This window comes from Streptomyces sp. NPDC058534, from assembly GCF_042717365.1.
Lineage (GTDB): Bacteria > Actinomycetota > Actinomycetes > Streptomycetales > Streptomycetaceae > Streptomyces.
Genome location: NZ_JBHXNW010000032.1, coordinates 10600 through 65343, shown reverse-complemented (window position 1 = coordinate 65343; position 54744 = coordinate 10600). Strand labels below are relative to the sequence as shown.

65 protein-coding genes, 1 tRNA gene and 1 pseudogene (1 of these 67 only partly in view) are annotated in these 54744 nt (G+C 70.3%); 48 read left to right on the top strand and 19 right to left on the bottom strand.

Translation table 11 applies throughout. The annotated features are described in order from the left end of the window. From ACFWR9_RS20885 to ACFWR9_RS20865, 5 genes are all read right to left on the bottom strand, one after another. Window positions 1–303, bottom strand: the start of a protein-coding gene (locus ACFWR9_RS20885; protein ID WP_383844229.1) for a dihydrofolate reductase family protein. 828 nt of this gene lie to the left of the window's left edge; only the first 303 of its 1131 coding nucleotides appear in the window; its start codon is at window positions 301–303; its stop codon lies off the left edge, out of view. A 78-nt stretch (window positions 304–381) separates the two neighbouring features. Then, a complete protein-coding gene (locus ACFWR9_RS20880) occupies window positions 382–705 on the bottom strand; it encodes a hypothetical protein (protein ID WP_383844226.1) in 324 nt (107 codons plus the stop codon). Further along, window positions 702–1049 (bottom strand): DUF6247 family protein, encoded by a 348-nt coding sequence (locus ACFWR9_RS20875; protein WP_383844223.1) that lies wholly within the window; start codon window positions 1047–1049, stop codon window positions 702–704. Before ACFWR9_RS20875 ends, ACFWR9_RS20880 begins: the two co-directional genes overlap by 4 nt. A gap of 125 nt (window positions 1050–1174) precedes the next feature. Next, on the bottom strand, window positions 1175–1486 hold the full coding sequence (locus ACFWR9_RS20870) for a hypothetical protein (protein WP_383844220.1): 312 nt from the start codon (window positions 1484–1486) through the stop codon (window positions 1175–1177). Next, on the bottom strand, window positions 1486–1809 hold the full coding sequence (locus ACFWR9_RS20865; RefSeq protein ID WP_383844217.1) for a hypothetical protein: 324 nt from the start codon (window positions 1807–1809) through the stop codon (window positions 1486–1488). The genes ACFWR9_RS20870 and ACFWR9_RS20865 overlap by 1 nt, the downstream gene beginning before the upstream one ends. A 166-nt stretch (window positions 1810–1975) precedes the next feature. Here ACFWR9_RS20865 and ACFWR9_RS20860 point away from each other — a divergent pair, with 166 nt between their 5' ends. Continuing rightward, window positions 1976–2251, top strand: a complete 276-nt coding sequence (locus ACFWR9_RS20860; protein WP_383844214.1) for a GntR family transcriptional regulator — start codon at window positions 1976–1978, stop codon at window positions 2249–2251. 6 nt (window positions 2252–2257) lie between these two features. Here the strand turns inward: ACFWR9_RS20860 and ACFWR9_RS20855 are convergent, their stop codons facing one another. The 5 genes from ACFWR9_RS20855 to ACFWR9_RS20835 all read right to left on the bottom strand — a co-directional run bounded on the left by ACFWR9_RS20855 (window position 2258) and on the right by ACFWR9_RS20835 (window position 7152). Next, on the bottom strand, window positions 2258–2977 hold the full coding sequence (locus ACFWR9_RS20855; protein WP_383844210.1) for a hypothetical protein: 720 nt from the start codon (window positions 2975–2977) through the stop codon (window positions 2258–2260). Window positions 2978–3056: 79 nt separating this feature from the next. Next, window positions 3057–3425, bottom strand: coding sequence for a hypothetical protein (locus ACFWR9_RS20850; RefSeq protein ID WP_383844208.1), 369 nt, complete (start codon window positions 3423–3425; stop codon window positions 3057–3059). A 23-nt stretch (window positions 3426–3448) separates the two neighbouring features. Beyond that, a complete protein-coding gene (locus ACFWR9_RS20845) occupies window positions 3449–3817 on the bottom strand; it encodes a hypothetical protein (protein WP_383844205.1) in 369 nt (122 codons plus the stop codon). 378 nt (window positions 3818–4195) lie between these two features. Beyond that, the gene (locus ACFWR9_RS20840; protein WP_383844202.1) at window positions 4196–6352 is read right to left on the bottom strand and encodes an ABC transporter permease; all 2157 of its coding nucleotides are present in this window, start codon (window positions 6350–6352) and stop codon (window positions 4196–4198) included. An 89-nt stretch (window positions 6353–6441) separates the two neighbouring features. Beyond that, on the bottom strand, window positions 6442–7152 hold the full coding sequence (locus ACFWR9_RS20835) for an ABC transporter ATP-binding protein (RefSeq protein WP_383844199.1): 711 nt from the start codon (window positions 7150–7152) through the stop codon (window positions 6442–6444). 1448 nt (window positions 7153–8600) lie between these two features. Here ACFWR9_RS20835 and ACFWR9_RS20830 point away from each other — a divergent pair. Then, a complete protein-coding gene (locus ACFWR9_RS20830; protein WP_383844196.1) occupies window positions 8601–9887 on the top strand; it encodes a hypothetical protein in 1287 nt (428 codons plus the stop codon). Between the two features lie 27 nt (window positions 9888–9914). Here ACFWR9_RS20830 and ACFWR9_RS20825 read toward each other — a convergent pair whose 3' ends face one another. The 4 genes from ACFWR9_RS20825 to ACFWR9_RS20810 form a co-directional block, all read right to left on the bottom strand. Continuing rightward, window positions 9915–10118: a transposase gene (locus ACFWR9_RS20825; protein ID WP_383844193.1), complete on the bottom strand. Its 204-nt coding sequence runs from the start codon at window positions 10116–10118 to the stop codon at window positions 9915–9917. Between the two features lie 740 nt (window positions 10119–10858). Continuing rightward, complete coding sequence (gene xerC / locus ACFWR9_RS20820) at window positions 10859–12508, bottom strand: tyrosine recombinase XerC (protein WP_383844190.1); 1650 nt, start codon at window positions 12506–12508, stop codon at window positions 10859–10861. A gap of 5 nt (window positions 12509–12513) precedes the next feature. Then, window positions 12514–12738 (bottom strand): hypothetical protein, encoded by a 225-nt coding sequence (locus ACFWR9_RS20815; RefSeq protein WP_383844188.1) that lies wholly within the window; start codon window positions 12736–12738, stop codon window positions 12514–12516. Window positions 12739–12904: 166 nt separating this feature from the next. After that, complete coding sequence (locus tag ACFWR9_RS20810) at window positions 12905–13324, bottom strand: helix-turn-helix domain-containing protein (RefSeq protein WP_383844185.1); 420 nt, start codon at window positions 13322–13324, stop codon at window positions 12905–12907. A gap of 288 nt (window positions 13325–13612) precedes the next feature. Between ACFWR9_RS20810 and ACFWR9_RS20805 the strand changes: the two genes are divergently transcribed. From ACFWR9_RS20805 to ACFWR9_RS20590, 44 genes and pseudogenes are all read left to right on the top strand, one after another. Further along, complete coding sequence (locus ACFWR9_RS20805) at window positions 13613–13906, top strand: helix-turn-helix domain-containing protein (protein ID WP_383844182.1); 294 nt, start codon at window positions 13613–13615, stop codon at window positions 13904–13906. Continuing rightward, window positions 13903–14214 (top strand): helix-turn-helix domain-containing protein, encoded by a 312-nt coding sequence (locus ACFWR9_RS20800; RefSeq protein WP_383844180.1) that lies wholly within the window; start codon window positions 13903–13905, stop codon window positions 14212–14214. Before ACFWR9_RS20805 ends, ACFWR9_RS20800 begins: the two co-directional genes overlap by 4 nt. 16 nt (window positions 14215–14230) lie before the next feature. Beyond that, complete coding sequence (locus tag ACFWR9_RS20795) at window positions 14231–14719, top strand: hypothetical protein (RefSeq protein WP_383844177.1); 489 nt, start codon at window positions 14231–14233, stop codon at window positions 14717–14719. Beyond that, complete coding sequence (locus ACFWR9_RS20790) at window positions 14716–14994, top strand: hypothetical protein (protein ID WP_383844174.1); 279 nt, start codon at window positions 14716–14718, stop codon at window positions 14992–14994. Before ACFWR9_RS20795 ends, ACFWR9_RS20790 begins: the two co-directional genes overlap by 4 nt. After that, on the top strand, window positions 14991–17648 hold the full coding sequence (locus ACFWR9_RS20785; RefSeq protein WP_383844171.1) for a bifunctional DNA primase/polymerase: 2658 nt from the start codon (window positions 14991–14993) through the stop codon (window positions 17646–17648). The genes ACFWR9_RS20790 and ACFWR9_RS20785 overlap by 4 nt, the downstream gene beginning before the upstream one ends. Before the next feature lie 358 nt (window positions 17649–18006). Next, a complete protein-coding gene (locus tag ACFWR9_RS20780) occupies window positions 18007–19626 on the top strand; it encodes a DEAD/DEAH box helicase (protein WP_383844168.1) in 1620 nt (539 codons plus the stop codon). 58 nt (window positions 19627–19684) lie between these two features. Next, complete coding sequence (locus ACFWR9_RS20775) at window positions 19685–20971, top strand: DNA cytosine methyltransferase (RefSeq protein WP_383844165.1); 1287 nt, start codon at window positions 19685–19687, stop codon at window positions 20969–20971. 61 nt (window positions 20972–21032) lie between these two features. After that, window positions 21033–21377: a hypothetical protein gene (locus ACFWR9_RS20770; RefSeq protein WP_383844162.1), complete on the top strand. Its 345-nt coding sequence runs from the start codon at window positions 21033–21035 to the stop codon at window positions 21375–21377. Then, entirely contained in the window at window positions 21374–21661 is a 288-nt protein-coding gene (locus ACFWR9_RS20765) for a hypothetical protein (protein ID WP_383844159.1), read from the top strand. Before ACFWR9_RS20770 ends, ACFWR9_RS20765 begins: the two co-directional genes overlap by 4 nt. Further along, the gene (locus ACFWR9_RS20760) at window positions 21658–21921 is read left to right on the top strand and encodes a hypothetical protein (protein ID WP_383844156.1); all 264 of its coding nucleotides are present in this window, start codon (window positions 21658–21660) and stop codon (window positions 21919–21921) included. Before ACFWR9_RS20765 ends, ACFWR9_RS20760 begins: the two co-directional genes overlap by 4 nt. Further along, complete coding sequence (locus ACFWR9_RS20755) at window positions 21918–22532, top strand: hypothetical protein (protein ID WP_383844154.1); 615 nt, start codon at window positions 21918–21920, stop codon at window positions 22530–22532. Before ACFWR9_RS20760 ends, ACFWR9_RS20755 begins: the two co-directional genes overlap by 4 nt. 158 nt (window positions 22533–22690) lie before the next feature. After that, a complete protein-coding gene (locus ACFWR9_RS20750; protein ID WP_383844151.1) occupies window positions 22691–23227 on the top strand; it encodes a hypothetical protein in 537 nt (178 codons plus the stop codon). After that, complete coding sequence (locus ACFWR9_RS20745) at window positions 23224–23442, top strand: hypothetical protein (protein WP_383844148.1); 219 nt, start codon at window positions 23224–23226, stop codon at window positions 23440–23442. Before ACFWR9_RS20750 ends, ACFWR9_RS20745 begins: the two co-directional genes overlap by 4 nt. Next, complete coding sequence (locus ACFWR9_RS20740) at window positions 23439–24530, top strand: conjugal transfer protein (protein ID WP_383844146.1); 1092 nt, start codon at window positions 23439–23441, stop codon at window positions 24528–24530. Before ACFWR9_RS20745 ends, ACFWR9_RS20740 begins: the two co-directional genes overlap by 4 nt. Further along, entirely contained in the window at window positions 24530–24718 is a 189-nt protein-coding gene (locus ACFWR9_RS20735; protein WP_383844269.1) for a hypothetical protein, read from the top strand. Before ACFWR9_RS20740 ends, ACFWR9_RS20735 begins: the two co-directional genes overlap by 1 nt. Further along, window positions 24715–25041, top strand: a complete 327-nt coding sequence (locus tag ACFWR9_RS20730) for a hypothetical protein (protein WP_383844144.1) — start codon at window positions 24715–24717, stop codon at window positions 25039–25041. Before ACFWR9_RS20735 ends, ACFWR9_RS20730 begins: the two co-directional genes overlap by 4 nt. An 80-nt stretch (window positions 25042–25121) precedes the next feature. Next, on the top strand, window positions 25122–25304 hold the full coding sequence (locus ACFWR9_RS20725) for a DUF6257 family protein (RefSeq protein ID WP_383844141.1): 183 nt from the start codon (window positions 25122–25124) through the stop codon (window positions 25302–25304). A gap of 85 nt (window positions 25305–25389) precedes the next feature. After that, window positions 25390–27513 carry an FtsK/SpoIIIE domain-containing protein gene (locus ACFWR9_RS20720; RefSeq protein ID WP_383844138.1) on the top strand — a complete coding sequence of 708 codons (2124 nt, stop codon included), beginning with the start codon at window positions 25390–25392 and terminating at the stop codon, window positions 27511–27513. 180 nt (window positions 27514–27693) lie between these two features. Then, window positions 27694–27894 (top strand): hypothetical protein, encoded by a 201-nt coding sequence (locus ACFWR9_RS20715; RefSeq protein ID WP_383844135.1) that lies wholly within the window; start codon window positions 27694–27696, stop codon window positions 27892–27894. A gap of 277 nt (window positions 27895–28171) precedes the next feature. Beyond that, window positions 28172–28426 (top strand): hypothetical protein, encoded by a 255-nt coding sequence (locus tag ACFWR9_RS20710; protein ID WP_383844133.1) that lies wholly within the window; start codon window positions 28172–28174, stop codon window positions 28424–28426. A gap of 12 nt (window positions 28427–28438) precedes the next feature. Continuing rightward, the gene (locus tag ACFWR9_RS20705) at window positions 28439–28717 is read left to right on the top strand and encodes an HNH endonuclease (RefSeq protein ID WP_383844130.1); all 279 of its coding nucleotides are present in this window, start codon (window positions 28439–28441) and stop codon (window positions 28715–28717) included. Between the two features lie 6 nt (window positions 28718–28723). Then, window positions 28724–29158, top strand: a complete 435-nt coding sequence (locus ACFWR9_RS20700) for a hypothetical protein (RefSeq protein WP_383844127.1) — start codon at window positions 28724–28726, stop codon at window positions 29156–29158. Between the two features lie 167 nt (window positions 29159–29325). Beyond that, the gene (locus ACFWR9_RS20695; RefSeq protein ID WP_383844123.1) at window positions 29326–29601 is read left to right on the top strand and encodes a hypothetical protein; all 276 of its coding nucleotides are present in this window, start codon (window positions 29326–29328) and stop codon (window positions 29599–29601) included. After that, the gene (locus ACFWR9_RS20690) at window positions 29537–31093 is read left to right on the top strand and encodes a terminase (protein WP_383844120.1); all 1557 of its coding nucleotides are present in this window, start codon (window positions 29537–29539) and stop codon (window positions 31091–31093) included. Before ACFWR9_RS20695 ends, ACFWR9_RS20690 begins: the two co-directional genes overlap by 65 nt. 10 nt (window positions 31094–31103) lie before the next feature. After that, complete coding sequence (locus ACFWR9_RS20685; RefSeq protein WP_383844117.1) at window positions 31104–32249, top strand: phage portal protein; 1146 nt, start codon at window positions 31104–31106, stop codon at window positions 32247–32249. Then, window positions 32250–32921 (top strand): HK97 family phage prohead protease, encoded by a 672-nt coding sequence (locus tag ACFWR9_RS20680; RefSeq protein ID WP_383844114.1) that lies wholly within the window; start codon window positions 32250–32252, stop codon window positions 32919–32921. A gap of 90 nt (window positions 32922–33011) precedes the next feature. Next, complete coding sequence (locus ACFWR9_RS20675; protein ID WP_383844111.1) at window positions 33012–34232, top strand: phage major capsid protein; 1221 nt, start codon at window positions 33012–33014, stop codon at window positions 34230–34232. A 63-nt stretch (window positions 34233–34295) separates the two neighbouring features. After that, complete coding sequence (locus ACFWR9_RS20670; RefSeq protein WP_383844109.1) at window positions 34296–34532, top strand: hypothetical protein; 237 nt, start codon at window positions 34296–34298, stop codon at window positions 34530–34532. 13 nt (window positions 34533–34545) lie between these two features. Further along, window positions 34546–35088 (top strand): head-tail connector protein, encoded by a 543-nt coding sequence (locus ACFWR9_RS20665; RefSeq protein WP_383844106.1) that lies wholly within the window; start codon window positions 34546–34548, stop codon window positions 35086–35088. Continuing rightward, complete coding sequence (locus ACFWR9_RS20660) at window positions 35089–35541, top strand: hypothetical protein (protein WP_383844103.1); 453 nt, start codon at window positions 35089–35091, stop codon at window positions 35539–35541. Window positions 35542–35556: 15 nt separating this feature from the next. Next, window positions 35557–35727 carry a hypothetical protein gene (locus tag ACFWR9_RS20655; protein ID WP_383844100.1) on the top strand — a complete coding sequence of 57 codons (171 nt, stop codon included), beginning with the start codon at window positions 35557–35559 and terminating at the stop codon, window positions 35725–35727. Window position 35728: 1 nt separating this feature from the next. Next, window positions 35729–36214, top strand: coding sequence for a hypothetical protein (locus tag ACFWR9_RS20650; protein WP_383844097.1), 486 nt, complete (start codon window positions 35729–35731; stop codon window positions 36212–36214). 2 nt (window positions 36215–36216) lie between these two features. Further along, on the top strand, window positions 36217–36729 hold the full coding sequence (locus ACFWR9_RS20645) for a hypothetical protein (protein WP_383844094.1): 513 nt from the start codon (window positions 36217–36219) through the stop codon (window positions 36727–36729). A 16-nt stretch (window positions 36730–36745) separates the two neighbouring features. After that, the gene (locus ACFWR9_RS20640) at window positions 36746–37195 is read left to right on the top strand and encodes a hypothetical protein (RefSeq protein ID WP_383844091.1); all 450 of its coding nucleotides are present in this window, start codon (window positions 36746–36748) and stop codon (window positions 37193–37195) included. A gap of 132 nt (window positions 37196–37327) precedes the next feature. Then, window positions 37328–40189, top strand: a complete 2862-nt coding sequence (locus tag ACFWR9_RS20635; protein ID WP_383844088.1) for a PspA/IM30 family protein — start codon at window positions 37328–37330, stop codon at window positions 40187–40189. Then, complete coding sequence (locus ACFWR9_RS20630) at window positions 40190–41146, top strand: phage tail protein (RefSeq protein ID WP_383844085.1); 957 nt, start codon at window positions 40190–40192, stop codon at window positions 41144–41146. Then, window positions 41143–42330, top strand: a complete 1188-nt coding sequence (locus ACFWR9_RS20625; RefSeq protein WP_383844082.1) for a siphovirus ReqiPepy6 Gp37-like family protein — start codon at window positions 41143–41145, stop codon at window positions 42328–42330. The genes ACFWR9_RS20630 and ACFWR9_RS20625 overlap by 4 nt, the downstream gene beginning before the upstream one ends. A gap of 2 nt (window positions 42331–42332) precedes the next feature. After that, a complete protein-coding gene (locus ACFWR9_RS20620) occupies window positions 42333–43277 on the top strand; it encodes a hypothetical protein (protein ID WP_383844079.1) in 945 nt (314 codons plus the stop codon). After that, the gene (locus tag ACFWR9_RS20615) at window positions 43277–45082 is read left to right on the top strand and encodes a glycosyl hydrolase family 28-related protein (RefSeq protein ID WP_383844076.1); all 1806 of its coding nucleotides are present in this window, start codon (window positions 43277–43279) and stop codon (window positions 45080–45082) included. Before ACFWR9_RS20620 ends, ACFWR9_RS20615 begins: the two co-directional genes overlap by 1 nt. 65 nt (window positions 45083–45147) lie before the next feature. Next, a pseudogene (locus tag ACFWR9_RS20610) lies at window positions 45148–45747 on the top strand (N-acetylmuramoyl-L-alanine amidase); the annotation flags it as partial. Between the two features lie 365 nt (window positions 45748–46112). Beyond that, window positions 46113–46454: a hypothetical protein gene (locus ACFWR9_RS20605; protein WP_383844074.1), complete on the top strand. Its 342-nt coding sequence runs from the start codon at window positions 46113–46115 to the stop codon at window positions 46452–46454. Between the two features lie 11 nt (window positions 46455–46465). Next, a complete protein-coding gene (locus tag ACFWR9_RS20600) occupies window positions 46466–46720 on the top strand; it encodes a hypothetical protein (RefSeq protein WP_383844071.1) in 255 nt (84 codons plus the stop codon). A 44-nt stretch (window positions 46721–46764) separates the two neighbouring features. Next, entirely contained in the window at window positions 46765–47031 is a 267-nt protein-coding gene (locus ACFWR9_RS20595) for a hypothetical protein (protein WP_383844068.1), read from the top strand. Further along, on the top strand, window positions 47028–47744 hold the full coding sequence (locus tag ACFWR9_RS20590) for a collagen-like protein (protein WP_383844065.1): 717 nt from the start codon (window positions 47028–47030) through the stop codon (window positions 47742–47744). The genes ACFWR9_RS20595 and ACFWR9_RS20590 overlap by 4 nt, the downstream gene beginning before the upstream one ends. Window positions 47745–47807: 63 nt before the next feature. On the opposite strand, the gene ACFWR9_RS20585 is transcribed toward ACFWR9_RS20590, so the two are convergent. Beyond that, on the bottom strand, window positions 47808–48551 hold the full coding sequence (locus tag ACFWR9_RS20585; RefSeq protein ID WP_383844062.1) for a GntR family transcriptional regulator: 744 nt from the start codon (window positions 48549–48551) through the stop codon (window positions 47808–47810). Window positions 48552–48736: 185 nt separating this feature from the next. Here ACFWR9_RS20585 and ACFWR9_RS20580 point away from each other — a divergent pair, with 185 nt between their 5' ends. Together ACFWR9_RS20580 and ACFWR9_RS20575 are read left to right on the top strand one after the other, a co-directional pair. Beyond that, window positions 48737–49123, top strand: coding sequence for a hypothetical protein (locus ACFWR9_RS20580; RefSeq protein ID WP_383844059.1), 387 nt, complete (start codon window positions 48737–48739; stop codon window positions 49121–49123). Further along, window positions 49120–49278, top strand: coding sequence for a hypothetical protein (locus ACFWR9_RS20575; RefSeq protein ID WP_383844056.1), 159 nt, complete (start codon window positions 49120–49122; stop codon window positions 49276–49278). Before ACFWR9_RS20580 ends, ACFWR9_RS20575 begins: the two co-directional genes overlap by 4 nt. An 85-nt stretch (window positions 49279–49363) precedes the next feature. Here ACFWR9_RS20575 and ACFWR9_RS20570 read toward each other — a convergent pair whose 3' ends face one another. From ACFWR9_RS20570 to ACFWR9_RS20555, 4 genes are all read right to left on the bottom strand, one after another. Further along, window positions 49364–49603: a helix-turn-helix domain-containing protein gene (locus tag ACFWR9_RS20570; RefSeq protein WP_383844053.1), complete on the bottom strand. Its 240-nt coding sequence runs from the start codon at window positions 49601–49603 to the stop codon at window positions 49364–49366. Window positions 49604–49930: 327 nt separating this feature from the next. Next, window positions 49931–50006: transfer RNA gene (locus ACFWR9_RS20565), tRNA-Lys, on the bottom strand. A 110-nt stretch (window positions 50007–50116) separates the two neighbouring features. Continuing rightward, a complete protein-coding gene (locus tag ACFWR9_RS20560; protein WP_383844051.1) occupies window positions 50117–51652 on the bottom strand; it encodes an amino acid permease in 1536 nt (511 codons plus the stop codon). Window positions 51653–51768: 116 nt separating this feature from the next. Then, on the bottom strand, window positions 51769–53940 hold the full coding sequence (locus ACFWR9_RS20555) for a DEAD/DEAH box helicase (RefSeq protein ID WP_383844048.1): 2172 nt from the start codon (window positions 53938–53940) through the stop codon (window positions 51769–51771). Window positions 53941–54744: the final 804 nt, after the last annotated feature.

Below are 54744 nucleotides of genomic sequence, written 5' to 3'. Positions count from 1 at the left end.
GGTGTGCCAGAACCGCGCCGCCGGGTCCAGCTCACCGCTGCCGCTGACGGTGACCTTGAGCGGGTACTCGGCCTTCCCCGCCGTGGTGCGGGCTGCCCGCCGCTCGGCGGAGTTCACCAGCAGCCGCGGATTGTCGGCCCGGATCGTCCCGGCCCCGACCAGAATCGCGTCCACCGACGCCCGCACCTCGTCGACCCGCTCGAAGTCGGCGGGGCTGGACAGCAGGAGCCGGTCGGGTCCGGTGTCGTCCAGACAGCCGTCGAGGGAGACGGCGGCGGAGAGGAGGACGTACGGGAGGGGCATCAAGGGCGCTCCGTGGGAGGCGTGGACGTTGTCCGGGCGACCGGCTCAGGGACCGCGAACGCATCACCTGATCACGCGTCACTGCCAGAAGACCTCTTCCACGGTGATCTGGGGATCCTCGACGCGCGGAACGAAGGTATAGACCAGCCATCCCCGATGGTTGTCGAAGAACAGGATGTGCGGGCCCTTGGGATCGGTGGACCGTACCGGTTCGACGTACATGGTTTTCGGAAGGTCCGCATCGGCGTCGATTCCCCGGAAGAACGGGTCCCTGGCCGTCACCAGTTCGGCACGGGCCTCGTCGACCATCTCCCGGACCGACTCCGGCAGCGCTTCGCGGTCCGCCAGGGCGTCGAGCCGCCAGTCCAACTGCCAAGGCGGCCCCGGGAACTCATCGGTCACTGGCCGGGCTCCGTCTGCCGGACCTGGTGGCGAATCTTCGAGGCCTCTTCGAGCAGCGCCGTGGCCTCGACGACGTCGGTGGAATCCGCCGCACGGTGGTGGAGATCAGCCATGTGTGCGTCGAGCTCCGGATCGCGAGCGATCGCGTACTCGGCCCACCAGCGGGCCATGAACGCGGGAAGAGGACCGATGTCGAAGGTGTCGGCGATCGCCCGCTTCCAGTGCTCGTCGAAGTCGGGCAGCAGTTGGGGAGCGTACTGGGCGATGGCAGCGCGCAACGCCTTTGGATTCCGCTCGGGCATGGGAGGAACGACCGGCGTGGGTTCTGCGGCGTGTGCGGACATGACCGGATGTACTCCTTCGTGCTCCTTCGGCGCACCGTGCCTCCGACGATAGCCCGCCTCGGCAATTGGGGCGGGCCACTCGATTGCCAGGCCTTGAACCCGGGACCGGTTCGCGGTACGAGGCTTCATGGGCGCGCTCCCTCATCGTCGCCGGTCTCAGGCAGGCGTCGGCCACGGGACTCCGCGACCCTCAGCGCGTCGGCGAGGCACTCCGTCAGCCGGATCGCGGTGTAGCGGACCTCGGCGTTCGGGGACACGGGGTCGTCCAGCAAACGGCGGGCGGAGCGGAGCACGTCCAGCCCTTCGGTGAGTTGCCGGGCCTCCGTCTCGTCGGCGAGGCGCGACACGATCCCGCTCCCGTCGCCGGGGGCGAGGAAGCAGGGCTTGCCTTCCGGTGACAGCCAGGGCAGGAGCCGTAGCGCGGTGTACGCCGTCATCAGGCGGCCGCCTTCCGCGCGCCGACGACGTGCTGATCGAGGTCGATGCCGAAGTCGGCGGCGAGCACGAGGGCGAGGCGGCGGTGCCGCCGGCGGTCCTGTTCCTGGTCGTGGGCGGTGAGGTAGGGGCGGACGAGGCGGGAGGCGGTGCCGTCGAGGGGCAGGTGACGGCAGTAGGGGGAGTGGTGGAGGGGGAGGTGAGTGGGGGCGCTGGGGTGAGGGACGCTCTGGACGGGGCGGGGGGCGCCTGCGCGGTGGGTTCCGGTACCGGGTCCGAAGAGAAGGGACAGCCGGCGGGCAAGGCGGCGGATAGGGTTGGGCATGTTGACGCTCCTTACAAGCGTTGGCCGCGCCCCGGGGCCCTGCCAGGCCGCCGGGGTCTTGCGTGCTGTGACTCTATCTTGCGGCAGGACGCGTTAGGTAGCAATAGGAAGCATACGGTTGCACCCGTATGTGGCTGGCTGCTAGTCGGCGCCTTAGCGTGCAGCCATGGCTGACGAGCGTGACTGGAGACCGGATCCGACGAGCCACGTCTACGTGTACTTGCAGGTCGTGCACCACATCGCCGAGGAGATTCGGACGGGACGACTGCCCGTGGGTGCCCGTCTTCCAGCTGAACGCGACCTCGCTGAGCAGTACGGCGTGGCTGTCAACACCATCCGCCGGGCCGTACGCGATCTCCGCGACCAAGGGCTGGTCCTCACCGTGCCCATCAAGGGGACCTTCGTGCGCGCGGAAACGCCCCCTTCAGGCACCGCCGACTGACGCGCCCTACCCGACGCGACCGTCCGTCTCCGTCTGCGGCGGCAGAAAGATCAGCCGATCCGCTACGGCGTCCAGATGCCGCGGCGGCAGATCCATCGTGACCGACAGGTCGTCGACCGACCCGAAGCCGCCGGCCACCCTCACCATCCGTACGGCCTCCGCGGCCTGGCCGCCCGACAGGGTCAGGAGCCGGACCAGGACGTCAGCAGGCACGTTGTTGACGTCGACGAGACCGCCGTCGGGAAACTCACGGTCGGGCAAGTCCGCGCGGCCGATCCGCAGTTCCAGGGCCCGCTGCTGGTCGGACACGGCGATCGCACGCGCCGTCTCCCGCGCCGCGCGCTCGTCGCGGTGCGCGGCGAGCAGGGCGCGCTGCCGGTCCTGCAAGGGACGGAACTGCTCGGCGTCGCGGCTCCTCCACACCCTGGACCTGATCCCGAAGGCGTGTCCGGTCCCGCCGAGGATGTTGACGAACATCCCCGCACCGAAGAGGACTTCGTACGTGGCGGACACATCCGGGTCGAAGGTGAAGTACAGCGCACTCGCCCCGACGTAGGGCACCGTGGCCAGCGTCTGCGCCCAGCTCTTCATGCGCACCGACGCGTGGATCATCAACGGCAGCGTCCCGAGCCCGAGCGTCAGGACGGGAATCAGGGCCCACAACGAGGTGAGCAGGGTCCGGGCAGGGTGTTCGCGCCTGCTGAGAAAGGGCTCGTAGTCGGCCATGCTGCTCCCCCGTGTCCGGCGGCCGGCACTCTCCGCCCAGGGTAGGACGCTCGCGTGAAGCACGACACAGCCCAGGTCGTCAGCCCCAGTCGCCGTTGATCCACGCGAGCAGACGGGCGCGCTTCTTGTAGGAGCAAGGAGCGTAGGCAGGGCCGGACGTGACGTACGCCTCGGACCCGCCCTGCAGGTCGTAACCGTAGTCGCTGGGGCCGTACTCGCCGTCGCGGTAGCCGTCCATGTCGTCGGCCCAGTCGAGGAGACCCAGGTCGAGGTTCTCGAGGTAGCGGCTGGGGTCGGCTGGTTCCACCGGTGCGGAGCGACCGTCCGCCCGCCGGTCCTCGATGCAACCGTCGGAGCGCACGGGCTGGCCCAGCCACCACCCGGCAAGGAACACCGCGTACAGCGTGGTGGCGGCGCCGAGGCGGCTCAGGGTTAGCCATGCGGGCACCCGGGGAGTGCCGCGCCATTCCTTCACTGCCATTGGCCCTCGAACCACGCTCGCATGCGGGGGCGTTCGCTTGTGTCGTTGGTGCAGGAGACGGCGTAGGCGGTGATCGTCTGGTGTTGCGTGGCGTAGGCGCCCCCACCCGGGATGTGGGCCAGGTCCGGCCCCAAGCCGTACCGTGACGGGTACGCCGACGGCGTCGGCGTGGGGGACGGCTCGGTTTCGTACTTCTCGGCGATCCGGTCGAGGTCGGCCTGGTCGACGTGGCATTCGGGAGTGACGGGCTGACCCAGGTACCAGCCCGCGACGAACACGCCGTAGATCGCGGCGGCGGCGCCGAGACGGCGCGGGGTGACCCGGCTGACGCGGCGTATTCCGGGCGGTGTTGAGCTCATGTCGCAGGACCCTATCCGCACATGAGCAAGACCCCAGCTCGTTCATGCTGTGAGCTGGGGTCCGACTGGTAGGCCCTGTGGGACTCGAACCCACAACCAATGGATCGAAAGTGCCCCCGAGATCATCCCAGTCAGTGCCGCATGCTGCCGTAGAGTCTCGTTTCCGCTGATCAGAGTAGTGTGATTACGGTTCATGTGACATCGAGTCCATACTCGTGCCTACCGGTCCGCTCACGCAGCGCTCACGCAGAGAGATCTCTGTTGGCTGCCCAAGCGGTCGGTGAACCCGCGTTGGAGACTTCAGCTGGTGGGCCGGTCACCACGGTTGGTGGCGGCCCAGCGGCCGTTCCTGCTCGACGAGCTTGGTCGTTCTGACTGTCAGTCACCGCGTGGGCGCCAACGGCGGGCCTGCCGCACCGCGACCATGGTCGCCCACACCCACATGAGAACCCCGATGGCCAGGACGGTAGCCGCAGCCGACAAGGTCAGCTCCCGAGCGAGGAAGGACTCGTCGCTCGTGGAGACCGGGTCCGCGAGGCCGGCCGCAACAACACTCCCGGCAAGTCCCGCCAGGAGGAGCGGCACGAAGACGGACCATCCGGCACTCGCGCGGAAGACGCGGAGTCCACCGGTCAGTACCGACAGCGGTGCCAGTGCCTTGCCGTGGCGCAGGAACTCCGCCATGGCACTGAGGCCTGCGGTGACGGTGAGCACCGCGACGCCGATCAGACCGAGCAAGGTAATCCAACGGCCCTGGTCACGGTTGGGGGTTCCAGCGGTCAGCTCGTCCTCCCCCGGAGCGCTGGCCCGCGCTCCGCGGGGGAACACCTGGTGGGCCAGCTGCTTGACAGCGGCGACGGGAACGGCATGCCCGTCACGGCGTACGAGCACGAGGGGGGCCTCCTCGGTGGAGTCAGCGGCGCGGTGGGCCAGCGCACGAAGGTCGGTACGGTGGACCTCCGTCACCAGCGCGTCGTGCGGCGTCCACCTGATCAGCTCCCGCAGCCTGGGGTCTTGCGGTACCCCATTGATGCGGGCTGTGGGTGCGGGGCAGTCAAGGTGCAAGGCGGCCAGGGCCGGGCAGCCACCGTAGAGATTCATGGGACCGGGGCCGTTGCCCGGCCCCGCGAGGAGGAAGGCTTCGGTGTTGTCCGGCAGGCGGTTCATGAACGTGGTCATGTCCTCGTCCGACACCTTGCCCCGGACACCGACCGTGAGCGCACTCCTGCCGATGCGGTCGAGGGTGCGCTGCGCGTCCGTGCTCTGTGCGCCGAACAGCCCCTGCCAGGCGACCGCTTGCAGGAAGACGATCAGCGCTACCGTGATGCCGGTGACCAGCCGGGCGGTGCTGCCCGGGTACGTGCTGGTGCGGCGCCCTGCCACCAGAGTCCCGGCCAGGCCGTGTGCCTGTCCCCAGCGGGTGAGGAGCCGCCCAGCAGCTGCGGTGGCGACCGCCATGGCCGCCGGCAGGGTCAGGACGGTGCCCGCGATGCCTGCCCAGCCGAAGAGGGTGCCCTGTCCGGAGCCGGATCCGACGAAGCCGGGCCCCCGCACGGCAACCAGAAACGTGACGGGGAACAGCGCGGCAACGCGGGGCAGCCAGGCGGAGGCGACCGGGCTGTGGGGCCGCGTTCCCTTGGCGCTCCGACGCGGGGCGAGCTCGGCCACGACGACAGCCGCAACTACCGCCACAAGGCCGGCCACGGGTGCGAGGGCGACCCACCACCCGTCCTGCCGCAGATACTCAGAAGGCAGGACGTAGCCGGTGAAGGGGATGTGGAGGTCATCGAGCATGGCCCAGGCGACGGCGGCTCCGCCGAGCAACGCGCCGAACAGGACCGGTGGCCCTGCTTCGCCGAGGGCCACCAGGACGCGATCCGTCCGCCGGCCACCGAGCGCTGCGACCAGAGCGGTCCTGCGGTCACGGGCGTGAGCCCCCGTACGTACGGCGATCAGCAACAGCGCAAGGCCCGGCAGGCCGAGCATGCCGGCCACGGCAGCCAGGAACATCCACTCGGCTTTGTCGTCCATGCGCCCCGAGCCGGGTTCCAGACCGTCCGCGAACAGGCCGCCGACCGCCGGTCCGAAACCGGTGACGACATCGCTGGGCGGTTTGCCGCTGAGGCCGTCACGGGGACGGACATAGGCGAGCCACTCCGTCGGCTCGTCAAGGCCGGACGGCTGAATGATGCCGGCCAGTTCCCCGTAGCGGTGGTCGATGCCCTCGGCCGCACCCGCCTTCCGCAAGGCCGGCGACAGCACGGCCTGACCGGGCGCCGGCCATCGTTCCACTCCCGGCGGCAGCGGAGCATCGCCCTCGTGCGGGGCCAGGAACACGACACTGAACCGCCGTTCGCCCACCAGCGAATCGGAGCCCACCAGCCAGGCGGTGGACCCCTGTTGGCGCGCGTCCTCCTGGATCACCGGGGTTCTCGCCGCCCGACGCTCCTCCTTGCCCGCATACACGGCGTGGACCGCCGCCAGGCCGGCCAACGTGACGGACAGGACCGCAGTGGCAAGAACGAGGGCGACCATGCGAACGCCCCCCGCCTCCGCCCGTCGACCGGCAGCCCGCCCGACCGCCAGGAGCCGGCGGGGCAACCCGCCCGTGCTCGCGCCGGCCATCACTGCGCCCCACGGTCAGCGGCCGACTCCAGGGTCCCGGCCGAGAAGCGCAGCGTGCGGTCCGCACGGGCGGCGATGGCCGGGTCGTGGGTGACCACCAACAGGCCGCACGAATACTGCCGCGGCAGGTTGAACAGCAATTCTGCGGTCCTGTCCCGGGTCTCGGAGTCCAGCGCACCGGTCGGCTCGTCCGCCAGCAGCAACGCCGGCTCGTTGATGAGCGCGCGGGCCACCGCCGTACGCTGCCGCTCTCCGCCGGAGAGCTCCTGACTCGTCGCAGCCCGCGGAACTCCGAGCTCGTCGAGAAGCCGCTGCGCCCGCTCCCGCGCCTCACGACCGCGTCCGCCACGGGCGAGAAGGGCAGCCAGGTACACATTGTCCAGGGGACTGAGTTCCGGGAGGAGCTCACCGAACTGGAAGACCATACCGATCGACTGAGCCCGCAATCGGGCCAGCCTCGCATGCCGGAGGCCGGTAACGGGTGTGCCGGTCACGGCCACCGCTCCGCCGTCAGGCTTGATCAGACCGAGCACACACGACAGAAGTGTGCTCTTCCCCGAGCCGCTGGGCCCGGTCACGGCGATCGACTCACCCGCCCCCAGTGACAGGGAGAGGCCGTCGAACAGCGTCCGCCCACCGATCACGTAGCTGAGGCCCGCTATCTCCAGTACTGGCCGCGCGTCCGCCACATCGCCCTGTGCCGTGCCCACTTGTCCCATCCTCACCGTGCCCTGTCCCCCGACATGCGGTAGCGGGGGGGGGGGGGCGGGCGCCCCCCCCCCACCACTGAAGCAAAAAGCCCCCCCCCCCGGCGCGGGGGCGGCGGGCCCCCCCCCGCCGGGTTGTTGAGGTTGACGCAAGCGGTCACCTTGCGCACGTAGTTGGTCGTGTCGAGGGCGGAGTACGTCGTGGACCCGGAGCCACCTTCGTTGTTCATACGGAAGCCCGTGTTGTACCGGCGGTCGTACAGGGTGTAGACCTCGTCCCCGTCCGTCTTGGTGTCCTTGACCGCCACAGCACCGTTGGTTCCGTGGCTCCACGCCGACGCACCTGTGGTGCTCGAGTCCAGACTCTCCCCGGCTCCGGCGAACGCCGGACCAACCCCCGTGAGCGCCGCCACGGCGGCGCCGCCAACCAGGATCTTGCCGAAAGTTCTGCTTACCGACCCGGTATCTCCCGTTGTTGTGCCTGTCAGATGTGCGGTCACCACCAGCAATGCATCACTCATCGCGACCGGTTGGCCACGCTGCCATCGCGTCCGCCCAACCTCAACCTTTTCTATCCAAAACACCGGATGCCCGCTTTCCACTTCCGTCACAGTTCGCCAAATCACCTGCGGAAAATGAGCACATGCGGTGAAAATCGCACACACATTACGCACACTCAGCAACCAACGGTTCACGTGTTAGTTGGGTCACGTTCAAATGGCGCTTACGTCCGAATCACGGAAATCAGCCCGCCCATCAGCCACTTCAAGCCAAAGCGCCATCTCGATTGATAGGAGAATGGCTAGGTCGGCGAGCTCGTGACTCATGCCGACTCCTTCTGCCGCCGGATCCTGCTTCCCCAGTTCAACCACCTATTGCATCGAACCTTCATGCACCGGTCCCACGCTGTGCCACGCAGCCCCCCGCGCGCATCGCCCACGCAATTCGATGGAAATAGGGCGCCGGCTCGTAGATTCTGGTCAGGATTTTCCTGTCGAACCTGCCCGAGTTCGGCCGGGTCTCAGCCTTTCTGCCCTTCCGTGCACGGGAACCCACGGGTTGCTACGCACCCTCTTTATGGTTCTTGCACATAGTGTGGGAAACATGGGGGGTGCATCCTTGCTGACCGTCTTCACACCCGACGTCATTCACCGCTTACCTGGGCGCTGTCCGGGCAGTTCGTCCTGCTTCCATCGCGCTTCTGTGCGGGGCTACCACCGGCGAAGGCGGCATCAGTGACCGTCAGCTCACCTCACCCCACTGCACCTGTGGCCCCCGGCACATCCTCAGGTCATGCCGACTGGAGAAGCGTGGCTACGTGGGCGCCTGCGGTCGTCGGGTTCGCCCTCGGCCTGTGGGGGATCACGGGCCCATCCACGTGGACCGATGAGATCGTCACCATGGACGTGGCTCGGCGCCCCTGGCCGCAACTAGTTGAGATGCTGGGGCAGGTGGACGCGGTGCACGGCCTGCATTACGTCCTGATGCACCTGACGGGGCAGGTAGCCGGAGTCAGCGTCTTCACCATGCGCTTGCCCTCCGTGATGGCGGTGGCCGTCGCAGCAGCCGGTCTCTCTTGGCTGGGGCAACTGCTAGGTGGTCAGCGCCTCGGCCTGTACGCCGGGCTGCTGCTCGCCGTTCTACCCACCGCGTCACGGTACGCGCAGGAGGCCCGCTCATTCGCCTTCGTCATGGCAGCGGCGGTGTTGGCCACAGGCGCCCTGGTGAAGATCATGTGTGGCAATCGCCGGTGGCCTGCAGGATATGCCGTGCTGATAGCCCTGCTGGGCTGGTTCAACGTGCTGGGCTTGCTGCTGGTGGCCGCCCACGCGGTCACCATTGCTCTACGACGTCCCAGCCATCGAGTGGTCTTACGCCTGCTCCTTGCTCAGGCCGCGGGCCTCGCTGCCGTCATTCCACTACTGGTCCTCGGCTTCTCCCAGCGCTCCGCCGTTGGTGAGATACCGCCCGTCACCATCTCAACCCCGTACAACTTCTTCAGCTGGCTACTCTCTCCCGGCCAGGGCATCCTCCCCGACCTCCTGACTCTCCTGCTCCCCCCGACGGCCCTAGTCGCCGTCGCCTTACTCGTAGCCCGCCGGCACAAGGCTCCGCCTCTGGTCCTCACTGTCGGTCTGCCTTGGCTGGCAGTGCCCACGCTGCTCCTCATAGCGGTATCCGTCCATCAATCCCTCTTCGCCTACCGCTACCTGCTTTTCTGCCTGCCAGCCGTGGCGCTGCTGCTCGCGGCGTGCTTAGGCGCCCTTCCGCGACCGGCGCAGTTGCTGCTCGCCCTTCTGCTGGCCATCCCCTTTGCTCTGTCCCACCAGGCCATACGTCAGCAGGACAGTCGTGCATGGGACACCAAGGCCCTGATCACCACCATGCAGAGCCAGGCCACCCCTGGGGACGGCGTCCTCTTCAGCGGCGGCCGATGCGACCTGATCGCCTCCGCCTACCCGGAGATCTTCGCCCACCTCCCCGACCTGGGCACCGCTCAGACGGCCGCCGAGCGCGACAGCGTGAACAACCTTCCGGCAGGCCCAGCACTGCTGGAACAGCGCCTGTCCGAGGCAAACCGCGTTTGGCGTATAGCCTGCCGGCATCTCTCCCCCGGCTCCGGCAAGTTCGCCACCCACATCGCGGCCTCCCAGGAACAGGCCCTCACCGACGCAGGTTTCTCCCCCACGTACCACGTCAGCGTCCAGGGTATGGACATCACTCTCCACCAACGCTGAGCCACCGAGCCACCGGGATGGTCGAGATCAGTGGGGATGGCGAGTTGCGCGCGGGGCGAGGCATTCCATGTTGATCGCGATGCCGGTCAGTGCGTGCTGCACGTGTCGCGTGCGGCAGCCGTGGTAACAGCTGCGGCGGGCCTGGTGGCCGTTGGTGAACTCATAGATGGTGCCTTCGACGCCGGACCGAGTGGCGTAGAACGGTCTCCACTGGCAGGTGGTTCGGTCCAAGGCCTGCTGGCCCGGCTATTGGGGCAGGTGACGGCGGTGGTCGAAGTCGCCGGAAACAGTCTCGGGGGCCTTTCACTGCACCCTCGCCACGACGGACCTTCTGCCCATCACGCATCGGGACCTACGCCACGTCTTCGCAACGCTCACGCAGGGAGGCGGCGGCGACATCCACACGGTGAAGGAGACCCTGCGGCACTGCACCATCACGCTGACCGCTGACCTCGATCACTTACACAAGTCTGCTCCCTGAGCCGGACCGTGAGGTCGTAGAGAAGCCAGTGAAGCTCGTCCCCCCGGTACCGCCCGGCAGCTGCCGAATCGTCCGAGCTAGTGACAGGGAGTCCGCAGGAGACGGGCGCATCCGCTCACGCATCGCTCAAGCAAGAACCCGACAACGACGCAGCGCCCGAGCCGACTGGAGTCGACTCGGACGCTGCCTAGCAGGTCAGAGGGCATATAGCCCTGCCTGCGAGTGGTAGGCCCTGTGGGACTCGAACCCACAACCAATGGATTAAAAGTCTGATGAGCCCTCATGTCGCATCGTACCGCCGCGTACCGTGCTGCGCCTCGCCGTACCGTCCACCGCAGGTCAGGGGCGTTTAGCGGTCGTTTACCGTGCACCCTTCACCGCATCTCGTGCCGTCTCGTGTCGCGCTCTTACGTGGCCTTCGGGCCAGCACGGGGCCAGCAGAAAGGGCCCCCGACCCGCAGGTCAGAGGCCCTTTGCCCGTGCTCCGATTTTACGTCTTCCCGCCCTCGTTGTCAGTGCCCGCCGGTACCGTGGACTCGTCAACATCAGCGTCTGCATCTGGCTGCGACGCGACCGGCCCCTGCCGTGGCACAGAACCCGTGGCAGGGGCCGCGTCACGCGAACGCCGAGCGCGCGGCACGGCGGCGGCGGCCGCTTCCGTCAGCTCTTCCTCGTACTCCTGGAAGAGGGCCATGTAGGTGTCGGCGGTGAGCACGATCGTGGAGTGCCGCAGCTTCTTGCTGGCGTCGTCGATGTCGCCGCCGCCGGCCTTCACCAGGGCGGCTGCGCCGTGACGGAGGTCGCGCAGGTTGATGGGTGGCAGGTCGGCCAGTTCGACGAGGCGCCGGAACTCCTTGCTTACGACGTCGGGGTGGAGCCAGGCGCCGGTCTCGGTGGTGAAAACCTTCCCCGTCTCGGTCCACTTCGCCCCCGCGGCCTCCCGCTCACCGTCCTGGCGCGCACGGTGCTCGCGTAGCACCGCCACGGTCCCACGGTCGAGCGTCACGGATGCCATGCTGCTGTCCGTCTTGGGGGCCGTCTCAACGGGCGTCCAGCCCTCCACCACGATCTCGGTGAGCACGTCGATTCGCGCGGGCCTGCTGTCGAGGTACACGTTCGCCCAGTCCGCGCCGACGCCCTCGCCTCGGCGGAGGCCGTGGTGGGCCACCAGGTGGTAGAAGGCGTACAGGTGGCTGTCCTCGGCGACGTCCAGGAACGCGCCGAGCTGCTCGGGGCTCCACACCATCACAGGGCTGGGACGCTCACCGGTCGCCCGCCAGCGTTCGATCCGCTCGGCCGTCCACAGCAGGCCCTTGGGGCGCGCGCTGGTGCCCAGCTCGACGTGGGCGGCGGCGTTGAAGGTGATGAGCTGTTGAGCGATGGCCGCGTTGAGTGCCGTCCGTAGCGTGCGGCGGATCGCGTGCCGTGTGGCCGGTCCGTTCGTCTTGCGGTACGGCTTCATCTCGGCCAGCCTTGCGCGCTCAGCGGCCAAGCGCTCCCGCTCGGCGGTCGGCGGCCTGCCTGGCTTCGTCCACTTCGCTCGCTGCTCTTGCTCGCGTCGGGCCGTATTCTCCGCGCGGATCACGTCGGATTCGTCGGCGATGGCGTCGAACATCTCCTGGACTTGGCCGACGTTCAGTCGGTCGAGCCGGTAGTGCCCAAGGCGGGGTCGCAGGTGCACTCGGATGTGCGAGGAGTAGCCGGCGTTCGTCGTCGGCCTGGTCTTCTTGCTGGCCATCCACCGGTCGAGCCACTCGCCCACGGTGGTGGTGCCATCGAGGGAGATGCCCACGCCGAGGCGCCGCTGTACTTCAACGGCCTGGGGGATGGCAACGCGGCGTTTCGACACGTCCGCGAGCAGGTCACCTACGCGCTGCTGCTCGGTCTCGTCGTCGCCGGGCAGTTGGAGGATGGCTTGCAGGCGGGAGAGGTCGCCCTGGGCCTTGGTGACTCCGTCGTACCCGGTACGCCGGAAGGTCCGGCGTTTTCCGTCCGCGTCCGGTGGCAGCTCCTGGCGGAGCGCGACGGCGCCGTGGTTCTTGCGCTTCAGCTTCGGGCACTTGCTGCCCAGCAGCTTGCCGTCGTCAGCGCGGCACTCACACCGGCGGTAGACGCTCCCGGCCCCGCGTGCTGACGGCATCTGGTCTACTCCTTCCGCTCAGGCGGCTTCTCGCCATTGTCGTTGATGGACACGATGCCGACACCGATCAGATGCTTCGCAACCGCGTTGAGGTCGTCGAACATCTGCTCCGTCATCCCTCCAGGGCGGCAGGCGAGAGCGAGCCCGTCCTTGGTCTTGACCGGCACGACGACTTCGCCGTCCGGCAGATCGTCGCTCCAGACCAGCCAGCACTGCTGTTGTGACTCCATGCAGCCTCCCCCACGATTCGGGCATACGTTCGAACGCGCGCTTGGACCTGTGCATTTGGAGGCCAAATGCGTTCACACATGATCGCACCGCAGGGCCCAAATCTCTACGCCCTGCTTCACGTACTCACAGAGAGTAAACCCTAGGGGAACGCGCGCTTCCGGGTTTTCACTCTTCTGGGGGTACCAGCGTGTCGATGAGCCGCAACAGCCGCTCCCTCTGATCGGCCGGCACGCGGTCGAGTTTCCGCACGTAGGCCGTGGCCTCGGTGGAACCGCTCTTCAGCGGATCAACCCCATGGAACTGCTGGCCAGCCGCATCCTGTAGCTGCTCGACTGGAAGGTCACACGCTTGGGCCAGGGCGCATAGCTCCTCGTACACCGGAGGCGTCACCGGCTCCCCGGTCTCAAGGCGATAGATCCAGCCACGGGTGACTCGCACACCGGATACGGGGTCGATGGCCTTCTTCGCAAAGGTGTCGAGACTCTCGTTCAACTCTGAACGACGCCGCCGGATCAAGTCCGCGAATTGCGTACGCCGTTCAGGCTCGCGCCCGTGCTCTCTGCTCTGTTCGTCGTTCGCAGCCATGGGGCTCATCCTGTCACTCCTGGGGACACGGTTTCGCACGGATCGTTCAGGTGTGCGCGTGGGGCTACTGAGACGTACGTGCAGGTCAGTCGGTGCGTTCATTCCACTCACTGGACGGATTGTTCAGCACCTTGGCCGACTCCGCCAGTCCGCGCCTCGGCCATTGGCCAGATCTCGACGCAACCCCCACTTACATTCAACAGGCTGGACATCCCGTTCAGCTCATGTGATGCTCTACCCATCGCCATTCAGTGCGATGAATGAAACGTCCCATGAGGTGAACGACGCATGTCCGCAACCCCCGCACCACCCACCATGTACGCCGTCGCCAGCGGCGACCGGCTCAAGATGCTCATGGAGCGCACCGGCACCGGCGGTGCCGTCACCACACGCGAACTGGCCGCCGCCGCCGGCGTCTCCCACGGCACCATCGGCGGGCTGATGTCCGGCACGCAGCGCGCCATCCCCGAGCACAAGGCCAAGGCGATCGCCGCCCGGCTCGGCGTGGACCTGCTCGTGCTCTTCATCCCCATGGAGCGCGCCGGCCGGGCCCTGATTCCTGCGCAGCAGGTGGTCGCATGACGACCGCGGCCCCCCTGACACCGGCGCAGGTCGCCTGCCTGCCCGCCATGCCCTCCGCGCTGGAGGCGTTCGCCGCTCTCAACATCGGCGAGACGCTCGGCTACCAGCTGATCCGCGATGGCGAGTTCCCCATCGAGGTCGTGCGCTTCGGCCGGGCCTTCCGCGTCCGCAAGGCGGAACTCCTCGCCTACCTAGGCCTCGCCGAGTTCGTCGCCGCCGAGGTCCAGTCGGCAGCGGCCACCAACGACGACGCCCCCGGGGTCCAGCCGGGGGCGCCTACCGAGCAGCCCGCCACCACCAGCAAGTAGAGAACGGGGTCCGCTCATGGAGCACATTCCCACGACCGCGACAGCAGCGGCCAGCCACACCCCGGACGTCGCACAGGCCCTGGACCGCATCGACGGTCTCCGCGCCGACAGCCCGTCCCCGGCCTACCAGCGCATGCTCGACGGCATCGCCGACATGATCCGCGAGACCGGTGACCCGCGCGCCGTCTTCGACCGGGTCCTGGAAGGCCTCGCCGCCGCCGACGCCCTCGCCCTGGCCCGCCAGCAAGGCCTCCAACTGCACCGCGCCAGCAAGGAATCGACCGAGGACGGAACGGTCACCGAGACCGTCGTGTTCTGGCCCGCCCACCTGGCCATCGTCCCCCGTGGACAGCGCGCCACGGACACCTTGACGCAGCTGCGCACCGCCGTCGGCGAACGCGAGCGCGACGAGCAGCGGGCCCGCGACTTCCAGGCCTCCGTCGCCGCCGGCCACGTCGAAAACGTCGACGCCTGGCACGCGCGCACCAGCAAGGCCCGCCCATGAGCAGCACCGCCGCGCGCGCCCGCGACACGCCGGACGGCGCGGCCGCCCCACCGCCCTTCGAGGGCGCCCTGTTCGTCGACCTGGACGGGCAGCGAGCCAGGTACGAGTGCCTGCGCCCCGACTGCCCGCACCGACTGGAAGGGCCGATCTGCGCGAGCGACCGCGTGCGGGGCGAGGACGGACAGCCCGCCCCGCGCGGGCCAGGCGGTGTCGCCGCGTTCGTCGCCGGGATCAAGGCCTACCACCTGACCAAGTACCACGGGAGCACCCGTTGACCGACTCACAGCCCACCGAACTCCGGGCCGCCGCCCGCGAGCTGCACGACGCTGGCCTGTGCGTCCTGCCCATCAAGGCCGACGGCAGCAAGGCGCCGTCCGTCCGCTCCTGGACCCCGTACAAGCTGGAGCGGTCCACCCCCGACGAGCACGACGCCTGGTTCGGCGTAGGCCGCCCGGCCGGTGTCGCCGTGGTCTACGGCGCCGTCTCCGGGAACGTCGAGATGATCGAGTTCGAGGGCCACGCCGTGCGTGAGGGCCTGCTGGACGAGGTCACCGAGATCATGGAGGCCTCCGGGCTCGGCGAGTACTGGACGCAGGTACTCACCGGCTGGGCCACCGAGTCCCCGTCCGGCGGACGCCACTACCGCGTACGCGTCGAGGGCGCCGACGTCCCCGGGAACACGAAGCTGGCCAGCAGGCTCGCCCGGGAAGACGAGTACACCGAGGAAGAGCGGCAACGGCTCCGTGAGAAGCCGGGCGCCCGCATCATCCGTGTGCAGATCGAGACCCGCGGCCAGGGCGGATACGGCCTGGTAGAGCCATCTGGCGGCGCCGTCCACGCGTCCGGGAACGCCTACGTCCGCCTCGATGGCGGACCGGCCACCATCCCGACGCTGGACGTCGAGATGTGGCAGGGGATCCGCGACGTCTGCCACATGCTGGACTCCCTGCCCAAGCCTGAGTCGCCGAAGACCGCGCCCAAGCCGCAGCAGCCGCTGCCCGAGGGCGGTGTACGCCCTGGCGAGGACTTCGAGGCCCGCGCGGACTGGGCCGAGATCCTGAGCGGTGTCTTCCGCCCCCGGATCACCCGTGGGTCCACCACCTACTGGGGGTGGGCTGACGGCGTCGGCGGGGTCAAGGCCACCACCGGGCGCGACCCGGAGCACGACCGGCTGTGGGTGTTCACGACCGGCTCGGAACTGCAGGCGGACACGCCATACACCAAGTTCGGCGCCTACGCCGCGCTGAACCACGGGGGGAACTTCAAGGTCGCGGCCGCCGACCTGCGCCGCCAGGGCTACGGTTCCGAGCCGCCCCGCCGGCGCCTGTCCTCCGTGCCCGCGCAGTCCCAGCACTACGCCGACGGGTCGTCCGCCCTCGACTCCGATCACGCGCCCGAGCCCGAGGAGGGGTTCGAGGGGGGGCCGCAGCTTCGCTCCGTCTCCTCCCGCCCCGAGCTGGACATCACGAACGAGGCCGACGGCATCGACGGTGTTCTGCAGCTCATGGCCGACGGCCGCCTGCCCGACCTCTACAAGCGGTCCGGCGGTCCCTGCTGGGTGTACCGAGACGACAACGACGACCCCGTGGTGCAGCAGCTGGGCAGCGACAACCTGCGGGCGTACCTCGCTGACTACGTCTCCAGCTTCACGCTGAAGCGGAATCCGCTCACGGAGCAGATGGAGGAAGAGCGCGAGCTACTCATGCCCAAGAGCTGCTCGACCATCCTCGGTCGGAAGGACTGGCCATTGCCGATCCTGCGCGGCGTCGTCACGTCACCCGTGATCCGGCCCGACGGCACCCTGCTCGACTCCCTCGGCTACGACCGGGCAACCGGCCTGTACCTGGAGCCCCGGGTGCCGCTGCGCCGCCTCGCCCCACAGGTGACCCGCGACAGTCTCGACAGGGCCAAGGGCATCGTTCTCGACCAGGTTCTGCCCGACTTCCCCTGGGTCGCGGCCAGCGACCGCGCGCACTACCTCGGCGCACTGCTGACGCCGATCCTGCGCCCGTACTTCCACGGACCGACGCCGATGTTCGTGCTCACCGCGACCGCGGCAGGGTCCGGCAAGTCGCTGCTGAAAGACATCTTCCGGCACGCCTACGGCATCGCCGACACAGCCTGGCCCGAGAACGACACCGAGCTGCGGAAGAGCATCACCACGCAGCTGTACGGCACCGGGCAGCCCGTCGTCGTCCTCGACAACCTCCCCAACGGCTACGTCATCAAGAGCCCGGTCCTGTCGGCTCTGCTGACGTCCGAGGTGTGGGGAGACCGCGTCCTGGGCGCCACGTCGAAGGTGACGATGCCCAACGACCGGCTGTGGATCGTCACCGGCAACGCGCTGCGCACCGGCGGGGACAACGGGCGCCGCGTCCTCTGGGTCCGCCTGGACCCCGACTGCCCCGACCCCGACCAGCGCGACAACTTCACCGTCGGCGACCTCCGGCCGTGGCTGCGCGCGAACGCCTCCACGTTGGTCGCCGCCCTGGTCACTCTCGTCCGAGCCTGGGTCGCCGCGGGGGCGCCCCGAGTCCGTGTCCGTAAGGGGGACTACAGCGAGTGGGCCAGCCTCATGGCCGGCCTGCTCGACTTCCTCGGCGTCGAGGGCTGGATGGCCGACCGCCACGAGGCCCGCGACCAGGACGACGAGACCCAGGAGTGGGCGCTCTTCCTAGAGATGTGGCGCGAGACCTACGGCGGCGAGCCCTTGGCCACCGGTGCCGTCATCAAGGGACTGCCCAACCACGTGCCGCGCAAGGGCGACGAGCCGCCGAGCGCCAACCAGCTGGGCATCTGGCTGAAGGCACGTCAGGGCCGCTACTTCGGCACCCACAAGGTCGTGATGGTCGTCGACAGCCACCGGAAACAGAACCTGTGGCGCGTCGAGGTCCACGCCGACCGCGGCACCGGAGGGCACGAGTCGTGACCAGCCGTGTTGCGGGGAGTGCGGGGACTCTGCGGGGACCTCTGCGGGGAGTTGCGACACTCCCCGCACCTGGCCCGACCTGCGGGGACGCGGGGACGCGGGGACCTGCGGGGACCTGCCAGCACCTCCCCTATGGCGCGCACGGCGCACATGCATCGCACAACACGCGTGCCGCACGTCGTAACGGATCGGTTCTGACGGCCTCCGACATCAAGGGATTTCCCAAGTCCCCGCAAGTCCCCGCATCCCCGCAAAACCACTGATCAGACCGGCTGTGGAGTCGCACGCGACTCCCCGCAGCCACTCCCCGCACTCCCCGCACTCCCCGCAAAGCCCCAGCAACCGAACCGAGGTGACCATGACCATGACCGCCTTCAAGCCCAGGCCCTACCAGGTCGACGCCATCGAGGCCCTGCGCACCGGATGGGCCGCCGGCCACAACCGGCTCGCCGTCGTCCTCCCGACCGGCGCGGGCAAGACCGTGGTGTTCTCCCACCTGGCGCATCAGATGCTCGACAGCCTCAACGGCCGCCGCGTCCTCGTAATCGCGCACCGCGAGGAACTGATCGAGCAGGCCGCCGCCAAGCTCCTGGCCGTCGACCCCATGCTGCGCGTCGGCATCGTCAAGGCCGAGCGGGACCAGCACCACGACGCCGACGTGATCGTGGCCAGCGTCCAGACCCTGGCCGTACCGCGGCGCCGCGAGGCCATCCGCGACATCGGCCTGGTCATCGTGGACGAGTGCCACCACGCGGCCGCCCGCACCTACATGGAAGTCCTCGAACATTTCGGCGCCTGGCGCGACGTGCCGGTGGCCGGCTTCACCGCGACCATGCACCGCGAGGACGGCGGCCTCGCCGAAGTCTGGGAAGACGTCGTGTTCCGTCTCGACATTCTCGACATGATCGGCGACGGCTACCTGTGCGACGTCCGCGGCAAGCGCATCACAGTCGACACGCTCAACCTCGACAAGGTCCGCACCCGCGGCGGCGATCTGGTCGACGGACAGCTGGGCCGGGCACTGGAAGACTCGGGTGCCCTGGACGCCATCGCCAAGGCCTACGTCGACCACGCGGCCGACCGGCCGGGCGTCGTCTTCACACCGACCGTCGCCACCGCCCAGGCCGCCGCCGCCGCGTTGGAGGCCGCCGGGATCACCGCGGCCCCGGTGTGGGGCGACATGGGCCGCGAGGAGCGGCGCGCGGCGCTCGCTCGGTACGCGGCCGGGGACGTGCAGGTGCTCACCAACTGCATGGTGCTCACTGAGGGGTTCGACGCGCCGCACACCAGCTGCGCCGTGATCGCCCGCCCCACCAAGTCGGCGAGCCTGTACGTGCAGATGGCCGGCCGCGCGCTGCGTCCGGCGCCCGGGAAGTCCGACGCGCTGCTGCTGGACGTCATGGGCGCCTCTACCCGCCACAAGCTCGCGAGCATGGTCGATCTGACCGCGCGAGAGGTCGGGCAGGCCGGGGAGGGCAAGACGCTGCGGGAGGTCGCCGAAGAGGCCGCGGCCGCCGAGAAACGCCGGACGCTGGCCGCCCGGGTCGAGGCCGAGGAGATCAACCTGTTCGGCTCGTCGGCGATCCGGTGGCTGCGCACGGCGGACGGCACGTGGTTCATCCGCCTGACGGGCGCCATGTTTCTGTTCCTGCAGCGCGACCCCGGGACCCGGCTGTACCGGACGCGCCGCTGGACCGAGGCGGACGGCGCCCACGGGCCCAAGGACGACATCGTCCGGTCGCTGCCCGAGGCGCTGGCGTGGCTGGAGCAGCAGGCCAAGGTCCTGGCGCCCGGTGCGTTCGTCGCGCGTCAGGCCCGCTGGCGGTCGAACCAGCCGAGCCCGAAGCAGCTGGGGCTCTGCCGACGCCTCGGCATCTCGGTGCCGCGCGGGAGCACAGCGGGCGACGTCGCCGACCTGATCGACCAGGACCGCGTGGGCCGCGTCCTGGGCCAGCTCATTCTTCCCACCGCCGCGTAACGGTCCGGGCCTGCCCTTAACAGGCCCGGACCTCCACCCATCACATCACGGAGGAACCGTGTCCCCCTTCCGCTACGACGGCGCCATTGACTTCACCGACCTGTTCTGCGGCCTCGGCGGCTCCACCCGCGGCCTCACCGAGGCGGGCATGCGCGCCCGCCTCGTCATGAACCATGACGCCATCCAGGTAGCAGCCCACCGCCTCAACCACCCCGAGTGCGAACACCTCGTCGAGGACATCAACGCATTCGACAAGCGCAGCCTGCCCCGCACCCGCATTCTGTGGGGCTCCCCGATCTGCACCGAGATCAGCCCGGCCGGCGGACGGAAGCGGACCCGCGGGCAGATCGCGCTCCTCGACCAGGACGGCCAGCCCATCGAGGGCGACGGGCAGCCCGAGTTCCAGCGCACCCGCGCCACCGCGCTGGACATCATCGCGGCCACTGAGGTGCACCGCTACGACGTCGTCCTCTGTGAGAACGTCCCCGAGTTCTTCCTCGACTGGGAGCTGTTCGACTGGTGGCTGGGCGGCTTCAAGATCCTCGGCTACAACCACCAGATCGTCTGCGCCAGCAGCGCCCACCTCGGTGACGATGACAACGAGCTGGCGCCCCAGCACCGGAACCGCGGCTACGTCGTCTTCACCCGCGAGGGCATCCCGCTGCCCGACCTGGAGGTGCGTCCCGCCGCACTGTGCCCTATGTGCGGGCCGGTCCGAGCCACGCAGGTATGGCGCAACCCGCGACGCCGGAAGATGGGCAGCTGGGGTGTCCAGTACGACTACCGCTGCCCCACCAAGGCCTGCGGGCTGATCCTCGATCCGACGGTCCGGCCGATCGGCGACGTCATCGACTGGTCGGCGCCCGGCCGGCGGATCGGCGACGGACGCCCGGACCGGAAGAAGTTCACCCCCTACGCCGACTCGACCCGGGCCCGAGTCGCGGCTGGCCTGGCAAAGTTCGGACACGAGCCGCACGTCACGATGCTGCGCCGCAACACCACCGCAGTCGGCGTTGACGGACCCGTGCCCGCTGTGTCGGCGCAGGGCAAGCACCACGCCTTGATCGTCCCGAACGGTCGCCGCGGCGCCGTCCGTACAACCGCCGAGCCGCTTACCACCGTCGCGTGCAAGCCGCACCACAGCCTGGTCCGCCCGGCTCCCCTGGTGGACGACTGCACGCTACGGATGCTCAGCCCGCGCGAACTGGCCAGCGCCCAGCGGTTCCCCGCGGACTACATCCTCCCGGACTCCACCCAGGAGGCGCAGATCCTCGGCGTCGGCAACGCCGTCTCGGTGAATGCCGCCCGCTGGCTCGGCGAGCGAGTGATGGCGGTGCTCGCCTGACCCGCAATTCGGCCGCCCTGCGAGCGCGCGAGGCGGCCTCCCACCCGACCAGGAGGTACCCGTGACCCCGTCCAGCCGCATCCTCCGGTGGCACTACATAGTCGCCGCCGCGTTCACCGGCCACTGCGCCGCCACCACCGCCAACGCGGGCTCCGCCTGGTACGCCGCCGGCATGTTCACCGTCTCCCTGCTGCTCCTGGTGGCCCTGGCCCGCGAGTACATCGCCGCCGACGAGCGTCGTGCGTCCGCCGTGCGCGCCGAGCGGGCCGCCCGCCTCCGCGCGCAGCGGGACGACGTCACCCTCGGCTGGCGCGACCTCGAATCTGCGTGCTGCCTGCGGGCGTGGGAGTCCCACGGCGCCGAGCACGACACCACCCACTGCACCAGGAAGGACCAGGCAGCATGAACCCCGCCGACGAATTCCGTAACGCAGCCGCCGCGCTGCGCCCGTCCTCCCCGGCCGTCGCCGCCCACACGGTGGCCGTCCGTGTCCCCGCCGACGTCGTGGCCGCCCTCGCCAACTGGCTGGACCAGACCGCGCGCTACTACGACGCGGGCGTCCAGGCCGCAGACGACGTCTTCCGCGACGACCCCGCCGGGCGTGAAGCGTTCCTCACCACCGGCCCCGGTGCGCCCTCCGAGCACGCTCTCGCAGTGGCCCGCGCGATCAACGGGAAGGCGCAGCGATGAGCCAGCGCCGCTACACCGCGAGCGACATCACCGACGACGCCCTGGACGCGCTGTACGAGAACGCGAACGAGGGCTGGCGCCGCGGCGACTGCTGGAAGGATCGGGCCGAGCAGGCTCAGGCCGCCGTCGCCCGCGCCCGTGCCGTCGCTCAGCTCGTCCGAAGCCGAGGCGTGCCTACCGACGAGGACATGGGCCAGTGGGATCTGGCTGGCGCGGTCCTCGATGCCACTGAGCTGAGCGAGGAGAACAGCACCAAGTGACCTGCGAACTGTGCGACCGCGCGTCCAGCGGCTACCTGTGCAACCGGCACCGGGAAGAACTGGGCGCGCGGTTGCATGCCCTGCCCGCCCTGTACAACGAGGTCGGCGAGTACCTCATCCCCCGCACCACCGGATGGGGCGAGATCGTCTCCACCCGGGCCGTGGCCGGCCCCCGCTCCCCCATCAACGAGGACGTCATCGACACGGTGAACTGGGCGCGGGCGGCCGAGGTCCTCCGTTCCTGGCGGGAGGACGTCCGCCGCGTCCGCTGGCCCCACCGGGGTGCGACACCGCCTGGCGGCCTGGCCGAGGACTGCCGGTGGCTCGCGCAGGAGCTGGACTGGATCGTTGCGCAGTACCCGGCGGCCGGCGACCTTGCCCGGGAGGTCGCCGAGCTGAACCGGTCCGTGCGCTCGGTCGTCGGCGACCCGGAGCCGCGGCCGCAGCGGCTCGGTTCGTGCGTCGCGCTGGTCGGCGAGGGCGTGGTGTGCGGGGCTGTGATCTCCCGGATGCCGGGTGAGACGCAGCTGCGGTGCCGGTGGTGCGGGACGGCGTACGGACCGGAGGACTACCTGACGCTGAAGCACTTCCAGCCTGCTGATTCGGCGTGATGCGCACCCGATGCGTTCAATACCCTGGACATTCCGTTCAGGGTGTTGAATACTGAGAGGGCAAAGAGAAGGACCGGACAGCAGCTCAGGGGTTGCACCCCCCGGCGCGCGCTCCGCCCGGCCCTTCGACCGAACACCTGATGAGACCAGGAGTCGGCATGACCGATCTTCCCGCGCGCCCCGAGCGCGCCGCAAGTTCCACGAGGCAGGCCCGCGTCGCCGAGCTGCTCCAGCTCGCCCGCGCGGACTACGCCAGCACCGCCCCCCACCGCCAGGCCAACCCCCGCTGGCCCGCGACCCGCGCGGACGTCCGCGCGGCCGTCGCCCCCAGCGACTTGGCCGTGGCCATCCGCACCGCGCAGCAGGTCGTCGACAGCGACCAGGTCCTGACCGTCCGCGAGGCCCTGCACCTGCTGCTGCACGCCCTCGGCGTCGAGCCGGACACCACCCCGCCCGCCGACGAGCCGCCCGCGCTGCGCTGCCCCGCCGCGACTGCCAGCGACACCAGCGCGTGCGGCGGGCCCGTCGTCGTCCTCGTGCTCGGGCTCGGCGAGGCGGGCGTGTCCGGGTGCGAGCACCACGCGGCCCGCCTCATCGCCGCCGCCCCCGGCACCTACCCCGTCGCCCTCCCGCACGCCCCGGAAGGCACCGCCACCCGCGTGTTCAAGGCCGCCGGAGAGGCAGGCCGCCGATGAGCACCGCTTACGACCCGCTGTACGACGAGAGCCGGGCGCCCGCCGGGCCGTTCGACCTCGACGTGGAGGTCGCCGTCACCCGGCAGATCCTCGACGAGACCGCCGGCCTGAACATCCACTCCGACGTCGACATGATGAAGGCGGCGTTCTCCCTCAACGCCCGCCTCCGCTGCTTGCTCGCCGCAGTCGAGGCGGAGCGAGGTGAGAAGCGATGAGGAAGCTCACCAAGTGGCAGGTCGGCGTGCTCGCCACGGCCGCCGTCCTCATGGTCGCCGTCGGCGCGGCCGGAGCCTGGGGCACCTACACCAACGCGGTCGAGGAGTTCCACCGCGAGGCCACCGCCGCCGGCGTCGTCGCCGCCGGTGAAGGCCTGACCCTCATCCTCGCGCTGGTGATGCTGCTGCGGACGATGCTCGGCCAGTCCTCGCCCGCGGTCGTCCGGCTCGGCATGTGGATGGCCCCGGTCTCCGCAGCGTGCATCGGCGTCACGATCGCGCAGACAGCCCGCGAGGCCGCCGTGTACGCGGTCACCCCGCTGGCCATGTCCGGCGCCGCCGAAGGCCTCGGCTTCGTCGCCCGCAGCGTCGTCGTCTACACCACCGGCGTGGACGCCGAGACGATGCGCCGCAACGCCGACGTCGCCCGCCAGCTCGCCTTCCACCGCGCGGTCGCCGACGGCCACCCCGGCAAGTGGAAGAAGCGGTTCGCGCAGCGCAGCTACTGGCGGCTCGCCCGGTACGTCGGCGTCGGGGACGCCGAGTTGGGCGCCGGCCTGGTCGACGTCCAGCGCCGCCGCGTGAAGGACGGAGCAGACGCCGCCCTCGCCTCCATGTACGGCGCCGCCGCGGCCATCGAGCAGACACCCGCGCGGGCCCGGCCGGTGTCCGCGACCGATGCCCTGCGCGAGCACTTCGCCGGCATGAACCCGGATGATGCGATCCGACTCGCGCATGATGCGCGCCCTGATGCGGCACCCGCCGAACTCGCCCACCTCCTCGGCACCTACGACATCCACGTCGACGCCGTAGCGGTCGCCCTGGTCCTCGGCCGCAAGCCCGCCGAGTATGAGGTCGAACGCGATGATGCGGATGATGCGCAGCAGGTCAACGCCCTGCCGCGCGGCGCCAAGACCGCCGCGATCCGGGAAGCCGCATCAACGCTCGGAGATGATGCGCGAGCAGAGGACATCGTCCGGGAGGTCGCCGAGCGGCACCGGATCACGGTCGGCGAGAACTACGTCCGCGCCGTCCTCTCCCGCAAGCCCAAGGCCAAGCGGGACCCGGGGAACGGGGGCTACGCGTGATGATGCGCATCATCTTCGGAGCCCTGCTCGGACTCTGCGTCGCCTACCCGACGCTCGCGGCGATCCTCGTTGCCGCCCTCGGCACCATCGTCGTGGCCGCCGCCACCTACCCGCCGCTGCTCGTCGCCGCGGCCGGCGTCTGGGCCTGGCCCCGCATCACCCGCACCGTCCGGGGGTGGACGGCATGAGCGACGCCCTGGAGAAGGCCGAGGCCGCCGTCCGCGAGGCCTCCGGGAACACGGACGTCCTCCAGGTCGCCATGGCGGCCCTGGAACTGGCCAGGGCCGCACAGCAGCCCCCGGCCACCGGCTGCGGGCACGACCACGCCCGGTTCGACGCCCGCAAGTGGTGGACCATCGGCGGTCTGATGGTCGTCGTCGCCTGCGTCGCCTGCTTCCTGGCCCTCGCGTTCGCCCTCGCCGCGACCGCCATCGCCATCGGAGGGACCTGCGCCACCGCGTGCCTGCTCGTCCTGCGGGCCATGTGGCGCGACTTCCAGAAGGGCCGCTGACCCGACCCTTCCGTCCCCCGCGGCTCGCCCGTGGGGGTGCGGTAGGGCCGGACAGCCCAGCCCGCCCGAGAGGAGCCAACGTGGCCGCCAGCGACATCAAGTTCAGCGACTTCACCGCAGGCGAGAAGGCCCGCGTCACGCTGCTGACCGCCCGCATGGCCAAACGCGGCATGGCCGGACAGGACGTCGACATCAGCGACCTCCAGCGCAAGGTCGAACGCATCGAGCGCCAGGCCGCCCGCCGCAAGAAGCAGGGCAAGTAGCTCGACCCGGGGCGGTCGTCTGCTGCCAGGCGAAACCGGCCGCCCCGGGCCTCCACACCCCAGCAAGAGGCAGGAAGCCCACAGCATGACCGTTCACCTGATCAAGGCACCAGAGGACGCGCAGGACGCCCCCGCGTCCCGAGCGTCCTCCACCCGTCCCGAACGCCGCCGCGAGCGCTACCGTCGTCTGACCAAGGCCGCCCTCCAGGACGACCGCGTCCGTACCACAGGACGCCTCGCCGTCCGCCACGGCTCCTACATCATCGGCGGCACACAGATCGCCGCCCGCCGCATCTGGGACGCCCGTACCGCCTCCCGGTACGAGCGGATGATCCGCGCCGCCGAAGCCGCCGGCCTCATGGACGAGGTCAAGGAATGGGAGCAGCGCCTCCAAGCCCACCGGTCCGCCCGCCACACCCGCCGCATGCAGCTCCTCCAGGCCGCCGTCCAGCTCCCCAAGGCCCTCGGCCTCGCCACCGCCACCGGCGCCGGCCTCCTACTGTTCCTCGGCATCCTCCTCGCCTGGGGCACCGGCGACGTCAGCAACGTCCTCGCCCCCTCCGAGGCCGTCGTCGAACTCGTCCGCTGGGTCGCCCTCATCGGCGGCATCGTCTGGGGACCGTTCCTCCTCGCCGCCCCCTGGATCGGCCTCGCCGCCGTCTGGACCATCGGCCAACAGCGTCACACCGCCCCACAGTGGGCCCTGCCCGTCCAGGCCCGCGACCTCGGCGGCCCCATCACCCCGTCGATCGTCGTCACCGCCTTCCGTGACCTGGGCATCTCGGCGCTGCGCAAGGCCATCGAGGGCATGGGCGACGTCGGGGCCGCCATGCTCTCCCCCATCAAGATCGCCGGGTGCGGCGTCGAACTGGACGTCCACCTGCCCTCCGGGGTGTCCACCGAGGAAATCCAGGGCCGCCGCCGCAAGCTCGCCGAGAACCTCAACCGGCACGAGCACGAGGTGTTCATCACCATCCCGCCGCAGCCCCGCACCGTCCGCCTGTGGATCGCCGACAGCGGCGCCCTCGACGAGCCCATCGGCCCCTCGCCGCTTGTCCTGGACGAGGAGCTGACCGCGGACTACTACACCGGCAGCGCGCCGTGGGGGCAGAACCTGCGTGGCGACGCCGTCGGCGTCTCCGTCAAGCAGCGGCACATCCTGATCACCGGCCTGTCCAACCAGGGCAAGACCGCCGCCCTGCGCGCCCTCGCCCTCTGGCTCGCCCTCGACACCACCGTCGACTTCTACGTCGCCGACCTGAAGGGCGTCGGCGACTGGCGCGGCTTCGACGGGCTCGCCCAGGTCCTCATCCAGGGCCCCACCGACGAACACGTCGCCCAGGCCACCGACATGGTCGAATGGGGCGTGGACGAGATGCAGAAGCGCATCGCCCTGCTGGAAGAGTCCGGCGCCACCGACGGCGTGACCAGGGAGATGGCCCGCACCGACCCCCGCTTCCGGCCCATCGTGTTCATCGTCGACGAAGCCCAGGTCGCCTACGGCTGCGGCGCCAAGAGCCCCGACGGGCGCCCCTACGGCGGCAGCAAGGCCACCAGCCGCTACTTCCAGGCCGTCAAGCGCATCCACGACCAGGGCCGCGCCGTGAACGTCACCATCTGGGAAGGCACCCAGGACCCCACCGACGAGAACCTGCCCAAGCGCTCCCGCGAGGGCAACCACATCCGCGGCTCCCTCGTCCTCGGTACCGAATCCCAGGCGAAGATGGCGCTCGGCGAGGCGCCCGTCGACGCCGGCGCCGCCCCGCACAAGCTGCGCCGCGGCCTCGACAAGGGCACGCTCGTGGTCGCCGGTGAGGGCATCCCCATGGAGGCCGGCCAGGCCTCCGTGACCGTCCGCACGCACTTCATCTCCGGCGAGGACGCCGTGGCCATCACCGACCGGGCCAAGCAGCTGCGCGACGGCGTCGCCACTGTCCATAAGCTGGAGGTCGTCGCCCCCGTCGACCACCTCGCCGACCTGGCCGCCGTCATCGGCCGCGAAAGCCGCGTGCGCACCACCGAAGTCCTCCACCGGCTCAAGAGCCGCAACCACGACGTCTACGAGCAGTGGACCGGCGCCCGACTAAAGGCGCTGCTGGCCGACTACGACGAGGAGCCCGGCAAGCTCGACGGCTACCCCGTCGTGAAGCTGGAGAGCGTCGAACGCGCCCTGGAACGCCGCGCGGAACAGCTCGCCGAGGCGCAGTGACTCGGCAGTGGGCAGTGACTTTCCACTTCGAAGGTCACTGCCCCGCCTCACTGGCCTTGATCAGCGCAAACAGCGATCAAGTGACGCAGTGAGGCGCCTTCCAGTGCCCTCCCAACAGGCCCCTGAGCGGCCTCTCCAGCGGCCCACGCAGCCTCACTCCCTGCGGGCATCATGGACGGCATGGAGTCCCAGATCATCCGGCCTGGCCACCTCACCGCCCACCAGACCGCGCGCGTCCTCGGCGTCGGCCTGGACGCCGTCCGCCAGCTCGTGCGCCGAGGCCAACTCCAGCGCTCCGGCGGCACCCCACGCCAGCCCTGGTACGCCGCCCAAGACGTCGCCGCCCTCGCAGCCAAACGCCGCACACGAGCCGCCGCTTGACCGCAGGTCAGAGCCGTGTCACGATCTCGGTGAACAGCTGTGCCCCGAAACAGGCACCCACAGACACACGACGAGCCCCGGAGCGGCCACCGAGCCCCGGGGCTTCGCCGTGCCTACACGTCCGCGCAGAGCAACCCCCGTCACTCACACCGAGCGGGTTTGCTGCTGGCGCTGCGCCCTGCGCGGACCTCAACGTCACAGGACAGCCACACCGCCCCCACACCGCCGCCACGCGGCGCATGATGCCCCTGCCAGCATCAGCAACCGTGGGGGCAGCATGAGCGAATACCGCGACGTCCAGACCGCCGTCAGAGTCGAGAAGCTCCGCATCTGGTTCGCCTGGATCTGCGGCAACATCATCATGCTGATCCTCGCCAACGGCACCAAGGACGTCCACATCGTCAGCGTCATCACCCAGGTGCTGTTCGCCGTCGGCTTCATCGCCCTGACCGTCGCCCTGTTCCGCATGACCGGCGCCCTCAACCGCAAGGCCGCCGCCGCCCGCCGCGAGGTCCTCGGCGACGACGCGTAGGAGGTGGCGCCCGTGGCCGCCAACCCCCGCAACGGGCGCCCCTACCGCCGCCTCGTCGACTGGCTGAGGACCCAGCATCTCCCGTGCTGGATCTGCGGCCACAACATCGGATACGACCTCGACGCCCGGCACCCACTCAGCTTCACCCTCGACCACGAACAGCCTCTCTCCCGCGGCGGCTCCCTCCTCGACAAGACCAACGCGAGGCCCGCACACCGCCGCTGCAACAGCAGCAAGGGCAACCGGACGACGGTGCCCCGCCAGCCCAAGCGCCCCACGCTGAGGTGGTGACGGCCCGTGCTGTACGTCGTCACGGGCCCGCCGGCCGCGGGCAAGACCAGCTACATCGAGGGCAGGGCCAAGCCGTCGGACATCGTCATCGACCTGGACCGCATCACCCGCGCGCTCGCCGGACCCGGCGCACCCAACTGGAACCAGGACCCCACCCTGCTACGCGTCGCCCACAAGGCCAGGTACGCGGCCATGTTCGAGGCGTTCGAGCACCGGGACAAGACCGACGTGTACCTGATCCACACCATGCCCACCTCGAAGTGGCTCGCCCGCTACAAGCGCATGGACGCCACGATCATCGCCGTCGACCCCGGGCGCAGCATCGTCATGGCCCGCATCGAAGCCATGCGCGACCCCGAGATGCGCAGGGTGGCCACCCGCTGGTACCGGTCACGACCTGCAACAAGAGCCGTGGCGGCGGGCGCGACACTCGACTGGTGATCACGAGCCCGGCCACTTTTTGAGGGCGAGACCGGGCGACCCAAAAGCCCTTGTCGCCCGATTTTTTGCGCGGCCGATTCCTGGTCCTAATCCACGCGAACTCAGTTGGAGTGAATTAGCGGCCGTCACTCAGGGTGACGCGACGTTGTGTGACGCCGGGGGTGATCATGAGCGTGTCCGCCGAGATCGCCGCCGAGCTGGACGCTCTTCACGCTGAAGAGACTTCCCCCGGGATGGCGGCCGTCGCCCGACGCCTTGCGCGGCTGATCGATGACGCCGACGCCCTGGCCTCGGTCTCGGTCGGCGCCGACAAGCTCCGCTCGATCATGTCCGACCTGCGCAAGCTCGCGCCCGCCGAGACGAAGGGGGACGCGGTCGATGACATTGCTGAGCAGCGAAAGAAGCGCCGCGAGGCTGCCCGACAGCAAGCCTCCGACGGCTGACGGCGGCGTGTACGGCTGGCAGGTGCCGCCGATCCACACCGCGCCGCCGGCCATCTCCAGCGCGGGCCAGGAGGCGATCGACCTCGCGGCCCGCGCGGGCCTGCGGCTCGATCCGTGGCAGCAGCACATCCTGCGCGTCGGCATGGGCGAGAAACCGGACGGGAGTTGGGCGTCGTTCGAGGTCGCGGTGAACGTCCCCCGCCAGAACGGCAAGGGCGGGGTGATCGAAGCCCGGGAGTTGTGGGGCCTGTTCATCGGCGGCGAGGAGCTGATCCTGCACTCGGCGCACGAGTTCAAGACGGCGAAGAACGCGTTCAAGCGGATCGAGCGCCTGATCCGTCAGACACCTGACCTGCACAAACGTGTGAAGACGTACCGGCAGACCGTGGGCGAGGAAGGGATCGAGCTGCACACAGGGCAGCTGCTGCGGTTCATCGCCCGGTCGAAAGGGTCGGGCCGCGGCTTCACCGGGCACTGCAACGTGATGGACGAGGACATGATCCTCGGCGACACGGAGATGGACGCGCTGCTGCCGACGATGGCGGCCGTCCAGGACCCACAGATCTGGTACCTGGGCAGCGCCGGGATCGGCGCTCCGTCGGTGCAGCTGGGGCGTCTGCGGCGCCGCGCGCTGGCGGCGATCGAGACGGGAGAGCCGGACCCGTCGCTGGCCTACATGGAGTGGTCGGCGGACGTGCACCTCGACGAGTGCCCGGCGGACTGCACCGCGCACGACGACCCGGACAGTGACGCGGCGGTGCTGAAGTCCAACCCGGGCGTCGGCTACCGGCTGACGCTGGAGAAGGTCGCGCGGGAGCGGGCCACGCTGAGCACGGCCGGCTACGCGAGGGAGAGACTCGGGGTGGGCGAGTACCCGTCGGACACCGCGGACACGTGGCAGGTGATCGCTGAGGAAGCGTGGCGGGCGCTGGCCGTCGGCGACGTCCAGGCGGTCGCCGGGGCACGGCAGGCGGGGCCGGTGGCGCTGTCCATCGACATGACGCCGGAGCGGTCGCACGCGGCGATCAGCGCGGCGTTCCCGTACCTCGGCGGCGTCCACGTCACCGTCGTTGACCACCGGCCCGGGACGGGCTGGATCGTGGAGCGGGCGAAGGAGCTGCACGGGAAGTACGGGCCGCGGTGCTGGGTCATCGACCCGGCCAGCCCGGCGGCCTCCCTCATCCCGGAGCTGGAGGACAAGGAAACCGGCCTCGGCGTGCAGGTCGTCAAGCCGAAGGCGCGGGAGATGGCGGCGGCCTGCGGGCAGTTCTACGACGCGGTCACCACGCAGTCTCTGACGCACTTCGACGATGCACCGTTGGCCTCCGCTCTGGCCGGCGCGCAAAAGCGTGCGCTGGGGGATGCGTGGGCGTGGGCCCGCCGTATCCCGTCGGTGGACATCAGCCCGCTGGTGGCCGGGACCCTCGCCAAGTGGGGGCTCGGCGCCGAGGTCGAGGAACCGCCGGGCGACATTCTGAGCAACGTGTGGTGAGGGGGCAGTCATGAAGTGGTGGCCCTTCCGCCGCACGGCGGTACAGCGGGCGATCTCCTATCAGGACGTGTGGGGTGCCGGCGCGGATCCGGCGGTGCTGCGTGGTACCGGTCAGGAGCGGGCGCTGCGCCTGGGGCCCGTGTACGCGGCGACACGGCTGCTCGCGGATTCGGTGGCGTCCCTGCCTCTGAAGTCGTACCGCTTGGATGGAGACGACCGTCTGCGCGCCCCGGTGCCTGCGCTGTTCCGGCGGCCGGCCGCGGTCGGTACCCGCTACGACTGGCTGCACCGGTGCATGACGTCGCTGACGCTGCGCGGCAACGCCTACGGGCTGATCGTCGCGTGGGGGCCGGACGGCTGGCCGTCTCAGATCGAATGGCTGCACCCGGACGACGTGCATCTTGAGGACAACCTGGCGCCGGTGCCGGTCTGGTACTACAAGGGCCGGCGCCTGGAGGGCGGTCAGCTGTTCCACATCCCCGCGTACACGGTGCCCGGTCAGATCCTGGGGCTGTCGCCGATCGCGTACTTCGCGACGACGACGGAGGCCGGGCTGCTGGCGAACCAGTTCGGCCGGGACTGGTTCGCGAACGGGTCCACGCCGTCGGCCGTTCTGGAGACGGACATGGCCGTCGACCAGGGTGCGGCGACCGTGCTGAAGGCCCGGTTCAAGGAAGCGGCGCAGGGCAGGGACGTGGTCGCGCTGGGCAACGGCGTGAAGTACCGGGCCATCTCCGTGCCAGCGAACGAGTCGCAGTTCCTGGAAACCATCAAGGCGACGGCGAACCAGATCGCCGCGATCTACGGGGTGCCGCCGGAGAAGGTCGGCGGCGAGACCGGCGGAAGTCTCACCTACGCCACCGTCGAGCAGAACAGCATCGACCTGCTGACGTGGACACTGCGGCCGTGGCTGGCCCGCCTGGAGGACGCGTTCTCCTGGCTGCGCCCGCCGACGGAGGAAGCCCGGTTCAACGTCGACGCGATGCTGCGCACCGACACCCTCACCCGCTACCAGGCGCACCGCATCTCCCGCGCGATCGGCCTGCACAACATCGACGAGCTGCGCCGCCTGGAGGACGAACCGCCCCTGCCCGACGGCATGGGCAAGGACTACGCGCCGCTGGTCAAGGTGGCCCCCGACGAAAGCGAGAAATGAGTGAACGGCGACAGTGAGCGTCGGTTCACCCGCGGCCTCGTCGAGGTCCGGGCGGCCGGCGACAGCAGGACGATCGGCGGCTACGCCGCGAAGTTCAACACGCTCTCCCGCAACCTCGGCGGCTTCGTGGAACGCATCGACCCGGGGTTCTTCGCGAAGTCCGAGGGGGACGGCTGGCCGCGCGTGATGGCCCGCTACAACCACGACGGCAACATGCTGCTCGGCACCTCGCGCGCGGGCACGCTGCGGCTGCAGACGGACGGCACGGGCCTGGACTACAGCGTCGACGTGCCGGCCGCCCGCGCCGACGTGTACGAGCTGGTGCAGCGCGGCGACGTCTCCGAATCCAGCTTCGCGTTCTTCACGTTCGAGGACGACTGGTCGATGACGGACGACGGCTTCCCGGTGCGGACGCTGCTGTCCGGGCAGCTCGTCGACGTGGCCCCGGTGAACGACCCCGCGTATCTCGACACGTCCACGGGCCTGCGGTCCCTGGCGGAGCGGGCGGGCGCGGAGCTGGCCGAGGTCCGGGCGGCGGCCGAGGCGGGCGAGCTGAAGCGGTTCCTCGCCCCGGTCCCCACGATCATTCCGCCGGGCGGGCAGGGCGACACCCACTCGCTTGTTGCGGTACGGCGGCGGCGCGCCGAGCTGAACCTGCGCCGCACCTTCTGAGGCAGGGCGAACCCCACCTCGACACACCACCCACCCGGCACCGGCGGCCCTCTGGCCTGCGGGTGCCTTCGTCATGCCCAGGAGGGCGAGATGAGTTCGTTCATCAAGGCGCTGCAGGAGCGGCGCGCCAACGTGTGGGAGCAGGCCAAGGAACTGCTCGACACGGCGGAGTCGGAGAAGCGGGACCTGAGTGCCGAGGAAGAGGCGAAGTACCAGGCCCTGACCGCCGACCTCGACAAGATCGACCAGCGGGCCAAGGATCTCGCCGAGGCGGAGCAGCGGACCCGGGACGCCGAGGCGGCGTTCGCCGGTCTGCTCGCCAAGCCGGAGGAGCCGGCCGCCCGCAAGAACGTCGAGAAGGACTCGGAGCTGCGCCGGTGGGCGCGCGGCGAGATCCGCGGCGTCGACATCGCCAAGCCCGACGGTGTTGCCTTCCGTGACCTGGTCAAGGGCACGGCGACCGCGGGCGGCAACACGGTGCCCACGACGTTCTACGGGCAGCTGATGGCCCACCTCATCGAGGTGTCCGGGATCATGATGGCGGGGCCGACCGTGCTGAACACGGCGGCCGGGGAGACCATCGAGATCCCCGTCACGACCGCGCACTCCAGTGCCGCGCTGACCGCCGAGGCCGCGACGATCAACGAGTCGGATCCGGCGTTCGCCAAGCGCACCCTGGGGGCGTACAAGTACGGCGTGCTGCTGCAGGCGTCTACCGAGCTGCTCACCGACACCGGCGTGGACCTGGAGGGCTACCTCGCCATGCAGGCCGGCCGGGCGCTGGGCAACGCGTTCGGGGCGCACGCCATCACCGGTGACGGATCCGCGAAGCCGACCGGTGTCATCACCTCGGCGTCGACCGGCAAGACCGGCGGCACCGGTGTGGTGGGTGCGTTCACCGCGGACGACCTGATCGACCTGTACTACAGCGTCATCGCCCCGTACCGGAACAGCACCTCGTGCGGCTGGCTGATGCGGGACGCCACCCTCGGCGCGGCGCGCAAGCTCAAGGACCAGCAGGGCCAGTACCTGTGGCAGCCGTCCATCCAGGTCGGCGCCCCGGACACGCTGCTGGGCAAGCCGGTGCGCACCGACCCGAACGTGGCTGCCATCGCGGTGACCGCGAAGTCCGTGGCGTTCGGTGACTTCTCGCAGTACTTCGTCCGCCTGGCGGGCGGGGTGCGGTTCGAGCGCTCGGACGACTACGCGTTCAACTCCGACCTGGTGACCTTCCGGGCGCTGATCCGCGCGGACGGTCTCCTCGTCGACCAGACCGGCGCCGTGAAGGTGTTCGCCGGGAACGCCACCTGATCCACCCCGCAGCGGGCGGCCACGACCGGTGGCCGCCCGTTCGGCTCACGAGAGGAACACGTGATGCGCGTCCGCATGAAGGCCACGATCTCCGGTACCCGCGACGGCAAGCCCTGGCCCGAGCACGGCGGCTCGGTGGACCTGCCCGACGACGAGGGCAAGCACATGGTTGCCGCCGGCCTCGCCGAGGAGCACGACGGCGACGACCCGGTGGAAGAGACCGCCGCCAACCCGGGCGAGCCGGAGAAGGCGACCGGCCGCCGCAAGCAGCCCATGACGAAGTCATCCGTCGAGAAGTAGACGGGAGGCTGCCATGGCGCTGCTCACCCTCGCTGAGGCAAAAGCACAGCTGAACCTCACGACAGACACCGACGACGTCGAGGTCCAGGCCTACATCGACGCGATCACCGCGCCGATCGAACGGCACATCGGGCCGGTGGAGACGCGGGAGTTCACCGAGACGATCGAGGGCCGCAGCGACTCCGTGTGTCTGACCCGCATCCCCGCCGTCTCCCTGGTGTCGGTGGCCCCGGCCGTCGAGATCGGTGACGGCCTCGACCTGTCCACGCTGGTCCTGGACGGTGCGACGGGCATCGTCCGATACCGGGGCGGCTCGTTCGCGGGCACCGTGTGGCGATTCGTGTACGCGGCGGGCCGGGGCGAGATCGCGCCCACCATCAACCTCGCCGCACGGATCCTGCTTCAGCACCTGTGGCGGACCCAGAACGCGGGCCGCGGCCCGGTCCTGGCCGGCGGCGACGACTTTTCGGAGCCGATCCCCGGGTTCGGCTACGCGATCCCAAATCGCGTACTCCAACTACTGGAGCCATACCGGCTTCCTCCGGGGGTGGCGTAGATGGGCTCGCGCATCCCCGAGGTCATCGCCCGCCTGGTGGCGCTCGGCGACGGCGACACCGAGCTGGCGGACGTGCAGGTGTCGGATGGCCCGGAGGTGACGGAGACGGGCGCTTCGGACTGGCTCATCTTCGGCTTCGACGGAGACCAGACCGGTGACTTCGAGGCCGCCCAGTCCGTGAGCGACTGGACGGATCTCGGGGCCGGCCGGGAGGAACAGTTCGAGGTCACGTGCGCGGCCGTCGCCAAGCGCGGCGACACGGACATCGTGGCCGCCCGCGCCCGGGTCCACGAGATCGGCGCCCGCGTCGAGGCGTGGGTGCAGGCCGATCCCACGCTGGGTCTGGACGCGCTGCTGGCCAGCGTCGCCCGGACGCGGCTGGTGCAGGACCAGACGGATACCGGCGCGCAGGCGGTGCTGCTGCTGACGGTGGCCGGCCGCGGATTCACGTAGGAGAGGAGTTCTGCCGTGCGAGTGCGGATGCGCCATGACGGCATCGAGCAGGAGATCGAGGTCGCGGAGATCTCGGTGAAGCACTACGAGCGGTCGGGCTGGAAGGTCGTCGACGACGGCCAGGCGCCGGTGCTCATGAAAACGGCCGCGGCGAAGGGCCGTCGGCGCGAGACGGGAGAGAACTGACATGGCGACTCCGATCCAGGCGTCGAAGCGGTACTACCGGCGCGGGGTCACCCGCGTGCTGTGGGTGCCGACGATCGCGAACAAGAACAGCCCGACCCGGGCCGAGCTGAGCGCGGGCACCGCGCTGGAGGCCGAGACCGGCGCGATGTCCGGCTGGCAGACCACCTCCGGCACCGTGCCCACACCCGCCCTGGGTAGCCGGTTCACGCCCGTCGTCGGCGGCGAGATCACCGCCTCCGACAGCTCCCTGACATTCTGGGCGTCGAAGGACGGCGACGACGTCCGCACGCTCCTCGCCCGCGAGGAAGACGGCTTCGTGGTGTGGATGGACGAGGGCGACGTCCCCACTCAGACCATGGACGTCTACCCAGTGACGGTCACCAGCCAGGCGAAGGTGCGTGAGCTGGATCAGGCCGCGCAGATCATGGCGCAGTTCGCCATCACCAGCGAGCCCGCCGAGAACGTCACCATCCCGGCAGCGGTCTGACGATGCCCGGCAGTGTGCAGATCCTGGGCACCGGCCAGCTGCTCACGCTCTCCCGGCGCATGCGGTCGGCAGGCGGCCCTCGGCTGCGGCAGAACTTCTCTCGCCGCGTCCGGCGGGCCGCCGAGCCGCTCCACCGGGATCTACAGGCGGCGATCCGTACCCAGCCGCTGATCAGCGAGGGCCGCAAGGCCGGGAAGCGCGGCGGCCCTTCGCCGACCACGAGGCCGCTGCGGTCCACGCTCGCGGGCGGCATCCGGATCAGCGTCCGCGCTGGGGCCAACCCCGGCGCCCGTATCTGGATCGACAGGGACCGTCTCCCCGCCGACCTGCGGAGCATGCCGTGGGTGATCAACGACGGCAGGGTCCGGCACCCCGTGTTCGGCAACCGCCGCCGGTGGACGACGCAGTCCGCCCGGCCACCGGGCTGGTGGACCAAGACCGTGCAGACCGGCACTCCGCGTATGCGCGCCGAAGTGGAACGCATCCTCGGCGACGTCCGCCGGGATCTTGAGTGAGCAGAGGAACACACCCGTGATCATCACGCACACGCTGTCCGACGGCACCGTAGAGGAGCTGTCGACCGACGACCTCACGGCCCGCGAGGCGGCGGACATCGAGGCCGCGATGGGCGGCTCGCAGTGGCAGCGCATCGAAGCCCTGCTGCAACTCCAGGACCCCACCGCGCTGCGGGCCGTCGTCTGGATCTTCCGCCGCCGGGAACAGGCCGACCTCAAGTTCGACGACTTCGACATCCCGGGCTGGAGGCGCCGGCTGAAGGCGCGGATCACGCGGCCGGAGATCGAGGACGCCCTGAGCAACCTGATGCTGCAGGCCATCAGCAGCAAGTCCGAGGACACGCAGATCGACCTCCTGGCCCCGCACCTGCGCAAGCTCGCGCAGGACCCGGCCGACGTCGACGCCGCGCTGGACGGGCTGGGAAAAGGCCACCTGGTGAAGCGCCGCCAGGACTCCGAGGACTGATCCAGGAGTACGAGCCGCTGCTGATGCACTACCTGCACATGCAGCCCTCCGAGATCGACCGGCTGTCCGTCTCCCGTTTCCTGCGCCTGGTCGCGTGGCTTGACCGGCACGTCGCAACACTGAGGGGGTGACATGGCGGAGCGCCTCACGTTCACGCTGGCCGGCCGCGACGAACTGTCCCGCGTCCTGGACGGCACCGCCGACAGCGCGGACCGGCTCAGGTTGCGGCTGGCGGGGATCACCACGGACGCAGACGGGAACCTGCGTGACCTCCAGGGCCGGTTCCTTACGCTGGCGGATGCGCAGCGGCGGGTCGACGACACCACGGGCCAGGTCCGGCGCAGCATGGCCGATCTGTCGGACGCGTCCGGCAAACTCGGCGAGTCCATCAAGGCCAACCTCATCTCGCTGCTGCCGGCCGCGATCCCGGCAGCGGCTGGTCTGGCGAGCAGCGCGGCGGCCGTCGCCGCGCAGCTCGGCGCCGGCGCGGTCGCGGCGGGTGCTTACGCGCTCGCGCTCGGACCGCAGATCGGGAAGATCAGTGAGGCGGCCGAGGCGCAGGAGAAGTACGAGGAGGCTCTGGCCACCTCTGGCGCTGGTAGCGCGGAGGCTGGAAAGGCGGCGCTGGAGTACGAGCGGCGCCTGGCCGCGCTCACCCCCGAGACGCGGGACGCCGCCGTCGCGGTCGGCCTGCTGAAGGACAACTACGACCAGTGGTCCGACAGCCTCTCCGGCGACGTGATGGCCCCGTTCACCAAGGGCGTCGCCGTCGCCAACGCCTTGCTTCCCGAGACGACGGGCCTGGTCAAGGGCGCCTCTACGCAGTTCGACCGGCTGATCACCCTCGTGGCCGGCGGCATCAGCACGCCCGGCTTCGACGCGATGAACCAGAAGTTCACCACGTTCGCTACGGACACCCTCGACAACGGCATCGACAAGCTGACCGTCTTCCTGGCCAAGGTCCAGTCGGGCGAGTACGACGGCGGCGGGGTCGCCGAGTTCTTCGACTGGGCACAGGCACAGGGGCCAGTCGTCTGGGACACGCTGGAGAACATCGGCGAAGCCCTCTTCAACGTCCTGGAGGCCGGAGCGGACGTGGGCGTTGGCATGCTCGACGTCGTCAACGTTCTGTCCGAGATCGTCAGCGCGGTGCCGCCCGAGGCCATTGCGACGATCCTCCAGCTGGCCATCGCCATCAAGGCCGTGAAGCTGGCGGCGGCCGGCGGCGCCGCGGCCAGCGCGGCCGTGGCCGCGCTCGGCGTGCAGATCGGCGCCATGCGCGTCGCGGCGGCCGGTGCGCCCGGGGCGCTCGCCGGTGCTGGCGCCGCGATCACGGGCCTGTCCCGTACCGCGAAACTCGCGGTGGCGGGCACCGGGCTGGGGCTGCTGCTGATCACCCTGGACGCCCTGTCGGCCGGCAGCCAGAAGCCCAAGCCGGACGTGGACGCGCTGTCGACATCGCTCACCGAACTTGCCCAGTCGGGCAAAGTGTCGGGCGAGGCGATGCGCGTGTACGGCGGTGACCTGTCCGGTCTCGGCGACGCCATCCAGAAGGTGGTCGACCCGAAGGGGCTGGACCAGGTTCAGCAGTCCATCGTGTCGTTCTTCGGCATGGACTCCACCCCGGTGAAGCAGGCCAAGGAGGACCTCTCCGCGTTCGACGAGGCGCTGGCCGACATGGTGTCCAGCGGCAACGCGGACATGGCCGCTGAGGCGCTCGCGCGGACCATCGAGCAGCTGGAGGCGCAGGGCCAGAGCACAGACGGGCTGCGGGACAAGCTCACCGCCTACAACGACGCCCTGGCCGGGCAGGCCCTGGAGCAGGAGCTGGCCGCACAGTCCATGGGCATCTTCGGCGCCCAGGCCCTCGCGGTACAGGACAAGCTCGACGCACAGAAGCAGTCCGCGGACGGGCTGAGGCAGAGCATCATCGCCCTCAACGATGCGAACCGCAGCGCCTACGACGCGCAGATCGGCTTCGAGGCCGGCCTCGACGCGCTCACCGAATCGTTCGCGCAGAACGGGGCGACGCTCGACCTCAACACCGAGTCGGGCCGGGCCAACGGCCAGGCCATGAGCGCGGCCGCCAAGGCGCATGACGAGATGCTGGCCAGCGGGTTGGCGGCCGGTGAGTCGCTGGCGTCGATGACGGGGAAGTCCGAGACGCTGCGCGCCAAGATGCTGGAGCTGGCGTCGGCGACGGGCATGTCCGACAGGGAGGCGCAGGAGTACGTCAACACGCTCCTCGGCACTCCGGAGGACATCCGCACGAACGTGATCCTGGAACGGCAGGACGCCATCGCCGGACTGAACAACGTCCAGACCGAGATCGAGCGGACGCCGGACTCGCACACCGTCACGGTCGACACGCTCAACGCAGCGGCGATCGCCGCGCTGGAGGCCGTCGGGCTGAAGACCCGCCGCCTGCCGGACGGGCGGACCGAGGTGTACACCGCCAACGGGCAGGCCATCGGCAGCATCGGCGCCGTCGACAAAGCTCTGAGGAACCTGGACGGGGACAACGCGTCGACCACCGTCACGAACACGATCGTCACCCAGTACGTGACGAAGTACCTGCAAGGCCGCTCGCAGCACGACATCGTCGGCGCGACGGGCGGCCTGTACACGGGCGACGGCTTCAAGACCGGGTACAGCGTCGGCGGCCGGGTGAAAGGGCCGGGCACTGGGACGAGTGACGACGTGCCCGCGCCGTGGCTGTCCAACGGGGAGTTCGTCATCCGGGAGGCCATGGTCGACCGGTACGGCGAGGACCTGTTCCACGCCCTCAACTCCGGGTCGATGCCCGCATGGATCGGCAGGGCGGCGCCCTCACCTGGTCGTCCGGCCGCCGCGACGGCACCAACGGCTGGTCCCTCCCAGGGCACGTCTGTCTCGTACAACATCTACCCGCAGAAGTCGGTCATCGACGCCAGGGACGTCGAGCTGATCACGCGGCAGGAAGAGGCGCGCATGCGTGTGGGGAGGCCTCGATAGATGCCCATCATCACCGCGGCAGTCGTCACCCCGGAGGTACCGGAGGTTCCGCCCCCGGTCGACGTCCCGGAGATCGGCTATGCGTCGATCACCTACGTGGACCCGTCCGGCGAGCGGTGGCCGATGACGGACCTGTCCGCCGAGTGGTACACCCTCGCGGAGGGCGTGTCCGGGCTGGGGGCCGCGCCGTACACCCTGACCGCGGACCCTCACCCGCGCGGCGGGTCCCGCCTGCGGCACGTCCAGCCGCAGGCCCGGAACATCGTGTGGCCGCTGCTGGTCAAGGGCGCCGACCACACCAAGTTCGTGAAGAACTGGCGGGACCTGGCGAGGGCGTTCACGCGGACGCTGCGGGAGGGGCCGGGCTGGCTGGAGGTGGCGCGCCCGGACGGCTCCGCCCGGCGGATCGCCGTCTACTACAGCGACGGCTGGGACGGCCAGGGCCGGACCGCGACCGGCATCACCTGGGACAGCGCGGTCCTCACCCTGTGGTGCGAAGACCCGTACTGGCTGGACGTCCACGCGCAGACCGTTCACCGGGAGACCGGGACCGGGGTCGACTACCTGGCGCCGTACCCGTCGGTGTCCTCCAGCCAGGTTCTCGGCGCGACGACCGTCGTGAACCCTGGCGACGTCGACGTGTGGCCCGAGTGGCACATCACCGGGCCAGCCACCTCGATCGAGTTCACCCGCGAGGACACCGGCGAGGCGTTCACCCTCGACATGGCGGCCACCAGCCACGGCGCGCTCCTGGCCGGGGAGACCGTGACGATCTCCACCGATCCGCCGCGCGCCCGGTCCGGTACCGGGGAGAACCTCGTCGCCGGGCTCAACTGGCCCGAGGCGATCCTGTGGTCCCTCCCGCCCGGGGAGACCGCGGTGACGTTCCAGCTCGCAGGCGCGGAGGCGGGCAGCGCCGTGGATCTCACCTACTATCCGAGATACGAGACGGCATGACGGTGCAACTGCTGGTCACCGACCGCAACCTGAGCTTCCTCGGCGACCCCATCACCGGCTGGACCAAGCTCAGTTGTGACCTCAACTTCAACGCGCCCGCCTCCGGCAGCGTGCAGCTGCCCGCGCGGCAGGAGGTCATGGAGCTGCTGCAGCCCGGCAACCGTCTCGTCGTCCTGCGGGACAACCAGATCTGGTGCGCCGGGCCGATGGAGGAACCGCAGGACTACGCATGGGACCTGGGGTCGAACGCGGGCGTGGGCACGGTCACCGTGAGGTTCTCCGACGACCTGGCCCGGATCGCCGGGTACCTCACGTACCCGGAGCCCGCCAAGAGCTTCGCGACGCAGACCAAGACCAGCGACAAGGTCCGCAAGCTCACCGCTACGAACGCGGAGACGATCATCCGGACGCTGGTCAACGAGAACTGTGGGCCCGGCGCCCTGACCGCGCGGCGTATCGAACGGCTGGTCCTCGACACCGTCGCCGCCGTGGGCACCAGCCAGACCGTGAGCACGCGGTTCGAGCCGCTGCTGGACGCGTGCCGCACGGCGGCCGTCACTGACGGGCTCGGCTTTCGTACCCGGCAGGTCGGCGACGAGATCCGGTTTGGGGTGTACCAGCCCCGGGACCTCTCCAGGACCGCCCGGTTCTCCGACGGTCTCGGCAACCTTCGCAGCGTCGCCTTCACCATGGGCGCCCCGCTCGCCACGTCCGAGCTGGTCATGGGCGGCAACGACCCGGCCGACGATCCGCCCCAGGGCGATCCGGCCTACGAGCGGGTCTACGTGGAGGTCACCTCCAATCAGCACGTCGACTGGTGGCGGGTGGAGAAGTTCACCGAGAAGTCCGGCATCGACGACGACTCCGAGGGCGAACTCACCCAGGCCGGCCGTCTCGCGTTCGGCAACGACAAGGCGACCGCTTCCCTGTCCACGGTCACCGTCGACACGGAGGACCTGCGGGCGGGCCGGGACTTCGGCCTCGGCGACCTGGTCGCGGTCGTCCTGCCGACCGGGCTGGAGATCGCCGACGTGGTGCGGTCCATCGGCCTGGCCGCCGAGCCCGACAGCGGTGAGCTGGTGACCATCGTCATCGGCAACAACGACAAGACCACGCTGACGCGCACGGTATGGACCGTGCGTGACCTGGCCTACCGGCTGGGACAACTCGAAGGGAGGGGGTGACCGTGGCCGAAGAGTCCTATCCGAGCCCGGGCCACAACACCAGGCAGGTGACCGACGACGAGCACGAGCTGTTGGCCTCGCGGTTCTCCGACGATGGGGTGTACGGGGACCCGACGGACACGCAGGTCGTCACGGCCGGCACTGGCCTGTCCGTGAACGTCCGCGCGGACGTGGCCGCCTCGGTGCGCGGGCACGGCTGGTACTCGGGCAGCACCGCCGTGAGCGTCGCCCTGTCCGCGAACATCTCCAGCCAGGCCCGTATCGACTGGATCGTCCTTCGGCTGGACCGCTCCGACTGGACCGTCCGCGTGGGCGTCGTCGGCGGCACCCCCGGGTCCGGGGCGCCGGCGCTCACGCAGCAGACCGGAACCACTGGCGTCTACGAGATCCCCCTTGCGCAGGCCCGGATCCTCGGCGGCGCCTCGTCGGTCACCGTGACCCGCGCCGAGCAGTACGTGGGGACGAGGGTTCGGCCGTGCACGTCGACGACCCGCAACCCGAGGCCGCGGCTCGGTGAGCAGTGCTTCGAGACCGACACCGGCACGATGCGGATCTGGACCGGAACCGCATGGAAGCTGGTGTTCGACGACACCGGCGATATCGAGATCAACAGCCTGATCACCCCGGTGTGGTCCATCGGTGTCACCCCGGTGATCGAGCGCCGCAACGGCATCGTCTGCCTGCGCCTCGGCTCGTTCCGCCGTGAGCAGAGCAGCCTGGCGGGTAGCTCCGAGTCGCGGCTGCCCGCACAGATCCCGGTCGCCTTCCAGCACCGGAGCCGAGATCAGTACGCGCTGGCGTACATCGAGGGCGTGTCCATCGGCCGCATCACGATCTACTCCAAGGCGTCCGACAAGCCGGGCCAGGTGTGGCTGGTGCAGAAGCCGACGATCGACCGGGGGGACTACGTCCTCACCATGAGCGGACCGAGTTGGGTGGTGGACTGATGGCCAGATACGAGTACGGCGCTGGCATCGCCGACTACGTGGTTCGTCCCAGCGACGGCCTATGGACGGTGGCGCCGGGGACGACTCTCGCCTTCTGGTCGGCGGCCGACGGAGGCACCCAGTACACGGACCTCCTCAGCGCCGCGGGCGACCCGGTCACCGAGATCGTCGCCGACGGGCAGGGGCTCGTGCCCCGCTTCCAGGGCCCGGACGGAGTGGTGGGGATGTGGGCCGACGCGGGCGGCGTCAGCCGTGTGTGGATGGAGGCGCACTCTGTCGGCGACAGCGCGGACGCCCCGGCGGGATCGGTCCGCGACTGGTTCAACGTCCTCGACTTCGGGGCGGCCGGCGACGGCGTCACGGACGACACCGCTGCGATCCAGGCCGCGCTCGACGCGTGCCCGATGGGCAGCATCGTGTACGCGCCCGGGCGTCCGTACCGCACCAGTGCCACTCTGTCCGTCCCGCCAGGCGTGACGCTCATGAGCACGCACACCAACCTCATGACCGTGCCCAACCTGGTCGACCCGCCGTGCTACATCAAGCCGCTGCCCGCCTTCGAGGGCACCGCGGTGATCTCGTTCCTCGACGAGATCGACGGCGGATACCCCACGATCAGCGCAGAGCACCGCATCCTGAACGTGATGATCGACGGGTCTGACCTGACGACTCCGGGTATCGACGGGATCCGTGCCCGAGGAAACATTCAGAACGTCGGCCTGCGGGATGTGACGATCCGTAAGGTCACCGGCGCCGGCATCCACACGGAGGCCAACGCCGGGAAGTTCCCGTACAGCTGGCGACTCCACCGCGTCATGGTCGACAACGTGGGTTGGCACGGCTTTGCCATGGAGGTAATGACCGACATCACGTTCATGGACTGCCAGGCGATCGGCTGTGGGGCGAACGGCTTCGAGATCGCCAACGCAGCGAACAGCCACGCGATCGGCTGCCGCGCCGAATGGAACGTCAACAACGGATTCCACCTGACCGGGAATTGGGCGATCGGAACCGGCTCGGGCGGCATGCTCCTCGGCGGCTGCTCGACCGACCGCAACGGGTACAACGGCGTCCTTGTCGACGCCACCGGCAACCCGCCGATCCAGGTCGAGAACCTGCTCACCCGCCGCGACGGGCGCAACAACGGTCTCGGCGGCGGCGGCTACGCGGGCCTCGCCTGCGATGGCGCCACGGTCCCCGTGCTGGTCGGCATGGTCACCTGCTATCCAGGCACGGACGACGACGGTACCCAGATCAACAGCCCCGAGTACGGGGCGCGGTTCACCGGATGCACCTACGTCAGCGTCGACTCGGGGTTCCTGCACGCGGCGACTGCGGGCTGGTCCGACGCGGGCGACAACACGGTCCTGCGTCGCGGTCTGAACATCGCCGAGCGCACCGGCACCACCGCCGCCCCGGTCGACGCGTTCGCCCCGCCGACCGACGTCGCCGGAAACCTCAACGTCGGCGGATACGCCGCTCTGGCCTCCGGACAGTCGAACGGCCAGTGGAACATCTGGGCCGGCCAAGCCAAGGCCCTCAACTTGGGCGGCGCCGGCGGAGGCGTCGCGATCGCCGAGGGCGCCAACGCCCGCATGGGTGTGAGCACGCTGGCGTCCGGGACGGTGACTGTGGCCAACACAAGCGTTACAGCGAACACGCGGGTGGCCGTCTTCCGGCAGGCGACCGGCGGCACGCCCGGGCACCTGTCCGTGACCAATGCCGCGGGCACCAGCTTCACGATCAGCTCCACGAGTACCGGGGACACGTCGAGCGTCGCCTGGGTCCTCTTCGAACCCGCGTAGCCACCCGCCCCACCCGCTCGCCCCGCGCCGCCTGGCCCGGGGCCTTCCTCATGCCTGGAGGCTTCATGGCCACACCCATGTCGTACAAGGCGTTCATCGCCGCGCTGCGCGCCGAGGGCCTCACCGTCCTTGAGGTGAAGACGAACGGCCGACCGCCGTCGGAGCACAACCGGAACCACAAGGGGCCGTTCGGTCCGGTGAACGGGGTGATGATCCACCACACGGTGACCAAGGGCAGCGCCCTCACGGTCGAGATCTGCCGAGCCGGATACACAGCGCTGCCCGGTCCGCTGTGCCACGGCGTCATCACCAAAGACGGCCGCGTGCACGTCGTGGGCTACGGCCGCGCCAACCACGCCGGCCTCGGCGACGACGACGTCCTTCGCGCAGTCATCGACGAGCGGGCCCTGCCCTCCGACAACGAGTCGAACACCGACGGCAACCGGCACTTCTACGGCTTCGAGTGCGAGAACCTCGGCGACGGCGACGACCCCTGGCCCGCCGTCCAGCTGGAGGCGATCGAGCGCGCTGCCGCCGCCGTCTGCCGGCATCACGGCTGGAACGAGCGATCCGTGATCGGCCACCTGGAGTGGCAGCCCGGGAAGGTCGACCCGCGCGGCTTCACGATGGCGTCGATGCGCGCCCGGGTCTCCGCCCGCCTGAAGCGCCCCGCCGGTGCCGACACCACCACCCCTGAGAAGGAGGCCCTCGTGGCTGACAAGGACGACGTCCAGACCCTGTTCACCACGGACGGCGTGCTGTCCTCACCGGATGGCGCCAAGGACTCGAAGGGCAACCGGCACTGGACCGCTGAGTCGTACCTCCGGTACGACTACCTTCAGAACCGCGACACCCTCAAGATCGTGCGGGCCCTGTCCACGCAGGTCGCTGGGCTGTCCGCTGCTGTCGCCAAGCTCGCGCAGCTTGCCGGATCGGACGTCTCCACCGAGCAGGTCGTGGAAGCCGTAGAGCGCGCCATCGCCGACGCCGTCGTGAAGGTCGACGTCGATGTCACGGGCGCGGACAACGCGTGATCCTCAACCTCACCCCACACCCGATCCGCCTCTACGCGAACGAGCGCGAGGACGGCAGCGATGACCTCGATCCGTACCTTCGCGAGGTCATCGAACCGGGACCGGCGCCCGCGCGGCTGGCCACGATCGAACTCGGCGGCGGTATGTGGCCCGAGCTGGTCGAGTTCGGGCACGCCCAGAACCTCCCGCCCAAGCGGGACGGCGTCCACTACATCGTCTCCCTCGTCGTCGCCCTGGCGCTCGCCGACCGGCGCGGCGACCTGCTTGTCCCCTACCGGGAGGTACGCAACGCCTCCGGAACCGTCATCGGCTGCCGCTCCCTCGCGCAGCCCGTCTGAAAGAGGACCTCATGCCTGAGCTGCACTTCGACGGCGAGACCGTCGTGAAGACCGCTGGCACCTACGGTCGCGATCTCCTGGAGCGGGTGCTGAGCACCTTCCTCCAGTCGTTCATCGGCGGCATCGCCATCACCACTCCCCTGGACGGCAGCATGTGGTACGCCGCCGCAGCGGGAGGCGTCGGCGCCGTCCTCTCCCTGGCCAAGGGGCTGCTCGCCAGAGTCCGGGCCGTCACGAACAGCGCGTCCCTCGCCAAGGGCGTCTGACCCCAGGCCGTGCCGGTAGCAGGCCCCGAGCGAGTAGGAGCGACATGGACGCCACCACTCTCGGCGGTCTGCTAGCCGGCGTGGGCACGGTGCTGGGCGCGGCGGTGGCGTTCTGGGGGAAGCGCGGGGAGAACGCCCTCACCGGCTACTCCTCGCTCACGAACGACCTCCAGGAAGAGCGCGACAGCCTCAAGGCCGAGCGCACCGACCTGAACGCGCGGCTTGCCGAACAAGCCTCGCTGCGCGCCGCCGACCAAGCCGAAATCACCCGGCTCCGCGCAATCATCACCGACCTCGGAGGACAACCGTGACCCGGACAGAGCGCGCACTCGCCCGCCGCTGGCGACCGCTCATGCTGGCGTGCTGGCTGGTCGCCCTGTCCGGCGCCGTGATCCTCATCTGGGCACGCATCGACGCCGAGGCCAGCCGCGCCGACCAACTGGCCAGCGAGGCCGACCGCCGCGGCGACGCCGTATCCACCCTCGCGGGAGACGTCCGCGTCCTGCGGGCGCAGGTGTCCGCCGAGGGGAAGACGCCGGCCGCGCCGGACCCCTCGGTGGCCATCGACGATCTACCCGCCCGCGCAGAGGTACCGGTGCCGATCCCGGGCCCGCAGGGCGAGCCCGGGCGGCCGGGCAAGAACGGCGAGCCGGGAGACGTGGGAGAGGACGGCGCACCGGGCGAGGACGGTACGGACGGAGCACCGGGCGAGGACGGTGGGCCTGGCGCTGCGGGGGCCGACGGCACGGACGGCGTGCAGGGGCCGCAGGGCGAGCCGGGGCCCGGTGGTCCGGCGGGCCCCGCAGGGCCGGCCGGACCGCAGGGTGAGCAGGGGCCGCGCGGGGAGCAAGGCCCGGCGGGGCCCAACTGCCCGGCGGGGTACAGCCTCCAGCCCCTTCCCAGTGACCCGGACGCGTTGGCCTGCCGTCGCGACGGCGCACCATCAGACGGCGGCTCAGACTCGGAGACGCCCTCTGGACTGCTTTCGCTGGCCCTGGACCCGCAACGCCGCCAGTACCCCTGAACGACCCTGGCCCCGTTCTCCCCTTCCTGGGGGAGAACGGGGCCGCTTTCGTGCGTCTAGGGGTCAGGCGTCGGGCGCCGCGTCGAACGAGTACTCGTAGCCCACGGTCATCCGGTACGGCAGACACCACTCGGCGTACTCGATGACGCCCTGGTCGTCCCACAGGCGGGAGGCGCCGGCGAGGATCGGGGCGCCGATCCGCAGTCCGAGGAACCCGGCCTCGCGGGCGTCGGCGTCTCTGCCGTGCATGTCGTCGCGGCCCGCCGTGGGACGCCTGCCCGTCGCCTGCTGCACCTTCATCAGCAGGCCCGGCGAGGAATGCCGGGACGCCGACAGCAGCTCGGGGACGGCGGCGGCGAAGTGCGCCGGGTACCAGGTGACGAACAGGCCGGTGCGCTGCTGGCCCTTCCCTGTGTGCCACTGGCGGTGGACGATCTGGTCGCCGTCGTCGAGGTCGAACAGCTCGGCCACGTACTGCGGCGGCTTCAGCAACTCGGCAGTCGTGACGATCATCGTTTCGCCCTCGGCGAGGACGGAGCCGGTACGCAAGACGCGGGTGATCCGGTCGTACCCGGAGGGCGCGACCTCGGGTGCGTTGGCGACGAAGGTGCCGCGGCGGCTGGTGACGATGTAGCCCTCGACCTGGAGTTGGTCAAGTGCCCGGCCGAGGGTGGCGACGGAGACGCCCTCGTTCTTGGCGAGGTCCCGCTGGCCGGGAAGCTTCGCGCCTTCCGCCAGGGCGCCGTCGAGGATGCGGCGGCGGATGCGTTCGGCGACTCGCATGTACGGGTGGTCAGGCTCTGACATGGCAACTCCTGCTGTGTCCTAGGGCACGGGGGACTGTACTAGGGCACGCGTAGATCGCGGGAGGGGGTGTCCGCCAAGACCGGTGACGGCATGTCCTAGGACACGCTACGGTGTGCCCTAGGACACACGGAGTCCCGGGGTCGTGGGTGCGACCACCGGGACTCGCCGACTGGTGAGGAGTCGACATGTCGCACCGTACCGCCCTGCCCCCCGCGGCGGCAGAGCCCCCAACAACCCTCGAAGTGGCGCCCGACGTCGTCGCCTTACTCCAGCTGCCCAGCCTCGAAGGACTCACCGACGACCAGGTTCGTGGCGCCAACTGCGTCTGGTGCAAGGCCGGCCTGACCGCTGACACCGCCGTCGACTTCGGCGAGCAGCAGACCCCGCTGTCGGGCACCAGCTCGGTGCACGGCATGCGCTGGTACCCGCGTGCCTGCCCGAAGTGCACCGCCGACCGTGCGCACCGCGGCCTGTTCGACCACGCCCCGAGCTGCGAACAGTGCGTGGACGCCGCCGAGCGCTGCGAGACCAGCCGTGCCCTGTACCGCCTCGTGCGGGACGGCCGCCGATGAGGCGCTGCGACTGCTGCGGCGAGCTCATCGAGGGCGAGCCGAGGGTGTACGACATCCCGGCGCCGTCCGGCGCCGGCGCCACGGTCTACGTGCACCCGGAGCCCTGCAAGGCGTCCCCACCCCGGCAGACGTACCCGGTCAAGCGCGGCCGGTGAGACCCCGCTCCCGGCGCGCCACACGCCGGCCGTGCCGGTAGCGATCCCCGCTGCCCGCCCTCGACCCCGAACGAGGGCGGGCCGCTCACCGCTGTACGAGGACCTCAAGCTCAACTCCCATGGCGTCGGCGATCCGGATCAGCGTGTCCAGGACGGGCGACGCGTGACCGTTCTCGATGCGGCTGTACGTCGCAATGTCGATACCGCTCCGGCCGCAGACGTCGACCTGAGACAGATTCAGGTGCTCGCGCACGTGCCGGATCCGCTCCCCGACCTGGCGGCGGCGGGCGATGACCCGCTCGTCGGGCGGGGTGGGACGTGACACCCGTCCACCCCACCGGCCCCATGATCAAATGTGATTAGGGTCGACCCTAATTTGTGTGATCTTGAAGGCCGCGGGCACGCGCCCGGCGAGAGCCTGCCGAAGGCGTTGCGGCTGCCCGGGAGGGCACCCCAGGAGAGGACGCTGGACGCAGGGAAGGGCGGTCACCCCCAGCGGGTGGCCGCCCCTTCCTATGTCTCTCGGCAGCGCTCACGCACGCTCACGCACTTCCGTGAACCCTCGGGCCAGCAGCGGGCCAGCAGATGATCATGACGGTGGGTCAAAACGGACAAGACCCCAGCTCGTTCCTGCTGTGAGCTGGGGTCCGACTGGTAGGCCCTGTGGGACTCGAACCCACAACCAATGGATTAAAAGTCCACTGCTCTGCCAATTGAGCTAAGGGCCCAGGGGGTGTCGCGCGGTGCTGCGTGATGTTGCCACACCGAGCATAGCCCGACGTGGCCGTGACGCCGATCGGGTATCCGGGTCACGGCCGCGTCGGAGGGGCGGCGGGGGCTACGGGTCCACCGGTTCGGGGGCGTTCGCGCGGGCGTCCGCGCGGGCCCTTGTGCGGGCGTGGTCGGGGTTGAGGAACCAGTGGCGGGCCGAGGCCAGCCACCAGGTCGCCGCGAAGCCGAGGACGACCAGTACGGCGATCGGCGCGTAGTTGAAGGTCTCCCAGGTGACCGGGGAGACCTGCGGCAGCATGAACAGGACCGTGATGACGCCGACCCACGTCACCGCGACCACGCCGACCGCCCGGGACCAGCGGCCCAGGTGCCACGGCCCGCGCTCGAAGGCGTCGCCCTTGCGGACCCGCAGCAGGGTCGGGATGACGTACGCGATGTAGAGGCCGATGACGGCGATCGACGTCACCGCCGCGTACGCCGTGACGTTGATCAGGTACGGCAGGCCGAGGACCAGCGCGGACAGGGCCGCCAGCCAGACCGCCGCGACCGGCGTGCGGGTGCGCGGGTTCACGGTGTGCCAGACGTGGGAGAAGGGCAGCGCGCCGTCGCGGGAGAAGGCGTAGATCATGCGGCTGTTCGCCGTCACCGAGGCCATCCCGCAGAACAGCTGCGCCCCGATGACGACCAGGAGCAGCAGCTTGCCCGCGGTGGCGCCCAGCGCGTCCAGGAGGATCTGGGCGGGCGGCGCGCCGGTCGGGGACGTGAGGGCGCCCTCGTAGGACTGGATGGCGAAGGTGAAGCCGAGGAGGAGCACGAAACCGGCGATCCAGGACGTCCAGATGGAGCGGACGATGCCCTTCGGTCCGGCCGTGGACGCGTCGTGCGTCTCCTCCGTCATGTGGGCCGAGGCGTCGTAGCCGGTGAAGGTGTACTGGGCCATCAGCAGGCCGATCAGCACGACGTAGACGCCACTGCCCCAGCCGGTGTTGTTGACGAACTCGCCGAACACGAACGACGCCGACTGGTGCTGGTCGGGCGCGAAGGTCAGCGCGCCGACGATCACCGCGACGCCGAGGACGTGCCACCAGACGCTGACGCTGTTCAGCAGGCCGACGATGCGGACGCCGAAGGTGTTCAGCAGGCCGTGCAGGACGAGGATGGCCGCGAAGAGGAGGATCGTGCGGCCGGGCGTGACCTCGAAGTCGAACTGGAGGTTCAGGTAGGCGCCCAGGAAGGACGCGGCGCCGAAGTCGATGCCGGCGGTCACCGCGACCTGACCCAGCACGTTGAACCAGCCCGTGAACCACGCCCAGGCCGCCGCCGTACGGGGCGGCGCGAGGCGGTGCGCCCAGAAGTACAGGCCGGCCGACGTCGGGTACGCCGAGCAGATCTCGGCCATCGCCAGGCCGACGAAGAGGGTCATCAGGCCGACGGCGACCCAGCCCCACGTGATGACGGCGGGGCCGCCCGTGTTCATGCCGAAGAGATACAGGGTCAGGCAGCCGGAGAGGACCGAGATGATGGTGAAGGAGACCGCGTAGTTGGAGAACGCCGACATGCGGCGGGCCAGAACCTGGGTGTAGCCGAGCTGGGCCAGCCGTTCCTCGTCCGACAGCCCACTCGCCTTGGCGTCATCTGTCATGCCCCCAGCAATTCCCTTGTGGCGGGCGTGACATGCGTCACCGCGTGGCCGAAACGAGAGCGCCGTGGCCCCCACCCGTCAGGGCAGGGGCCACGGCGCGTACGGACGTTCAGGCGTCAGCCGTTGCGCTTCCAGCGGGGCTTGTCGTCACGGCGACCGAAGGACGAACCGGACGAACCGCGGTGGTCGTCACGGCGGCCGGACGGGCGGTCGTGGCCGCCGGAGCGGAAGCCGGGACGGTCGCCCTGGCGGTCGCGGTTGAACGGGCGGTCGCTGCCGCGGTGTCCGCCGCGGTCACCGCGGTCGTCGCGGCGGAAGCCACCGCGGTCGTCACGGCGCTCGAAGGAACGGCCACCACGGTCGTCACGGCGGTCGTCACGGCGGAAGCCGCCACGGTCACCGCGGTCACCGCGGTCGTCACGGCGCTCGAAGGAACGCCCGCCACGGTCGTCACGACGGTCGTCACGGCGGAAGCCACCGCGGTCGTCACGGCGCTCGAAGGAACGGCCACCACGGTCATCGCGGCGGTCGTCACGGCGGAAGCCACCACGGTCACCGCGGTCACCACGGTCGTCACGACGCTCGAAGGAACGGCCACCACGGTCGTCACGACGGTCGTCGCGACGGAAGCCACCACGGTCACCACGGTCGTCACGGCGCTCGAAGGAGCGCCCGCCACGGTCACCACGGTCGTCGCGGCGGTCACCACGGTCGCCGCGGTCGGCGAAGCGGTCGCGGCCGCCCGAGGCGCCGCGCTCCGTCTTCTCCACCTTCTCGACGTCGCGCGCGCCCGGCTGCTCGGGCAGCGAGACCTCGGTCTCGGACGCGGCCGCGGCCACCTCGGCCAGCACCGTCTCCGGGTCCTCGCCCCGCTCCCGCGCGACCCTGGCGACCAGCCGGTCCGCGTCCCCGCGCAGCTCGGTGGCGCGGCGCTGGGCCCGCTCCAGCTCCTTGGTGAGCTGGGCGACCTCGCGCTCGGCCTGCTGCGCGGCGTTGCCCGCCGACTCGGCCTGGACCTCGGTCATCGACCGGGCCCCGGTGATCTCGGCGACCTCGGGCTCGAAGGCGGCGCCGCCCTGGATGATGTGGCGCGTGGCGTCGACGCCCGCGTCCTCCATCAGCCGGAAGATCTGGCGGCGCTGGTGCGGCAGGGAGAGGGAGACCACGCTGCCGGTGCGGCCGGCGCGGGCCGTACGGCCGGCGCGGTGCAGGTAGTCCTTGTGGTCGCCGGCCGGGTCCACGTTCAGGACCAGGTCGATGCCGTCGACGTGGATGCCGCGCGCGGCGACGTCGGTGGCGACCAGGACGTTGACGTAGCCGTCCTTGAAGTCGGCCAGCGTGCGGGTGCGCGCGCCCTGGGTCATGCCGCCGTGCAGCGCGTCCGCCTTGGCGCCCGCGTCGCGCAGCTGCTCGGCGACGCGGTCGGCGCCCAGCTGGGTGCGGACGAAGATGATGGTGCGGCCCTTGCGGGAGGCGATGGCCGCGGTGACCGGCGCCTTGTCCTTGGGCTTCACGACCAGGATGTGGTGCGACATGGTCGTCACGGCGCCCTGGGCGGCGTCGACCTCGTGGCTGACCGGCTTGTCCAGGTACCGGTCGACCAGGGTCTTGATCTCGTTCTCCATGGTCGCGGAGAACAGCATCCGCTGGCCGCCCGCCGGGACCTGGTCGAGCAGCTCGGTGACCTCGGGCATGAAGCCCAGGTCGGACATCTGGTCGGCCTCGTCGAGAACGGCGATCTGCACGTTCTCCAGGGAGCAGGCGCCGCGGTTGATGATGTCGCGCAGGCGGCCCGGGGTGGCGACCAGGATGTCGACGCCGCGCTCGAGGGCGTAGATCTGGTTGCCCATCGAGGTGCCGCCGCAGACGACCTTCATCTTCAGGCCCATGACGTCGCCGTACGGCTGGAGCGCGTCGGCGACCTGCATGGCCAGCTCACGGGTCGGGGTGAGGATGACGGCGCGCGGCTTGTGCTTCTCGGTGCGGCCGCCGGCCAGCGTGGCCAGGGTCGGCAGACCGAAGGAGAGGGTCTTGCCGGAGCCGGTGCGGCCCCGGCCGAGGATGTCCTTGCCCGCCAGCGCGTCCGGAATGGTCGCGGCCTGGATGGGGAAGGGGGTGGTCACGCCGTTCTGCGCGAGCTTGCGCACGACGCCCTCGGGCAGCCCCAGGCCGGCGAAGGTCACCTCGGGGGTCGCGGGGGTCTCGGCGGCCTCTACGGCCTCCGTCGCGCCCTCGACGCCTTCGGCGTTCTCGGGCATGACGGCGTGATCGGTACTGGTCATGGACATGCGAATGCGAAACCTTCCGGAGTCTCTCGTCGGCACGCGCCCGTCAACTCCGTGAATCGCGATTCGCAATACGACCGCCTCAATGCGGTCCACCACGGCAGGGGGAGAGAACGCGCCACACGGCGCGCTCTGCGGTGGCGCCGGGCAAATGGGATCAAACGATCTACCACCATACGCACCTCACACCCCCGAAGGCAAACCGGCCCGCAATGCCCAGCTCAGCGGGGGTGGGGAGGGCTAGGCCGGCGCCCCGGCCGCGGGTGCCGGTTCCCGCTGAGCGAGTTGGGTCCCCGGCGGCTCGTGGGCCGACGAGGAGGGCTCCGCCACCGTCGGCTCCGTGGTCGGGGGCGTCGGCGGTTGCTCGGTCGGCGTCGGCTCCGGCTCCACCGTCCGGGAGGGCTCCGGGGGCGGCGTCCAGGTGGGCCCCGGCCCGTCGCCCCCGCCCTTCGGCGGCGGGGTCCCGGTCGCGCGCCCCTTGGGCTGCGCCGGCGCGGACCCGCCCTTGCCCTTCGCGCCCCCGGTCTTCCCCTTGCCGTCGCCCTTGCCCCCGCCCTTGGCCCGCTTCCCCTTGCCGTCCCCCTTGTCGCCCGCCGCAGCGCCGTATCCGGCGTTCCCGCCCGAGCCCGCGGGGCCGCCCTCGGGGGCCTCGCCGCCCCGCTCCCCGGTGGAGTGCGACGGCCTGACGCCCCCTCCGGACTCGGGGGGGGGGGGGGGGCGGCGCAGACCCCCGCCCGCGCGCCCCCCGCACGCCCCGCGGGCGCGAGCCCGCGCGGGAGGAGAAGACCAGACAGCGCGCCCCCCCCC

What these genes read in the sequence shown, in the direction of transcription:
- ACFWR9_RS20665 (WP_383844106.1), top strand. Translation starts at nt 34,546, where the DNA reads ATGGCGCTGCTCACCCTCGCTGAGGCAAAAGCACAGCTGAACCTCACG.
- ACFWR9_RS20635 (WP_383844088.1), top strand. Translation starts at nt 37,328, where the DNA reads ATGGCGGAGCGCCTCACGTTCACGCTGGCCGGCCGCGACGAACTGTCC.
- ACFWR9_RS20645 (WP_383844094.1), top strand. Translation starts at nt 36,217, where the DNA reads ATGCCCGGCAGTGTGCAGATCCTGGGCACCGGCCAGCTGCTCACGCTC.
- ACFWR9_RS20740 (WP_383844146.1), top strand. Translation starts at nt 23,439, where the DNA reads ATGAGGAAGCTCACCAAGTGGCAGGTCGGCGTGCTCGCCACGGCCGCC.
- ACFWR9_RS20875 (WP_383844223.1), bottom strand. Translation starts at nt 1,049, where the DNA reads ATGTCCGCACACGCCGCAGAACCCACGCCGGTCGTTCCTCCCATGCCC.
- ACFWR9_RS20800 (WP_383844180.1), top strand. Translation starts at nt 13,903, where the DNA reads ATGACGACCGCGGCCCCCCTGACACCGGCGCAGGTCGCCTGCCTGCCC.
- ACFWR9_RS20660 (WP_383844103.1), top strand. Translation starts at nt 35,089, where the DNA reads ATGGGCTCGCGCATCCCCGAGGTCATCGCCCGCCTGGTGGCGCTCGGC.
- ACFWR9_RS20805 (WP_383844182.1), top strand. Translation starts at nt 13,613, where the DNA reads ATGTCCGCAACCCCCGCACCACCCACCATGTACGCCGTCGCCAGCGGC.
- ACFWR9_RS20580 (WP_383844059.1), top strand. Translation starts at nt 48,737, where the DNA reads ATGTCGCACCGTACCGCCCTGCCCCCCGCGGCGGCAGAGCCCCCAACA.
- ACFWR9_RS20790 (WP_383844174.1), top strand. Translation starts at nt 14,716, where the DNA reads ATGAGCAGCACCGCCGCGCGCGCCCGCGACACGCCGGACGGCGCGGCC.
- ACFWR9_RS20695 (WP_383844123.1), top strand. Translation starts at nt 29,326, where the DNA reads ATGAGCGTGTCCGCCGAGATCGCCGCCGAGCTGGACGCTCTTCACGCT.
- ACFWR9_RS20765 (WP_383844159.1), top strand. Translation starts at nt 21,374, where the DNA reads ATGAACCCCGCCGACGAATTCCGTAACGCAGCCGCCGCGCTGCGCCCG.
- ACFWR9_RS20595 (WP_383844068.1), top strand. Translation starts at nt 46,765, where the DNA reads ATGGACGCCACCACTCTCGGCGGTCTGCTAGCCGGCGTGGGCACGGTG.
- ACFWR9_RS20730 (WP_383844144.1), top strand. Translation starts at nt 24,715, where the DNA reads ATGAGCGACGCCCTGGAGAAGGCCGAGGCCGCCGTCCGCGAGGCCTCC.
- ACFWR9_RS20760 (WP_383844156.1), top strand. Translation starts at nt 21,658, where the DNA reads ATGAGCCAGCGCCGCTACACCGCGAGCGACATCACCGACGACGCCCTG.
- ACFWR9_RS20865 (WP_383844217.1), bottom strand. Translation starts at nt 1,809, where the DNA reads ATGCCCAACCCTATCCGCCGCCTTGCCCGCCGGCTGTCCCTTCTCTTC.
- ACFWR9_RS20690 (WP_383844120.1), top strand. Translation starts at nt 29,537, where the DNA reads ATGACATTGCTGAGCAGCGAAAGAAGCGCCGCGAGGCTGCCCGACAGC.
- ACFWR9_RS20715 (WP_383844135.1), top strand. Translation starts at nt 27,694, where the DNA reads ATGGAGTCCCAGATCATCCGGCCTGGCCACCTCACCGCCCACCAGACC.
- ACFWR9_RS20720 (WP_383844138.1), top strand. Translation starts at nt 25,390, where the DNA reads ATGACCGTTCACCTGATCAAGGCACCAGAGGACGCGCAGGACGCCCCC.
- ACFWR9_RS20560 (WP_383844051.1), bottom strand. Translation starts at nt 51,652, where the DNA reads ATGACAGATGACGCCAAGGCGAGTGGGCTGTCGGACGAGGAACGGCTG.
- ACFWR9_RS20735 (WP_383844269.1), top strand. Translation starts at nt 24,530, where the DNA reads ATGATGCGCATCATCTTCGGAGCCCTGCTCGGACTCTGCGTCGCCTAC.
- ACFWR9_RS20585 (WP_383844062.1), bottom strand. Translation starts at nt 48,551, where the DNA reads ATGTCAGAGCCTGACCACCCGTACATGCGAGTCGCCGAACGCATCCGC.
- ACFWR9_RS20575 (WP_383844056.1), top strand. Translation starts at nt 49,120, where the DNA reads ATGAGGCGCTGCGACTGCTGCGGCGAGCTCATCGAGGGCGAGCCGAGG.
- ACFWR9_RS20845 (WP_383844205.1), bottom strand. Translation starts at nt 3,817, where the DNA reads ATGAGCTCAACACCGCCCGGAATACGCCGCGTCAGCCGGGTCACCCCG.
- ACFWR9_RS20555 (WP_383844048.1), bottom strand. Translation starts at nt 53,940, where the DNA reads ATGTCCATGACCAGTACCGATCACGCCGTCATGCCCGAGAACGCCGAA.
- ACFWR9_RS20685 (WP_383844117.1), top strand. Translation starts at nt 31,104, where the DNA reads ATGAAGTGGTGGCCCTTCCGCCGCACGGCGGTACAGCGGGCGATCTCC.
- ACFWR9_RS20600 (WP_383844071.1), top strand. Translation starts at nt 46,466, where the DNA reads ATGCCTGAGCTGCACTTCGACGGCGAGACCGTCGTGAAGACCGCTGGC.
- ACFWR9_RS20650 (WP_383844097.1), top strand. Translation starts at nt 35,729, where the DNA reads ATGGCGACTCCGATCCAGGCGTCGAAGCGGTACTACCGGCGCGGGGTC.
- ACFWR9_RS20750 (WP_383844151.1), top strand. Translation starts at nt 22,691, where the DNA reads ATGACCGATCTTCCCGCGCGCCCCGAGCGCGCCGCAAGTTCCACGAGG.
- ACFWR9_RS20870 (WP_383844220.1), bottom strand. Translation starts at nt 1,486, where the DNA reads ATGACGGCGTACACCGCGCTACGGCTCCTGCCCTGGCTGTCACCGGAA.
- ACFWR9_RS20780 (WP_383844168.1), top strand. Translation starts at nt 18,007, where the DNA reads ATGACCATGACCGCCTTCAAGCCCAGGCCCTACCAGGTCGACGCCATC.
- ACFWR9_RS20745 (WP_383844148.1), top strand. Translation starts at nt 23,224, where the DNA reads ATGAGCACCGCTTACGACCCGCTGTACGACGAGAGCCGGGCGCCCGCC.
- ACFWR9_RS20670 (WP_383844109.1), top strand. Translation starts at nt 34,296, where the DNA reads ATGCGCGTCCGCATGAAGGCCACGATCTCCGGTACCCGCGACGGCAAG.
- ACFWR9_RS20630 (WP_383844085.1), top strand. Translation starts at nt 40,190, where the DNA reads ATGCCCATCATCACCGCGGCAGTCGTCACCCCGGAGGTACCGGAGGTT.
- ACFWR9_RS20810 (WP_383844185.1), bottom strand. Translation starts at nt 13,324, where the DNA reads ATGGCTGCGAACGACGAACAGAGCAGAGAGCACGGGCGCGAGCCTGAA.
- ACFWR9_RS20815 (WP_383844188.1), bottom strand. Translation starts at nt 12,738, where the DNA reads ATGGAGTCACAACAGCAGTGCTGGCTGGTCTGGAGCGACGATCTGCCG.
- xerC (WP_383844190.1), bottom strand. Translation starts at nt 12,508, where the DNA reads ATGCCGTCAGCACGCGGGGCCGGGAGCGTCTACCGCCGGTGTGAGTGC.
- ACFWR9_RS20840 (WP_383844202.1), bottom strand. Translation starts at nt 6,352, where the DNA reads ATGGTCGCCCTCGTTCTTGCCACTGCGGTCCTGTCCGTCACGTTGGCC.
- ACFWR9_RS20860 (WP_383844214.1), top strand. Translation starts at nt 1,976, where the DNA reads ATGGCTGACGAGCGTGACTGGAGACCGGATCCGACGAGCCACGTCTAC.
- ACFWR9_RS20795 (WP_383844177.1), top strand. Translation starts at nt 14,231, where the DNA reads ATGGAGCACATTCCCACGACCGCGACAGCAGCGGCCAGCCACACCCCG.
- ACFWR9_RS20855 (WP_383844210.1), bottom strand. Translation starts at nt 2,977, where the DNA reads ATGGCCGACTACGAGCCCTTTCTCAGCAGGCGCGAACACCCTGCCCGG.
- ACFWR9_RS20625 (WP_383844082.1), top strand. Translation starts at nt 41,143, where the DNA reads ATGACGGTGCAACTGCTGGTCACCGACCGCAACCTGAGCTTCCTCGGC.
- ACFWR9_RS20615 (WP_383844076.1), top strand. Translation starts at nt 43,277, where the DNA reads ATGGCCAGATACGAGTACGGCGCTGGCATCGCCGACTACGTGGTTCGT.
- ACFWR9_RS20675 (WP_383844111.1), top strand. Translation starts at nt 33,012, where the DNA reads ATGAGTTCGTTCATCAAGGCGCTGCAGGAGCGGCGCGCCAACGTGTGG.
- ACFWR9_RS20710 (WP_383844133.1), top strand. Translation starts at nt 28,172, where the DNA reads ATGAGCGAATACCGCGACGTCCAGACCGCCGTCAGAGTCGAGAAGCTC.